The 57,671-nt window shown below is 41.2% G+C and carries 52 protein-coding genes (1 of these 52 cut by a window edge); 28 read left to right on the top strand and 24 right to left on the bottom strand.

Annotation, left to right across the window (positions count from 1 at the left end):
- The 3 genes from pdsS to ACXAFE_RS02535 form a co-directional block, all read left to right on the top strand.
- On the top strand, window positions 1-1,863 hold the 3' portion of the coding sequence (pdsS, locus tag ACXAFE_RS02545) for a proteobacterial dedicated sortase system histidine kinase (RefSeq protein WP_475148110.1). The gene continues 249 nt to the left of window position 1, outside the view; 1,863 of the gene's 2,112 nt are visible here — the last part of the coding sequence; its start codon lies off the left edge, out of view; the stop codon is at window positions 1,861-1,863.
- Window positions 1,864-1,996: 133 nt separating this feature from the next.
- Window positions 1,997-2,293 (top strand): hypothetical protein, encoded by a 297-nt coding sequence (locus tag ACXAFE_RS02540; RefSeq protein ID WP_010560981.1) that lies wholly within the window; start codon window positions 1,997-1,999, stop codon window positions 2,291-2,293.
- Window positions 2,294-2,544: 251 nt separating this feature from the next.
- Window positions 2,545-4,212 (top strand): amidohydrolase, encoded by a 1,668-nt coding sequence (locus tag ACXAFE_RS02535; protein WP_475148106.1) that lies wholly within the window; start codon window positions 2,545-2,547, stop codon window positions 4,210-4,212.
- Between the two features lie 65 nt (window positions 4,213-4,277).
- Here the strand turns inward: ACXAFE_RS02535 and ACXAFE_RS02530 are convergent, their stop codons facing one another.
- Complete coding sequence (locus ACXAFE_RS02530) at window positions 4,278-4,523, bottom strand: uroporphyrinogen decarboxylase (protein ID WP_475148103.1); 246 nt, start codon at window positions 4,521-4,523, stop codon at window positions 4,278-4,280.
- Between the two features lie 120 nt (window positions 4,524-4,643).
- Between ACXAFE_RS02530 and ACXAFE_RS02525 the strand changes: the two genes are divergently transcribed.
- Window positions 4,644-5,300 (top strand): Crp/Fnr family transcriptional regulator, encoded by a 657-nt coding sequence (locus tag ACXAFE_RS02525; RefSeq protein ID WP_475148101.1) that lies wholly within the window; start codon window positions 4,644-4,646, stop codon window positions 5,298-5,300.
- Window positions 5,301-5,364: 64 nt separating this feature from the next.
- Here ACXAFE_RS02525 and ACXAFE_RS02520 read toward each other — a convergent pair whose 3' ends face one another.
- Window positions 5,365-5,934 carry a phosphoribosyltransferase gene (locus tag ACXAFE_RS02520; RefSeq protein ID WP_054981114.1) on the bottom strand — a complete coding sequence of 190 codons (570 nt, stop codon included), beginning with the start codon at window positions 5,932-5,934 and terminating at the stop codon, window positions 5,365-5,367.
- Window positions 5,935-6,355: 421 nt separating this feature from the next.
- Entirely contained in the window at window positions 6,356-7,651 is a 1,296-nt protein-coding gene (gene pepB, locus ACXAFE_RS02515; RefSeq protein WP_274761576.1) for an aminopeptidase PepB, read from the bottom strand.
- An 86-nt stretch (window positions 7,652-7,737) separates the two neighbouring features.
- Here pepB and sfsA point away from each other — a divergent pair, with 86 nt between their 5' ends.
- The 8 genes from sfsA to ACXAFE_RS02475 all read left to right on the top strand — a co-directional run bounded on the left by sfsA (window position 7,738) and on the right by ACXAFE_RS02475 (window position 14,002).
- On the top strand, window positions 7,738-8,448 hold the full coding sequence (gene sfsA / locus ACXAFE_RS02510; RefSeq protein WP_475148087.1) for a DNA/RNA nuclease SfsA: 711 nt from the start codon (window positions 7,738-7,740) through the stop codon (window positions 8,446-8,448).
- Window positions 8,449-8,610: 162 nt separating this feature from the next.
- A complete protein-coding gene (dksA, locus tag ACXAFE_RS02505; protein ID WP_054981111.1) occupies window positions 8,611-9,051 on the top strand; it encodes an RNA polymerase-binding protein DksA in 441 nt (146 codons plus the stop codon).
- A 10-nt stretch (window positions 9,052-9,061) separates the two neighbouring features.
- Window positions 9,062-9,988 (top strand): tRNA glutamyl-Q(34) synthetase GluQRS, encoded by a 927-nt coding sequence (gene gluQRS / locus ACXAFE_RS02500; RefSeq protein WP_475148081.1) that lies wholly within the window; start codon window positions 9,062-9,064, stop codon window positions 9,986-9,988.
- Window positions 9,989-10,152: 164 nt separating this feature from the next.
- Window positions 10,153-11,526, top strand: a complete 1,374-nt coding sequence (pcnB, locus tag ACXAFE_RS02495; RefSeq protein ID WP_475153586.1) for a polynucleotide adenylyltransferase PcnB — start codon at window positions 10,153-10,155, stop codon at window positions 11,524-11,526.
- Entirely contained in the window at window positions 11,519-12,022 is a 504-nt protein-coding gene (gene folK, locus ACXAFE_RS02490) for a 2-amino-4-hydroxy-6-hydroxymethyldihydropteridine diphosphokinase (protein WP_475148079.1), read from the top strand. Before pcnB ends, folK (ACXAFE_RS02490) begins: the two co-directional genes overlap by 8 nt.
- Before the next feature lie 24 nt (window positions 12,023-12,046).
- Window positions 12,047-12,841 (top strand): 3-methyl-2-oxobutanoate hydroxymethyltransferase, encoded by a 795-nt coding sequence (panB, locus tag ACXAFE_RS02485; protein WP_100912685.1) that lies wholly within the window; start codon window positions 12,047-12,049, stop codon window positions 12,839-12,841.
- Between the two features lie 24 nt (window positions 12,842-12,865).
- Complete coding sequence (panC, locus tag ACXAFE_RS02480; RefSeq protein ID WP_475148076.1) at window positions 12,866-13,717, top strand: pantoate--beta-alanine ligase; 852 nt, start codon at window positions 12,866-12,868, stop codon at window positions 13,715-13,717.
- A 48-nt stretch (window positions 13,718-13,765) separates the two neighbouring features.
- Window positions 13,766-14,002: a hypothetical protein gene (locus tag ACXAFE_RS02475; protein WP_010560994.1), complete on the top strand. Its 237-nt coding sequence runs from the start codon at window positions 13,766-13,768 to the stop codon at window positions 14,000-14,002.
- 67 nt (window positions 14,003-14,069) lie between these two features.
- Here ACXAFE_RS02475 and ACXAFE_RS02470 read toward each other — a convergent pair whose 3' ends face one another.
- The 11 genes from ACXAFE_RS02470 to tkt form a co-directional block, all read right to left on the bottom strand.
- Window positions 14,070-15,038: a PstS family phosphate ABC transporter substrate-binding protein gene (locus tag ACXAFE_RS02470; protein WP_475148073.1), complete on the bottom strand. Its 969-nt coding sequence runs from the start codon at window positions 15,036-15,038 to the stop codon at window positions 14,070-14,072.
- A gap of 104 nt (window positions 15,039-15,142) precedes the next feature.
- Window positions 15,143-16,465 carry a phosphate regulon sensor histidine kinase PhoR gene (phoR, locus tag ACXAFE_RS02465; protein WP_475148071.1) on the bottom strand — a complete coding sequence of 441 codons (1,323 nt, stop codon included), beginning with the start codon at window positions 16,463-16,465 and terminating at the stop codon, window positions 15,143-15,145.
- Window positions 16,466-16,481: 16 nt separating this feature from the next.
- Entirely contained in the window at window positions 16,482-17,171 is a 690-nt protein-coding gene (gene phoB, locus ACXAFE_RS02460) for a phosphate regulon transcriptional regulator PhoB (RefSeq protein ID WP_010560997.1), read from the bottom strand.
- 249 nt (window positions 17,172-17,420) lie between these two features.
- Window positions 17,421-18,380, bottom strand: coding sequence for a porin (locus tag ACXAFE_RS02455; RefSeq protein ID WP_475148067.1), 960 nt, complete (start codon window positions 18,378-18,380; stop codon window positions 17,421-17,423).
- A gap of 609 nt (window positions 18,381-18,989) precedes the next feature.
- Complete coding sequence (gene fba / locus ACXAFE_RS02450; RefSeq protein ID WP_054981102.1) at window positions 18,990-20,054, bottom strand: class II fructose-bisphosphate aldolase; 1,065 nt, start codon at window positions 20,052-20,054, stop codon at window positions 18,990-18,992.
- A gap of 161 nt (window positions 20,055-20,215) precedes the next feature.
- Window positions 20,216-21,391, bottom strand: coding sequence for a phosphoglycerate kinase (locus ACXAFE_RS02445; RefSeq protein WP_475148060.1), 1,176 nt, complete (start codon window positions 21,389-21,391; stop codon window positions 20,216-20,218).
- Window positions 21,392-21,453: 62 nt separating this feature from the next.
- Window positions 21,454-22,467, bottom strand: coding sequence for an erythrose-4-phosphate dehydrogenase (epd, locus tag ACXAFE_RS02440; RefSeq protein ID WP_475148058.1), 1,014 nt, complete (start codon window positions 22,465-22,467; stop codon window positions 21,454-21,456).
- 339 nt (window positions 22,468-22,806) lie between these two features.
- Window positions 22,807-23,595, bottom strand: a complete 789-nt coding sequence (map, locus tag ACXAFE_RS02435) for a type I methionyl aminopeptidase (RefSeq protein WP_475148056.1) — start codon at window positions 23,593-23,595, stop codon at window positions 22,807-22,809.
- Entirely contained in the window at window positions 23,588-23,791 is a 204-nt protein-coding gene (locus tag ACXAFE_RS02430; protein WP_475148053.1) for a ParD-like family protein, read from the bottom strand. Before ACXAFE_RS02430 ends, map begins: the two co-directional genes overlap by 8 nt.
- Window positions 23,792-23,905: 114 nt before the next feature.
- Window positions 23,906-24,538 carry a hypothetical protein gene (locus ACXAFE_RS02425; RefSeq protein ID WP_010561004.1) on the bottom strand — a complete coding sequence of 211 codons (633 nt, stop codon included), beginning with the start codon at window positions 24,536-24,538 and terminating at the stop codon, window positions 23,906-23,908.
- Between the two features lie 182 nt (window positions 24,539-24,720).
- Window positions 24,721-26,712 (bottom strand): transketolase, encoded by a 1,992-nt coding sequence (gene tkt, locus ACXAFE_RS02420; RefSeq protein WP_475148049.1) that lies wholly within the window; start codon window positions 26,710-26,712, stop codon window positions 24,721-24,723.
- Between the two features lie 337 nt (window positions 26,713-27,049).
- Between tkt and metK the strand changes: the two genes are divergently transcribed.
- From metK to ACXAFE_RS02405, 3 genes are all read left to right on the top strand, one after another.
- Entirely contained in the window at window positions 27,050-28,237 is a 1,188-nt protein-coding gene (gene metK, locus ACXAFE_RS02415) for a methionine adenosyltransferase (protein ID WP_274761558.1), read from the top strand.
- A gap of 112 nt (window positions 28,238-28,349) precedes the next feature.
- Window positions 28,350-29,294 (top strand): hypothetical protein, encoded by a 945-nt coding sequence (locus tag ACXAFE_RS02410; RefSeq protein WP_475148045.1) that lies wholly within the window; start codon window positions 28,350-28,352, stop codon window positions 29,292-29,294.
- 47 nt (window positions 29,295-29,341) lie between these two features.
- Window positions 29,342-30,049, top strand: coding sequence for a hypothetical protein (locus tag ACXAFE_RS02405; protein WP_475148042.1), 708 nt, complete (start codon window positions 29,342-29,344; stop codon window positions 30,047-30,049).
- Window positions 30,050-30,054: 5 nt separating this feature from the next.
- On the opposite strand, the gene ACXAFE_RS02400 is transcribed toward ACXAFE_RS02405, so the two are convergent.
- Window positions 30,055-30,657: an START domain-containing protein gene (locus tag ACXAFE_RS02400; RefSeq protein ID WP_475148040.1), complete on the bottom strand. Its 603-nt coding sequence runs from the start codon at window positions 30,655-30,657 to the stop codon at window positions 30,055-30,057.
- Window position 30,658: 1 nt separating this feature from the next.
- On the bottom strand, window positions 30,659-32,179 hold the full coding sequence (locus ACXAFE_RS02395; RefSeq protein ID WP_475148037.1) for a CYTH and CHAD domain-containing protein: 1,521 nt from the start codon (window positions 32,177-32,179) through the stop codon (window positions 30,659-30,661).
- Between the two features lie 371 nt (window positions 32,180-32,550).
- On the opposite strand from ACXAFE_RS02395, the gene ACXAFE_RS02390 reads away from it, so the two are divergent.
- A complete protein-coding gene (locus ACXAFE_RS02390) occupies window positions 32,551-33,195 on the top strand; it encodes a TIGR04211 family SH3 domain-containing protein (RefSeq protein WP_100912672.1) in 645 nt (214 codons plus the stop codon).
- A 171-nt stretch (window positions 33,196-33,366) separates the two neighbouring features.
- On the opposite strand, the gene ACXAFE_RS02385 is transcribed toward ACXAFE_RS02390, so the two are convergent.
- A complete protein-coding gene (locus ACXAFE_RS02385) occupies window positions 33,367-33,855 on the bottom strand; it encodes a winged helix-turn-helix transcriptional regulator (protein ID WP_475148033.1) in 489 nt (162 codons plus the stop codon).
- Between the two features lie 143 nt (window positions 33,856-33,998).
- Between ACXAFE_RS02385 and putA the strand changes: the two genes are divergently transcribed.
- From putA to ACXAFE_RS02370, 3 genes are all read left to right on the top strand, one after another.
- A complete protein-coding gene (putA, locus tag ACXAFE_RS02380; protein WP_475148031.1) occupies window positions 33,999-37,799 on the top strand; it encodes a bifunctional proline dehydrogenase/L-glutamate gamma-semialdehyde dehydrogenase PutA in 3,801 nt (1,266 codons plus the stop codon).
- Window positions 37,800-37,941: 142 nt separating this feature from the next.
- Window positions 37,942-39,141 (top strand): HD-GYP domain-containing protein, encoded by a 1,200-nt coding sequence (locus ACXAFE_RS02375; protein WP_475148028.1) that lies wholly within the window; start codon window positions 37,942-37,944, stop codon window positions 39,139-39,141.
- A 5-nt stretch (window positions 39,142-39,146) separates the two neighbouring features.
- Window positions 39,147-40,316: an HD-GYP domain-containing protein gene (locus ACXAFE_RS02370; protein WP_475148024.1), complete on the top strand. Its 1,170-nt coding sequence runs from the start codon at window positions 39,147-39,149 to the stop codon at window positions 40,314-40,316.
- Window positions 40,317-40,324: 8 nt separating this feature from the next.
- Here the strand turns inward: ACXAFE_RS02370 and ACXAFE_RS02365 are convergent, their stop codons facing one another.
- On the bottom strand, window positions 40,325-41,155 hold the full coding sequence (locus tag ACXAFE_RS02365) for a general secretion pathway protein GspB (RefSeq protein ID WP_475148020.1): 831 nt from the start codon (window positions 41,153-41,155) through the stop codon (window positions 40,325-40,327).
- 11 nt (window positions 41,156-41,166) lie between these two features.
- Window positions 41,167-42,081 carry an ExeA family protein gene (locus tag ACXAFE_RS02360; RefSeq protein ID WP_475148017.1) on the bottom strand — a complete coding sequence of 305 codons (915 nt, stop codon included), beginning with the start codon at window positions 42,079-42,081 and terminating at the stop codon, window positions 41,167-41,169.
- 114 nt (window positions 42,082-42,195) lie between these two features.
- On the opposite strand from ACXAFE_RS02360, the gene ACXAFE_RS02355 reads away from it, so the two are divergent.
- Window positions 42,196-43,299, top strand: coding sequence for a tRNA nucleotidyltransferase/poly(A) polymerase-related protein (locus ACXAFE_RS02355; protein ID WP_475148014.1), 1,104 nt, complete (start codon window positions 42,196-42,198; stop codon window positions 43,297-43,299).
- A gap of 36 nt (window positions 43,300-43,335) precedes the next feature.
- Here ACXAFE_RS02355 and ACXAFE_RS02350 read toward each other — a convergent pair whose 3' ends face one another.
- The 4 genes from ACXAFE_RS02350 to folB form a co-directional block, all read right to left on the bottom strand.
- Window positions 43,336-46,629: a sensor histidine kinase gene (locus ACXAFE_RS02350; protein WP_475148010.1), complete on the bottom strand. Its 3,294-nt coding sequence runs from the start codon at window positions 46,627-46,629 to the stop codon at window positions 43,336-43,338.
- 187 nt (window positions 46,630-46,816) lie between these two features.
- Window positions 46,817-47,632 carry an undecaprenyl-diphosphate phosphatase gene (locus ACXAFE_RS02345; RefSeq protein ID WP_475148007.1) on the bottom strand — a complete coding sequence of 272 codons (816 nt, stop codon included), beginning with the start codon at window positions 47,630-47,632 and terminating at the stop codon, window positions 46,817-46,819.
- 5 nt (window positions 47,633-47,637) lie between these two features.
- The gene (gene folK, locus ACXAFE_RS02340; protein WP_475148005.1) at window positions 47,638-48,117 is read right to left on the bottom strand and encodes a 2-amino-4-hydroxy-6-hydroxymethyldihydropteridine diphosphokinase; all 480 of its coding nucleotides are present in this window, start codon (window positions 48,115-48,117) and stop codon (window positions 47,638-47,640) included.
- Window positions 48,117-48,476: a dihydroneopterin aldolase gene (folB, locus tag ACXAFE_RS02335; protein ID WP_475148003.1), complete on the bottom strand. Its 360-nt coding sequence runs from the start codon at window positions 48,474-48,476 to the stop codon at window positions 48,117-48,119. The genes folK (ACXAFE_RS02340) and folB overlap by 1 nt, the downstream gene beginning before the upstream one ends.
- A 134-nt stretch (window positions 48,477-48,610) precedes the next feature.
- Between folB and plsY the strand changes: the two genes are divergently transcribed.
- Complete coding sequence (gene plsY / locus ACXAFE_RS02330) at window positions 48,611-49,201, top strand: glycerol-3-phosphate 1-O-acyltransferase PlsY (RefSeq protein WP_475148000.1); 591 nt, start codon at window positions 48,611-48,613, stop codon at window positions 49,199-49,201.
- Window positions 49,202-49,254: 53 nt separating this feature from the next.
- On the opposite strand, the gene tsaD is transcribed toward plsY, so the two are convergent.
- Complete coding sequence (gene tsaD, locus ACXAFE_RS02325; protein ID WP_475147997.1) at window positions 49,255-50,283, bottom strand: tRNA (adenosine(37)-N6)-threonylcarbamoyltransferase complex transferase subunit TsaD; 1,029 nt, start codon at window positions 50,281-50,283, stop codon at window positions 49,255-49,257.
- 269 nt (window positions 50,284-50,552) lie between these two features.
- Between tsaD and rpsU the strand changes: the two genes are divergently transcribed.
- From rpsU to fis, 7 genes are all read left to right on the top strand, one after another.
- Entirely contained in the window at window positions 50,553-50,768 is a 216-nt protein-coding gene (gene rpsU, locus ACXAFE_RS02320) for a 30S ribosomal protein S21 (RefSeq protein WP_010362466.1), read from the top strand.
- Window positions 50,769-50,787: 19 nt separating this feature from the next.
- The gene (locus tag ACXAFE_RS02315) at window positions 50,788-51,234 is read left to right on the top strand and encodes a GatB/YqeY domain-containing protein (RefSeq protein ID WP_054979112.1); all 447 of its coding nucleotides are present in this window, start codon (window positions 50,788-50,790) and stop codon (window positions 51,232-51,234) included.
- 178 nt (window positions 51,235-51,412) lie between these two features.
- Entirely contained in the window at window positions 51,413-53,158 is a 1,746-nt protein-coding gene (gene dnaG / locus ACXAFE_RS02310) for a DNA primase (protein ID WP_475147993.1), read from the top strand.
- A gap of 112 nt (window positions 53,159-53,270) precedes the next feature.
- Entirely contained in the window at window positions 53,271-55,121 is a 1,851-nt protein-coding gene (gene rpoD / locus ACXAFE_RS02305; protein ID WP_475147990.1) for an RNA polymerase sigma factor RpoD, read from the top strand.
- 59 nt (window positions 55,122-55,180) lie between these two features.
- Window positions 55,181-56,059 carry a 50S ribosomal protein L11 methyltransferase gene (gene prmA, locus ACXAFE_RS02300; RefSeq protein ID WP_475147987.1) on the top strand — a complete coding sequence of 293 codons (879 nt, stop codon included), beginning with the start codon at window positions 55,181-55,183 and terminating at the stop codon, window positions 56,057-56,059.
- A gap of 227 nt (window positions 56,060-56,286) precedes the next feature.
- The gene (gene dusB, locus ACXAFE_RS02295) at window positions 56,287-57,258 is read left to right on the top strand and encodes a tRNA dihydrouridine synthase DusB (RefSeq protein WP_475147984.1); all 972 of its coding nucleotides are present in this window, start codon (window positions 56,287-56,289) and stop codon (window positions 57,256-57,258) included.
- A gap of 18 nt (window positions 57,259-57,276) precedes the next feature.
- Window positions 57,277-57,567, top strand: a complete 291-nt coding sequence (fis, locus tag ACXAFE_RS02290; RefSeq protein WP_010561030.1) for a DNA-binding transcriptional regulator Fis — start codon at window positions 57,277-57,279, stop codon at window positions 57,565-57,567.
- Window positions 57,568-57,671: the final 104 nt, after the last annotated feature.

Below are 57,671 nucleotides of genomic sequence, written 5' to 3'. Positions count from 1 at the left end.
CCCATTCAACTTGACGGTAAACTGCAAGATTGGCAGCCCTATTTGCCCCTTGTTTGGCATTATGGCGACGCCTACTTAACGCAAGATAACGCAATGCATAGCGATGAAGACATCTCGTTTAAGCATATGGTCGGCAAATACAAAGATTACCTTTACGCGCAATTTAGCGTAACCGACGACAATGTTGTTATGCGTGGTAGAAACACCATCAGCTTAGAGCGTAACGATCACTTAAAAATTGCCTTTACTAATCTCGAAGGTGAAGTGAAAACCTATTTAATTTCAACCAAACAAGCAGGTTGGGTTAACGCCTTTGACGCCGAAACAAAAATGCCGTTTACGCAAATTCAAGGTTACTTTCGTTTAACTAAGCAAGGCTACAATATTGAACTGCGCCTGCCATTAACGCTTCTCGGTAATAAATTGGGCTTTGCAATTTTAGATAAAGACCAAGGCGAGGAAAAATTAGCAGAAATCGCCACTTCAAATCTCAATGAGCAACAGAGCTTAGGCTCGATTTTAGTGCCCTCACCAGAAATTGAAGAAATAATTAAAGGCATGGCACGTGCGGGCAGCCGCGTATTTGTAGTCGACCAACACCGCCGTGTTTTAGCCGATGCCGGTAATATAAAAAGCGCCGATGGCGGCTGGGGCGACACCATTAAAAAGCGTAAACCATCGCGTTGGGAACAATTTGAAGAAGAATACCTGCACCCTATTTACTATAAAATTCTCACTCGCCCTGCAACCGAATTTACCGATATTACCCGTGATGTAGCCGCGCTTGATGGCAGCCATATCAATGCAGCACTTGATGGCCACGCAAAATCAACATGGCGCTTAACCCCCGATCAAAAAGCGGTGATCCTCTCTGCGGCCTACCCTATTTGGATTGACGACCAGGTAATGGGCGCAGTAATTGCTGAAGAAACCACAAATGGCATTCGCGAAATAAGAAACAAAGCGTTTGAAAAGCTGTTTAATGTGATTTTAGCCATTATGCTCATTGGTACGTTGAGCTTATTTTTATTCGCATCCATTATCTCAACACGTATTAGGCGCTTACGCGACGCCGCTGAAAAAGCCATTGATGCACAAGGGCGTGTTACAGGCAAAATTGACAAACAATTTTCGAGCGATGAAATTGGTGACTTGTCACGCAGCTTTGCTAGTATCGTAAATCGCCTTGGCGGCTACACTCATTACTTAGAAAACATGAGCTCGCGTTTATCGCACGAGCTACGCACGCCGGTAGCTGTCGTGCGCTCGTCTCTTGAAAGCCTTGAGCTACAAAATACTCACGAACCCAGTCAAAAATATATTGCTCGCGCAAAAGAAGGGGTGGCGCGTTTAAACAAAATACTCACCACCATGAGTGAAGCAACACGCCTAGAGCACGCCATTGAAAATAGCCAAAAAGAACAATTTAACTTAAGCGAAGTAATAAATGGCTGTATGCAAGGCTATAACCTTGCCTACCCGAATAAACACTTCAACTTAGCCCTTAGCGATGAAGCTTTTGCACTTAATGGGGTGCCTGAATTTATTGCACAGCTACTCGACAAGCTAATAAGCAATGCGGTCGACTTTGCCGAGAAAGAGACAAGTATTGAAGTGAACTATCACATCACGAGTGGTAAAGCGCAATTTAGTATTTTTAACGCAGGTCCGCAATTGCCGCCTGATATGGCCAATCATATATTCGACTCTATGGTATCAGTACGTGAATCAAGCAAACAAAAAGAGCCGCATTTAGGGTTAGGTTTATATATGGCGCGTTTAATTTGTGACTTCCACGGCGCAACCATTACAGCTACCAATAAAAACCAAGGCGTTGAGTTTTTAGTAACGTTTAAGGGGTGATTTTAAGACCGTTAACCCGCTAATTATTAAAAATAAGTTGGTTACCTTACCGATATTTTTGAAAATAATTTCTCAAGTTTTTATTGCGATAAACGATATAAAGTTATTGTATTAGTTGTGAAGTAGATATGTAATGCAAACCGATTCAAACAATAACTTAAACCTAGCCTCTTTAAATAGCGCTATTATCGTTGAACAAGAGCTTTGGCAAGCCGTATGTATTAACTGCTATGACCTTGTTGCTAAAGGTGTTGCTAGTTGTACAAACTCGCTTAACTACATCATTGAAACGGCATTAAAGCTGGCGCAACAACTTAATTTACCCGCTGTACTTTGGACAACCAACTGCGAAAACGAGCAAAAATTGGCATCGTTATTAGTTGCTATTAACGCCCAAATTAAAACACCACAACAGTTATTAAACCGATAACCCTCGACTGTGTGACCTTCAACAGTCACACTTAATTTAACGCCCGTTCAAGCGGTTCGTGGCGTTAAATTCTTTTCACAACATCAACATTTTTTAGTGCATGCGATTTAGCGAAATTACGAGCTGACTATAGTTAGAAACACGCTTAAATTACCGCAAGCATGCTCTCCAAATTTGTAATCTCAATCTTAGGTTATTTATTTGTTTTAACTTTGTTATTCTCAATACACACACTTTGCGTGAGAATAACAATGACAACAAAAAAACAATTACAACGTGCCCTGCTAGCAGTAAGTGTCAGCTTAGCTAGCTTTACGCCATTTGCCTTTGCTGATTACACCATTTTTCACAATGCAAAAGGCTACACGTTAAAGCAAAATAAAGGCGTTCACGAATTTTCTACTTTAGTTATTAAAGACGGGAAAGTCGTCGCAACAGGCGATAAATCAATTATTTCAACTTATAGCCCTGCTGAAAAAATCGATGTAGAAGGTAAAACATTATTACCTGGCCTAATCGATGCGCACGGCCACATTATTGGTCTTGGTAAAAACCAAAGTCAGCTTGATTTACGCAGTAGTAGCTCACTGAAAGATGCGCTAAAGAATATAGAAGATTATGCTAACCAAACCGACGGTTGGGTGATTGGCCGCGGTTGGAATCAAGAAAACTGGCCTAGTAAGGCATTTCCTACTGCCAAAGATCTCGATGCGATAGTGAACGACAGACCGGTTGCACTCACGCGAGTTGATGGTCATGCCCTTTGGGTAAACTCAAAAGCACTCGAAATTGCGGGTATTAATAAAGATACACAAGCGCCTAGCGGCGGTGAAATTATTCGTTTAGATAACGGCGAGCCTTCAGGCATTTTGATTGATAATGCAGAGCCACTTGTTTATCAACATATGCCAAGCGTTGATAAGACCGAAGTAAATAAACGCCTTGATGCCGCAGGTGAACATTTGCTGAGTTTAGGTATTACCTCAGCACATGATGCTGGCATTGATAACTTAACCTACCAAGTTTATTTAGAACGCGCAGCTAACAACACCTTACCTATTCGCATTTATGCCATGTTAAGTGCAACAGATAGCGAGTTAACTAAACAACTTGCCGCTGGCAAAAAGTTTGATGATAACGACATGTTGGCGATCCGCAGTATAAAAGTGTACTCGGATGGTGCGTTAGGTAGTCGTGGGGCTGCGTTACTTGAAGACTATCAAGACCGTATTGGCCACAAAGGCTTAATGCTAATGAGCAAAGATGAGTTAGAAAACGTATTTACTCAGGCTTTTAAAGCTGGGTTTAGCGTTAATACGCATGCCATTGGTGATAGAGCAAATCGTGTGGTACTCGACACTTATGAAAAAGTTTACGCTAAAAGTGGCGGTAAACTACTTAGAAATCGCATGGAGCATGCGCAAATTGTTGAGCCAAGTGACATTAAACGCTTTAAACAACTTGCTATTATTCCTTCAATGCAACCGGTACATGCCACATCTGATATGCATATGGCGGAAGATCGCCTTGGTAAAACGCGCTTAACGGGCGCTTACGCATGGCAAACATTTTTAAAGCAAGGGTCGCGCGTTGCGGCGGGTTCAGATTTTCCAGTTGAGTTAGCAAATGCGTTTCATGGTTTATACGCTGCTGTTTCACGCCAAGATAAGGACGGCGCACCAAAAGGTGGTTGGCTTGCCGAGGAAAAATTAACGCGCGAGCAAGCGCTACGTGCGTTTACTTTAGATGCGGCCTATGCGGCTCACCAAGAATTTAAAATTGGTAGTTTAGAAAAAGGTAAGTGGGCAGATTTTATAATTGTGGATACTAATTATTTTAAAGTGCCACTGAGCGACATTTACCACACCCAAGTTGAACAAACCTGGCTGGCGGGTGAGTTAAAATACCAACAAAAGTAAGTACAAAGAGTGTTTAGAATTCAGAGTCTTGATACTGCGCTCTGAATTCTAAATATTGAAGCTTTTTAGCTGTCAGCTTTAGTATCAGCTGTCGGTGATTTTTTCTTTGCTAATTTAAATAAGTGGTAAATATTTACGAAGGAAAGTAAGCCATTGGTAAAGGCGACCGGCCAAGCTGAAATAGCCAAACCATACAAGGTAAAACAAATACAGCCAGCTAAATTAAACCAACGTAATTTAGTAACATCTTCCATCATTAACGAAGCAACGAGCAATGCTGATGCACAATAACCTAAATATTCCCAAACCATTGTATCGCTCCGATTCTAATTATTACCAATTTGCTGTAAGCTAAACGGTCCGATAGAATAGCTGAAGGACAATTGTCCAACAGCAAACGCTAATTACTTGTACTCAACAAGCGAGACTATATGTTCGATTACCACTTTTCAAAAACTCTAGTTGATGAGTTACTGTCGTACGCAGGCAACAGCTATACCTTAAAAAAAGGTAAGTTACTTGCCGAGCAAGGCAAACCATTAAGTAAATTAATTTTAGTACGTAGTGGTACAATTTCATTTAGTTATGACGTAGGTAACGGTAGGCGCTTATTGCTAGGACAACTTGACTGCCACAATACCTTAGTGGGTGAAGTTGAAGCGCTTAATGACAGACCCTGTATTTATTCTATGACCTGTCAAAGTGAAGTAACCTATAACTTAATTGAGTTAAAGTACTGGCGTGAGTTATTACAAGAAAAGCCAGAATTAGCGCTCTACACCGCAAAAAGCATTGCTGAAAAGTTTATTGAGAACCAACAAATAAACTTAAACAAGCTGCTGCTACCACTTAGCTTTAATATAGCGAAAGACTGCTTAGCCCGTTTCCAAGATGAAACCGTAACCATGTTAAAACCTTACCCTAAAGTAAGTGCTGAAGCAGAGCGTTTTGCCACAACAGAACGTGCTTATCGCCGCGTGGTAAGTGATTTAGTAGAACAAGGCTTAGTGCAGCGCACAGAGCAAGGCTTAAAGCCACTTGATGAAGATAAACTCGAAGACTTTATTGATAGTTTTGCGAGTCGTTAAACTATTCTTGCAATAACAAAAAAGGTCGCAATTGCGACCTTTTTTAATGCTATTTATTTAGCGATTACTTTTTATCAATAAATAAATGGCTAATTTCTTTTAAATCAGTTTTGCCATTTGCGATTTCATCTGGTGTTAAACCTGAAAGCTCATGTGGGAAAACTAACCACTCGTCTGAATCATGAATATAGTAATCAGGTTCAATCGGTGTTTTATTATTTTTTGGCTTATAGTAAGGGCAAGCCACGCGAATATCTTGTGGTAAGTTTAAGCGCATTAATTCTTTTAACTTTTCTTTTAGTGCAAAAATACTACGACCTGAATCAAATACATCATCAACAATTAATAAGCTGTCAGACGCGTTAGCGTTTTCAATAATGTAGTGCAAACCGTGTACTTTAATATCTTTCGATTGCTTACCAATACCGTAATAAGACGATGTACGTACCGCAATGTGATCTGTGTCTACACCTTTAAAGTCATAGTATTCTTGTACAGCAATACCGATTGGTGCACCACCACGCCAAATGCCCACAATATAGTCAGGACGAAAGCCATCATCAAAAACCTGTGCTGCGAGTTTAAATGAGTCTTGCAAAAGCTGCTCGGCGGTAATAAAAACCTTATCTGACATGATGTGCTCCTGAGATTATTGGGGTATAAAAAAGGTGTGCATAATAGCTTATATTTAACGAAATAGCTTGCTTTATATCAAAATAGCATGTCTTAAGCCTTTTAAAATATATAACAAACTGTTAGGTTAAATATTAAGCTTTCAAAAAAGAGCTTTTGAAAATACACATAAAAAAAACGTATGGAAATATTTGTGGTAAATTTAACCAAAAATCATACTTTAGGGATGAAGCAAATAAACAGAGGTACCCAATATGTGGTGGATATTTGCTTTCATGCTGCTTGGTCTTTACGTTGCATTAACCCTTGTTAGGTTTAATGATAAAACACCAAGTGAGAAAGAGCTTCGAAAATTAAACTTTGAAAAGCATTAATTAAAAAGCCTGCAACTGCAGGCTTTTTTAATGTATTACCGAAGCCGATTATGCTTTTTCAAGTAATGTGCGTGCAACAGTACGCATACCCCAAGTTGTCGCACCTGCAGCCCACTGGCTACCAGCTGAATTTTGGAAACTTGCTGCTAAGTCAATATGCACCCAGCCTTTACCTTCATTTGGCACGAAACGAGATAAGAAACCAGCGGCATTCGATGCACCGCCAAAACCACCGCCTTTCTGCGCACGGCTGTTTGCTGTATCTGCGTATGGTGATGGACAGTTAAACTGGTGGAACTTCTCAAGAGGTAATGCCCATGCAGCTTCAAACTCGTCGCTAGCAAAGTTTTCAACTTCACGTACTAGCTCTTTATCTAAACCAAATAACGCATTGTATTCTTGACCTACCGCCATAAGCGCTGCACCAGTTAAGGTTGCCGCATCAATAATTAATGGCGCGCCAGTTTCGCCAGCTGCCATTAGGCCGTCAGCAAGTACTAAGCGACCTTCCGCGTCAGTATTTACGATTTCTACAGTAGTACCATTTTTGTACGTCAGAATATCACCTAACTTGTATGCATTACCTGATATTAGGTTCTCTGCACAACATAGGAATAACTTAACGCGCACATCTAAACCACGGCTAATTGCCAGAGCAAGGCCAGAGGTAACCGTAGCCGCACCACCCATATCACACTTCATGGTTAACATGCCTTCACTTGGCTTAATTGAGTAACCACCTGAATCGAATGTAATACCTTTACCTACAAGCGCAGCTGCTACTGGTGCATTCTCATCACCTGTTGGGTTGTAATCGAGTGTAAGTAATACTGGCGGGCGCTCACTACCACGGCCTACAGCGTGAATACCAATCCACTGTTGCTCTAACAATGCATCGCCTTTAATAATGTCGTAGCTTACGTGCTCTGGCGCCATTGAACCGATAAATTCAGCCGCCTTTTCAGCAAGGCTTTCTGGATAAACATCTTCTGCAGTACCGTTAATCATCTGACGCTGCCAAATTGCTGCGCGCTTTAACGCCGCTAATTCATCAAGTGATGATTGGCTGTTTTCTGCAAATGTAACTGCATCAAGGTTTTTAGCTGTCACAAAGCCTTGATAAAGCGCCCACTGACTTTCTGTACACCAAGTGTCACCTTCTAAAACGATTGCTTTAATGCCCTGATTAGCAAGAGCACGACCTGCCTTTTGTACGTTTTTAAGGGTTTCTTCTTGCTGTAAATGAACGGTTGCACCGTCATTAGAAAAAGAGAGTAAGGCTTTTTCACCCCAATGCGCCGCTGCGGCATCTTGAGATAACTGAACTTTGAACAGATCTGACATATTTTTTTCTCTCGTGTGTTCACATAATTGCGTGGCCCCAGTGTACACTAGTCACATACATAGCCCAATAATTTGCGATTAAAGCCATGCAATTTCAATCAAAGCTGCAACAAGCCAAGCTTATAAAACGATACAAACGTTTTTTAGTCGATATCGAAACCAGCCAAGGAGAAATAACCATTCACTGCGCTAACACCGGGCGTATGACTGGCTGTGCCGATTTTGGCTTTACTGCGTATTATTCCACGTCTGGTAATGCCAAGCGTAAATACCCTCATTCGCTTGAACTGACACAAAACCTAGCGGGAGATCTAATCTGCGTTAATACCAGCATGGCCAACCATGTGGTTGCCGAGGCGATAGCTAAGCAACAAATTCCTGAACTATTAAATTACGATACCCTAAAACAAGAAGTGAAATATGGTGATGAAAACAGTCGCATTGATATTTTATTGAGTGATGCCGAAAAGCCAGCGTGTTATATCGAGGTAAAATCTGTCACCTTGTTAGAAGAAAACGGTAAAGGTTACTTTCCCGATGCGGTCACCGCCCGAGGCAGCAAACATTTGCGCGAATTAGTGACAATGAAGCAACAAGGCCACCGTGCGGTATTATTCTTTTTAATTCAACACACTGGCATTAAGTCTGTGGCACCTGCTGATCATATTGACGCCAATTATGCAATTGAAATTAAAAAAGCATTAGCAGCAGGGGTTGAAATTTTGTGTTATCGCACCAACATAAGCTCGGAACAAATTGTAATAGATAAAACCATTCCCTTTGTCGCACCACAGTGAATAGTTAACGAGTTCAAACGTTTTACCGCATAAATTATTGTTAATTAGGCTTGTCTAAATTTTTTAATTGGTAAAAATTAATTGCACTTAATTTTTTATTCTGCTATTTATAGCCGCCGACTTTTATTGGGACTCTATTCATAGAAGAATTAGGAGACAGTTATGCCATCACAAAATAATTTGAGTTTACTGGCTCAAGCAGGCCTAGCGCCTTATACAGAAAAACCTGGCGAAGAATACATGAGTGACGCACAACTTGCGCACTTTAAAACCATTCTCGAGACATGGCGTAACAACTTACGTGAAGAAGTAGACCGCACCATGAACCATATGCAGGATGAAGCAGCAAACTTCCCTGATCCAGTTGACCGTGCAGCACAAGAAGAAGAGTTTGCATTAGAATTACGCACCCGTGACCGCGAACGTAAGCTAATTAAAAAGATTGAGAAAACATTACAACTAATCGAAGAAGAAGATTTTGGCTATTGTGTTACTTGTGGCATCGAAATCGGTATTCGTCGCTTAGAAGCTCGTCCAACAGCTGATCAATGTATTGATTGTAAAACACTTTCTGAAATCAAAGAAAAACAATCAGGCCGTTAATTTGGCTTAAATGTTGGCAAACACATCTGATTTTGGGGCATACCGTGGCCGGTTTGCCCCCTCTCCTTCTGGGCCCCTGCACTTTGGCTCTCTTGTAGCCGCGCTCGGCAGTTATCTTGACGCCAAAGCACTTAACGGTAGTTGGCTTGTTCGTATTGAAGACATCGATACGCCACGCGTAGTCAGCGGTAGCGACACTCTTATACTTAAAACGCTTGAAAACTACGGCCTATATTGGGACGAATCAGTTCGCTATCAAAGCGCTTGTTTAGCGCATTATCAAACAGTACTTGAACAACTAATCAGTAAAGACTTAGTTTATGCCTGCCAATGCACGCGTAAACAAATTAAGCAACATGGCGGGTTTTACAATGGCCATTGCCGTGACTTACAGCTTACATTTGATAGCCAAGCGCTGAGACTAAAACAAACCATACCAACCTATCAATTTAGCGATCTTTTTAAAGGCGAAATCAACGTTGAACCTGTGTTTTCAGAAGAAGACTACATTATTAAACGCCGTGATGGCTTATTTGCCTATCAACTGGTCGTAGTGTTAGACGACATCGCACAAAATATTTCTCATATTGTGCGCGGTGCTGATTTACTGTTCCCTACCGTGCGACAAATCAGTTTATTTAAGCAACTAGGCGCACCAGTGCCACAATTTGGTCACCTTCCATTAGCTGTAGCAGAGCCTGGATTTAAGTTATCAAAACAAAACTACGCAGCGGCGATTGATATGGATAAACCACAGCAAACGCTTGTTGCTGCGCTTAAATTTCTCGGCATCGACGCTAATGAAACACTGTTAGATACCAGTGTCGATGAAATTATTCAATGGGCAATAACGGCATGGCAACGAAAAAACGTGCCTGCCAATGATGAAATTCAGCTTATTACTAACGAAACCAGCTTTACCTTCAAGCCGCTTTAAATTAGCGCAATCTTTACACTAAATTATGGCTAAATATCAGCCCACACAAGCGTGCTAACCATGGCATTAACTGGGTGATTAGTATATTATTACGCGGTTAATTTTCCCTGTATGAATTCTGGAGCCGTCCCATTATTTCTAAGCTTGTAAAAATCTGTCGAGGTATTTTATCTGGATCAGAACAAGGTCAACAGCCGCAAAGCGTTGCGAGTTTTTCTAAACCGCTTGTCGTTACCCGAGAAAATCATGTGGTATCGCGTAAACAACTTAGCCCAAATGCCTTAAAAGTACTGTATCGTCTTAAAGATGCTGGCTACGACGCCTATTTAGTTGGCGGCTGTATTCGCGATATTTTACTTGGCCTTGAACCGAAAGACTTTGATGTAGTTACCAATGCTACACCCGAGCAGATTAAAAAGCAGTTTCGCAATTGCCGTTTAATCGGCCGCCGTTTTCGTTTAGCGCATATTATGTTTGGCCGAGAGATCATTGAAGTGGCGACCATGCGAGGCCACCATAGTGATGAAGAACAGGGCGAAAAAAATAAAAGCCAAGCAAGTGAGCAAGGACAATTACTGCGTGACAACGTATACGGCAGCATCGACGAAGATGCAGAGCGCCGTGACTTTTCAATAAACGCGCTGTACTACTCGATTAACGATTTCAGTATTCATGATTTTGCCGGTGGTATGGAAGCGATTAAAAATCGCCGTATCGAACTGATTGGCGATCCTGAAACGCGCTACCGTGAAGATCCGGTACGTATGCTACGAGCGGTACGCTTTGCAACAAAACTGGATATGACCATTGCGCCAGCGACAGAGAAACCGATGTTTCAGCTGGCGTCGCTACTTGGTAATATTCCAGCAGCCCGTTTATTTGAAGAAATGCTAAAGCTATTCTTAAACGGCAAAGCAGAAGCTAACTTCCACTTACTGCGTCAGTACGGTTTATTTACTTACCTATTTCCTGCACTTGATAAATTACTGAACAAGCACCCAGACGGCACTGAATATCAGCTTGTTACGCAAGTATTGAAAAATACCGACAAACGCATTAACGCAGGTAAAAAAGTAACACCGGCCTATTTAATTGCGGCATTTTTGTGGTACCCGCTGCAAAGCTTATCTAACCGCATTACAGCGCAAGGTGAAACACCATTTAATGCATTTAATATGGCAATGAATCAAATTTTGTCTGAAAGTGCAAAGTCGCTTGCAGTGCCAAAACGCTTCACCATCGGTGCCCGTGAGATTTGGCAATTACAACACCGCTTTGATAAACGTGGCGGTCAACGCGCATTCCGATTAACGCAGCAACCGCGTTTTCGTGCCGCAAAAGATTTCTTTTGTTTACGCGCGCAGTTTGAGCCTGAACTAACAGAGCTTGCAAAATGGTGGGATAACTACACAGAGCAAGATGCGGGCAGTCAAAAACGTATGGTAAGCGATTTAAATAAAGGCGCTAAAAGTGGTGGCAACTACCGTCGCCGCAGACCACGCAAAGCAAAAAGTAATAACGCAAAACGCCATGACTAATCACGTAAATTCTTTGATTTATTTAGGCTTAGGGGCTAATTTAAATGCCCCGTTGGAACAACTACGAAATGCCACACAGGCATTAGCTGCACACCCAAATATAACCCTAATTGCGAGCTCTTCACTTTATGGCAGTAAGCCCATGGGACCGCAAGACCAACCTGACTATGTCAATTCAGTTGTTGCCATTGATACAGCACTATCGCCGCTTGAACTGCTTGATATTACACAACAAATCGAGCTCGATTTTGGTCGCGTACGCAAAGCCGATCGCTGGGGACCACGCACGCTCGACATCGACATTATTTTATTCAAAAACCAACAACTTGATAATGAACGCCTAACTGTGCCACATTACGGCATGAAAGTGCGTGAGTTTGTTCTTTATCCAATGCATGAAATTGCACCGGACCTTGCACTACCCTGTGGTACAGACCTAGCAGAATTAATAAAAACAATAGATAAAAATGGCTTGAGCATTATTGCAGCAAGTTAATAACGGCAAGAAATCGAGGGATTTATGGCTAAAATTACCGTTTCAAAACTAAAAAAAATGAAACAAGAAGGCGAGAAGATTGCCGCTTTAACCGCATATGATGCAAGCTTCTCAGGCCTCTTCGAAGAACAAGGTGTTCACGTTTTATTAGTAGGCGACTCTATGGGCATGGTGCTGCAAGGTGGCAACGACACCTTGGCGGTAACTAATCAAGATATTGCCTACCACACGCGCTGTGTGCGCGCAGGCGCTAAAGATACCTTTGTCATCGCTGATTTACCCTTTATGACCTATTCGAACCCAGCCGATGCGTGTAACAACGCGGCTGAGCTTATGCGTGCTGGGGCAAATATGGTTAAACTTGAAGGCGGTGAATGGCTTTACCCTGCAATTGAGTTGTTAACGCAACAAGGCATTCCTGTGTGTGGTCATTTAGGATTAACACCACAGTCGGTTCATGTGTTTGGTGGTTTTAAGATTCAAGGTCGCACTAACGAAGCCGCAGAGAAAATGATTAACGACGCCAAAGCGCTTGAAGCCGCAGGCGCACAATTGTTAGTACTGGAATGTATTCCTTCAGAACTCGCTAAAGCCATTACCGACGCTATTTCAATTCCAACGATTGGTATTGGCGCAGGCAAAGAAACCGATGGTCAAATTCTAGTTATGCATGACCTTGTTGGTATTTCTGCGGGCTATATCCCTAAATTTTCAAAGAACTTTTTACTGGAAACTGGCAACATGCCAGCAGCAGTTAAAAAGTACATCGATGATGTGCAAAGTGGTCAATTCCCTGGCCCTGAGCATGAATTCAATTAATTTAAGTGTTAAGTAGTTACTTTTATGCAATCGGTTTCTAACGTTTCTCAATTACGCAGTAAAATCAAAAGCTGGAAACAGCAAGGCCTAACAGTGGCATTTGTGCCGACAATGGGCAACCTGCATGCTGGTCATTTTTCACTGGTTGATAAAGCTAAACAAATCGCCGATAAAGTGGTTGTGAGCATTTTTGTTAACCCAATGCAATTTGGCAAAAATGAAGATCTCGACAAGTACCCGCGTACTTTACAAAACGATCAAAATGGCCTGATTGAGCACGGTGCTGATTTACTATTTACACCAACTGTTGAAACCATCTACCCTAAAGGGCTAGACGCACAAAGTTATATCGATGTGCCTGGAGTCTCTGAAGGCCACTGTGGTGCCAGCCGCCCTGGTCACTTTCGTGGCGTAGCAACCATTGTTAATAAACTCTTTAACCTTGTTCAACCTGATATAGCCTGTTTTGGCGAAAAAGATTTTCAACAACTGGCGGTTATTAGAACCATGGTTGAAGACTTATCAATGCCGATTGAAATTATTGGCGTTGCAACCAAGCGTGAAGACTCGGGCCTTGCAATGAGCTCGCGTAATGGCTATTTATCGGATGATGAAAAACAACAAGCAAGTGCGCTATACCAGATTATGCTTAACGCTGAAACAGCGATTAAAGCAAACGAGTTAAGCTTAGATGAGATTACAGAGCAAGCTCAGTTAGCGATTGAAAAGCACGACTTTACACTTGATTACTTTAATATTTGTAATGCAAAAACCTTACAATTAGCCACTAAGGATGATACTAATTTAGTTATTCTTGTTGCTGCATTTTTGTCAAATGTACGCTTAATTGATAACTTACAAGTAACTACAGCCTAGAACCAAGCAGTTCTATACTCAATTCAAAAATAATAAGGATTAAGGATAATGAAACAGTTAATCACTATCGCGTTAGTAGGTTTGTTGGCTGCATGTAGCTCTCAAAACTTAACACAAGAGCAAAAAGAAGGGCTTAATCGCTGTGCACAGCAAAACTTTCAGTGCGAATCTTCTTGTAGTAATTCAAGCTTAAACGAAAGCATGACCAACGGCGTATGTATGCGTAAATGTGTTGACGAACACAATGCCTGTAAAGCACAAGTTGGCCCTGAATTTATTAACTAAAAATATATAATTTTAAATACAAAAAAGCCGCTAATTAGCGGCTTTTTTTATGACTTAAGCGGTTAGCTTATAGAAGACCTAGCTTCTTAAGTTCTTTGTTAGCCATACCTGAAGAAAGTGGTACGTAACCGTCTTTTTCAACGATTTTTTGACCATCTTTAGAAAGTACCATCTTAAGGAACTCAGCTTCGATTGGTGAAAGTGGCTTGTTAGGGTGCTTGTTCACATAAACGTATAGGAAACGAGATAGCGGGTATTTACCAGTTGCTACGTTTTCTAACGTTGCATCAACGTAGTTAGTACCTTTCTTAGCTAGTGGAACAGTACGAACACCTGATGTTTTGTAACCAATACCTGAGTAACCAATCGCATTTAATGAAGATGAGATTGACTGTACTACTGATGCAGAACCTGGTTGCTCATTTACGTTGTTTTTGAAGTCACCTTTACACAGTGCTTTTTTCTTGAAGTAACCATAAGTACCAGATACTGAGTTACGACCGTATAATTGGATGTCTTTACCAGCCCAAGAACCTTCTAAGCCTACATCGCTCCAACGTGTCGCTTCTTTATCTGCACCACACTTACGTGTTGATGAGAATACAGAATCCACTTCTTTAATTGTTAAGCCTTTAACTGGGTTATCTTTGTGTACAAATACAGCTAGCGCATCGATAGCAACACGTACTTCAGTTGGCTTATAACCGAATTTCTTTTCAAACGCTTCGATTTCTTTCGACTTCATCTTACGGCTCATTGGACCGAAGTTTGATGTACCTTCAGTTAGTGCCGGTGGCGCAGTTGATGAACCAGCAGCTTGAATTTGAATATTTACGTTAGGGTACTGGCGCTTATATTCTTCTGCCCAAAAGGTCATCATGTTTGCTAATGTGTCTGAGCCTGTAGACGAGAAATTACCAGAAATACCTGTAGTTTTTTCATAATCTGTTAATTTGTTATCTACTGCAATCGCGTTACCAGCAAGCATTGCTGTAACAGTTAGGCCCATAGTAGCCACTAAGTTTTTAAGTTTCATTGGGTAACTCCAATTGATTATCCCGTTTTGATGATGCGACTATTTTTAGCCTTTTCCATGACATTAAAATGACTAAAATATGACAAATTTATTAACACACTAATTTATTCAGATTCAACTTCTAACACTTTGTTTTTTATACGTTCGTTAGAAAAAGAAAAACTAAATATTGAACCTTCGCCCAATTTTGATGAAATATTTAAGTGAGAATCATGACGACTTAACACATGTTTAGTGATCGCCAAACCTAAACCCGAGCCACCAGTATCGCGAGAACGAGCCTGATCAACACGGTAAAAGCGTTCAGTTAATCGATGAATATGCTCACCAGCAATACCATCGCCGTTGTCTTCTACACGGAACTCTGCGCCCTTATCGGTTTTGTGCCAACTAATGTTTATTTCACCATGAGCTGGGGTGTAACGAACGGCATTAAATACTAAATTTGAAAAGGCGCTGCGCAGCTCTTGCTCTTTACCAATTAAATTTAATGACTCGTCCATATCCAGCACAATTGTGTGTTGTTTCTCTTGGTTTAATTGTTCGGCCTCGCGGTAAATCGCGGTGAGCATATCCGCGACATCTACCTCTTCCTCGAAGTCTGGCTTATCAGAATTTTCGATGCGTGCCAGTGCAAGTAATTGTTCTACTAAGCTTGCCATACGCTTACATTGGTCCAGCATAGTTTGCTGCGCTTTGCCCCACATTGAAGGTGGCGGCGCCATATCTGGATCAAACATCTCGAGATAGCCCGACATCACTGTTAGCGGCGTTCGCAACTCATGCGACACATTAGCAATAAAATCTCGGCGCATTTCTTCAAGTTGTTTGATTAACGTCACATCGCGCACCACCATCATTAGCTGTGATGCAGCGTAAGGCGTTACCCTCACTTCTAACACACTGTGCGGATCAATCGGTGACTGCAGCTCTAATGGCTCAAGGTATTCTTTAGCGCGCATGTATTTAATAAAATCTGGACGACGAATTAGGTTATCAAGTCGCTGACCATGATCGAGCGGCCACTGTAACCCTAATAAAGCGATCGATTCTTTGTTACACCAAACGATCGCCAGATCATCTTGCAATACTAATACGCCATCAGGAACGGCTTCTGCACCTTCACGAAAACGACGAATAACATCAGCAAGCTCATTACGTTTTCTACGATTGCGCTGTTGCAGGCGATAAATGCCTTCAAATACCTGCTCCCAAACACCCTCACCTTCTGGTGGGTAGTATTTGCGTTGTTCTGTAAGCCAATCGCTTAATCTAAATAGCTGACGATAATTCCACACTAATAGTGAAAATGTACCTAGCCATAAAAGTAAAAAAGGAGCCCCTAACAGGACTCCTATTAACGTAAGCGGAATAAAGTAAACAAAAAGGCGTTTAACTAATTCCCGCTTACTCACAATTCGCAGCATAGACTTCTCTTAGAAATTAAATTTTGCTCGAAAAACGATAACCTGCACCGCGTACGGTTTGTACTAATTTATCATGACCCATAGGTGCAATCGCTTTACGTAGACGACGAATATGTACATCAACCGTACGATCTTCTACGTAAACATTTGTACCCCAAACATTATCAAGTAGTTGTTCACGACTGTAAACACGTTCTGGGTGCGTCATAAAGAAATGTAGCAATTTAAATTCAGTTGGTCCCATATCTAATTCGTTACCTGCAGACGTTACACGATGCGAAATAGGATCTAGGCGTAAACCATGTACTTCAATTGCTTCTTCGAGCGATGTAGGTGATACGCGACGGAATACCGCTTTAATACGTGCCATTAACTCTTTTGGTGAAAACGGTTTAGTGACATAGTCATCAGCACCTACTTCTAGGCCTTTTATCTTGTCTTCTTCTTCACCACGAGCTGTTAGCATAATAATTGGGATATGGCGGGTGTAATCACTATTTTTAATTTTTTTAGCGATTTGAACACCACTTGTTCCAGGCAGCATCCAATCCAGTAAAATCATATCTGGATAAGGCTCAACTAGCGCATCCATTGCAGAATCATAATCTTGGGCTTCAATAGCCTGAAATCCATTTTGTTCAAGTACGAATACCAACATTTCACGAATTGGTGCTTCGTCATCAACCACTAGTATCTTACGCGACATGAATTAAATCTCTAAGTTATCAACTGACTTCATTATCAAAGTAAAGTGTGACACTTTTATGAATATAAACATAAAAAGATCATAAATAAACTGTTGTCTATTTGTAGTGTTACTTTAACCTAACTTACACAATAATATAAAACAATTTAAATTCAATAAGATAAAACAAAAATAGCACTTTAAAATTTAACTAAAAAGCCCCTAAAAGGGGCTTATAAAATTAACTAAATTGTCACGTTTTTATATCATTTAAAAATCATAACGTAAGGTAACGGCCAAATGTCCTTCATCATCGCTATTGTCCAGATCACGCTGGGTGTACCAAATATAAGCCTTTGCCTGCTTACCTAATTTGCGTTCAACACCAATCGAACTGGCCGATCCACTGTCTTTTAATTTACCAAAGCCGGTTTCATCGTCTTGGTACTGTACTAAAATTTTATAATTTTCGATTTTATAAGAAGCACTCACAACGAAGGTATCACCATCATCGCCCGATGACACTTTTTCACTATTTTGGTACATGCCGTTAATTGTAAAGTCGCCAAGTTTACCTTGCGCAGATACGCGGTCTATATTGTAGCCAGCAACATCTTCATCATGCGCATATGCGACATAAAACGGCGTTTTCTTAAGTGCTTTATCACCATAACCGATAGCAGCCGACACCCCAGCCCCATCGCTTTGTTTACTGTTTTCTTCCGCTATGTAGGTTAATTCAAACTGTAATTGGCCAAACTTTGGTGATTGATAATTTACCATATCGCCCAAACGGTTTTCGCCGGTGGCAAGGTGTTTAATATCGCCAACGAAGTCATTCATCATATCAAGCTTGTTTTGAGACTTTTTCAGCGCCGTGTCTTTTCGACCGATCAGGATCTGACCAAAGGTTTTACTTTTTAGACCCAAGTATTGATCCCGTGATTTAATATTATCATCACTGCCATTTGCGCCATCTTGCTCTGAAATATTAACTTCCCACTCAAGCTTGGTTAAAACACTAAGATCATCTGAAATGCCGTGCTTTGCTTTAATACCAAAACGTGACGCATATGAATCGACTTCGGTTTCACTCTCTTGATTATCAATATCAACGTAGCGTAAACCTAGATGGGCACGCCCGTACACTTGGGCATCTGTTTCAGCAAATGCATCTAACGGAAGAAGCACTAAACCTATACCACTTGCCAGCAAGAGTTTTTTAATCATGGTAATTTCCTCAAAGCAGAGTTCAACTAAAGCATTACGCTATAGTTATTATACACTTAAGATCAAACAGATTTTCTTATTTAATATTTACTTTAGTACATTTCACGGGTATGGCAATTATCGCAGATCAATATTTTACCAATAGGATCATCTTTATACTAAGATCTACCACGATGTGACTGCCTGAGATCAAAAACTTACTAAGATCACCCCAGAAATAGATCGAATTTCAATAAGTTAGCCATCGTTTTTAATCTGATCAGCCCTAAATGAGCACTTTAGTTGGTAGGATCGTGATCCCAGTTAATCGAATTTCGATCGTGTTAGTAAGAATTTGATCCCACAATCCTAAATGATCATAATCCCAGACGTTATATCAATTACATTAATTTTTTGCCGAAATAAACCAGCTCACAAACCGCTTATAAATAAAGTAAATGTTAAAAGACAGGCCAGTTACAGCACTATTTTGATAGGGTGAATGAAGGTTAACTCAATAGTATAGATTTAAATTATTCACGCTTAACACTAAAGCATTCGACACAAAAAAAGCGTTTATATGTGTCATATAAACGCTTTGCTTGTTAAAGGAAGTTGTATAACTTGATGTTATTTAACTTGTTGGTTTAACTCACCAGCAAGGTATTTTTCATGCATCGCATCAAGTGAAATTGGTTTAATTTTAGCTGCTTGACCAGCTGTACCAAACGCTTCGTAACGCGCAACACAGATTTCAGTCATTGCTTTTGTCGCTTCAGCTAAGAACTTACGCGGGTCAAAGTTTGCAGGGTTATGCGCAAGGTGACGACGAATTGCGCCGGTTGATGCTAAACGTAAGTCAGTATCGATATTTACTTTACGAACACCGTGCTTAATACCTTCAACGATCTGCTCAACTGGCACACCATAAGTTTCAGGGATCTCACCGCCAAACTCATTGATCACAGCTAGCCACTCTTGTGGTACTGATGACGAACCGTGCATTACTAAGTGAGTATTTGGAATACGCGCGTGAATTTCTTTGATACGGTTAATTGCAAGAATGTCGCCCGTTGGTGGACGTGTAAACTTATACGCACCGTGTGACGTACCACATGCAATCGCAAGTGCATCTACACCTGTTTTCTTAACGAAGTCAGCCGCTTCTTCAGGATCAGTTAGAAGTTGATCTTCAGTTAGCTTACCTTCTGCACCAATACCGTCTTCTTCACCTGCTTCACCCGTTTCTAATGAACCAAGTACACCTAGCTCGCCCTCAACTGAAACACCACATGCGTGCGCCATTTCAACTGTACGACGTGTTACATCAACGTTGTACTCGTAGCTTGAAGGCGTTTTACCATCTTCAAGTAGTGAGCCGTCCATCATTACTGATGAAAAGCCTAATTGGATTGAGCGTTGGCAAACTGCTGGTGATGTACCGTGATCTTGGTGCATAACTACCGGAATGTGTGGCCACTCTTCAATTGCCGCTAAAATCATATGGCGGATAAACGGCGCACCGGCGTATGCACGCGCACCTGCTGAACCTTGAACGATAACAGGACTGTTTGTCTTGTCTGCTGCTTCCATAATTGCACGCATTTGCTCTTGGTTATTCACATTAAACGCTGGAACACCATAACCATTTTCTGCCGCATGGTCTAATAGCTGACGCATACTGATTAAAGCCATTTTGCTTTCTCCAATTTTTGATGGCACCTAACGCCATCGAGTTTGAACGGATAGATTTGTTTATTGCCAAGTAATCACTAAATTGAGAGAGATATGATTACTTGGCTTTTTATTCAGTTACTTAGATTCTGTTACATAAATCTAAGTATAGCGTGCACAAATTATTTCGCGCGCGCTTCTAACATTGCTACAGCTGGTAACTGCTTGCCTTCTAAGAATTCTAAGAATGCACCACCACCTGTTGAAATGTATGAAATTTTGTCTGCTACTTCATATTTATCAATCGCTGCAAGGGTGTCACCGCCACCAGCAATTGAGAATGCATTTGATTCTGCAATCGCATGTGCAAGTGCTTTGGTACCTTCACCAAATTGATCAAATTCAAATACACCTACCGGGCCGTTCCAAACAACCGTACCTGCATTTTTGATAATCTCAGCAAGTGCCTTCGCTGAATCAGGGCCGATATCAAAAATCATGTCGCCTGAATCAACATCTGCAACTAACTTTAATGTTGCTACAGCAGTTTCTGAGAACTCTTTACCAACCACTACGTCAGTTGGTACTGGAATATCGCCACCCGCTGCTTTTGCAGCGTTAGTTAACTTGTTTGCTTCATCAATTAAATCAGCTTCATAAAGTGATTTACCAACGTTATTACCCGCAGCTGCGATAAAGGTATTTGCAATACCACCACCACATACTAGCTGATCAACAACACTTGAAAGCGACTCAAGTACAGTCAATTTAGTTGATACTTTTGAACCACCCACAATCGCTACAAGTGGGCGCGCAGGGTTATCAAGAGCTTTACCAAGTGCATCAAGCTCAGCCGCAAGTAAAGGGCCTGCACAGGCAACATTTGCGAATAAACCAACACCGTGAGTAGACGCTTGTGCGCGGTGCGCAGTGCCAAATGCATCCATTACATACACATCACACAGTGCAGCTAATTTTTTAGCTAAAGCTTCGTCGTCTTTTTTCTCACCTTTATTGAAGCGTACGTTTTCAAATACAACCACTTCGTTGTCTTGAACGTCAACACCGTCAAGGTAATCTTTTTCTAGGCGAACTGTTTGCTCTAATACGTCATTTAAATAGTTAACAACCGGTAACATTGAGAATGCTTCATCGTATTCGCCTTCTGTAGGGCGACCTAAATGCGACATAACCATTACTTTTGCGCCTTTTTCTAAGGCTAATTTAATGGTTGGTAACGACGCACGAATACGCGCATCACTCGTTACTTTACCGTCTTTTACTGGAACGTTTAGGTCTTCACGAATAAGCACGCGCTTACCTTGTAAATCTAAATCAGCCATTTTAATGACAGACATTTGAGCTCTCCTTTAACATAAAAAAACCGCAAATTTGTTGGCAAACTCACGGTTATCTAAATCTAACTTTTTAGTGCCATCGCCTCGGCAGTATCTAGCATACGGTTGGCAAAACCCCATTCGTTATCACACCAAGCTAAGATTTTTACTAAGCGTTTGTGGCTTACACGGGTTTGCGTGCCATCAATAATCGATGAATGGCTATCGTGATTAAAATCAACCGATACCAGTGGCTCTTCGGTATAACTGATAATACCGGCTAAATGCTGATGCTCGGCATCTGAAAGTACTTTATTTACCGTATCAATTGTTACATCAGTATTAAGTGTGACGCTTAAATCCATTGCAGTAACATTGATGGTAGGTACACGCACCGCAATGGCTTCAAAACGGCTTTTAAACTTAGGCAGAATTCGCTCGATACCACGAGCTAATTTAGTATCAACCGGAATAATCGATTGGCTCGCTGCACGGGTACGGCGAAGGTCACTGTGATAGGCATCAATCACTTGCTGATCATGCATTGACGCGTGAATCGTAGTAATCGCACCCGATTCAATACCAAACGCATCATCAAGTACTTTAATCACGGGCACAATACAGTTAGTAGTGCACGAACCGTTAGAGACGATAGTGTGCTCAGCTTTTAATTCATTATCGTTAATGCCAAAAACAATTGTGGCATCCATATCGGCATCGGCGGGTTGTGAGAACAGTACTTTTTTAGCGCCAGCATTTAAATGCAATTCAGCATGCTCGCGCGAGTGATAAACACCTGTACACTCAAGTACCACGTCTACATCTAATAAACCCCAAGGTAATTCACTTGGATTTTCTTCGGCGAATAACTGAATTAAATCACCATTAACCGTAATGGCATCTTGCTGTAATTGCACAGGAAATTTAAAACGACCATGAGAAGTGTCGTATTTTAATAAATGCGCGATGCCTTTAGCGTCTGCTAATTCATTGATCGCAACAATTTGAATGTCCTGAGTACGACCAGCTTCATATAAAGCTCTTACGATATTTCGTCCGATTCGACCAAAACCATTAATTGCAATTTTGATTGCCATTAAGTTGTTTTTCCTAACAGTGCCGAGCACTTTCACAGTTGGTGAGAGGGTTGATGGCGGGTATTCTAAAGCAAAGAATTTGAATGCGATAGTGAAAAAATTTTATTCTTTGATTAGTAAAGATAATGACACCGGTTACTTACTAGGTAAATCAAGGGATCCAGTAATTTCGCAAGTTTCATGAAGATTTTTAGAAAAATGTGATTTTAATTTTTCCGTTAAAAATGACACCGGTTTCCCTAAATTTATTACGGTAATTTAGTGCTAATCACACACTTTAAAAAATACAAAAAAGCCTAATTTAGGCTTTTATAATTTTCTTAAATTGAAGGCGTAGATTTAGTCTTTCAAAACCAACTCTTTTTCTTCTTGGCGTAATGTTAGTACTTCAAAGCCGTCTTTGGTGACTAAAATAGTGTGTTCCCATTGTGCTGATAGCTTTTTATCGCGGGTAACTACTGTCCAACCATCTCGTTTGGTTTTTGTTTTAGCGGTACCTTGGTTAATCATTGGTTCAATAGTAAATGTCATGCCTTCTTGTAGCGTTACACCAGTATCCTTTTTGCCAAAATGCAATACTTCAGGCGCTTCGTGCATTTGCTTGCCAATGCCATGACCACAATATTCCCTGACAACAGAATAACCATGTTGCTCTGCATGGTGTTGAATCACCGCGCCAATATCACCTAATTTAGCACCTGGTTTCACTTGTTTAATGGCCAACCAAAGTGCTTCATAAGTCGTATCAACTAAACGTTTCGCAAGCGGCGCTACATCACCGATACAATACATTTTACTGCTATCTGCAATAAAGCCATTTTTCTCTAAGGTAATATCGATATTAATGATATCGCCATTTTTTAGTTTTTGCGTACTACTTGGCACACCATGACAAACCACTTCATTAATTGACGGGTTAAGCACAAATGCAAAACCGTACTGACCTTTACTTGCAGGGCGCGCATTTAATGTATTGGTAATAAAGTCTTCAACAAAATTATTAATTTCTAGCGTTGACTGACCAACTGCAATAAACGTATCGAGTGCAGAAAATACATCTGCCAGTAATTGGCCAGAGGTACGCATAAAATCAATTTCCGTTTGATTCTTAATAATGATTTCACTCATCGCGCTCACCTTGCTGATCACATTGACGCAATAACTCTTGTTCCATTATTTCAGCAAAGGTCAAATTTGGATTACGCTCAGCGAGGCGCCCTACTTTTATCCAAAACTCGGCTTGGGAGTTGATTGAACGTACCATCACGGTGCTGGCATGACGAATCTCATCATGTAATTGGTCAGAAATTTTAACGATACCCATAGCGATTCACTGTTTGAATTATATGATTTATATATATTACGTATACACCATATATAAAATCAATAAAAAATGGCGCCAAAGGCGCCATTGTGGGCTGGGTAACAAATAAAAAGTTTATCTTGGCAGATTTTTGCTTAACTTTTTGTTTTTATTCATTACATCACTGTAATAACCGTGAAGCGCTTCACTCAATTGGCCTTCTTGGCGTTTAATTCGCTCAGCTTGGGTAATGTTTTGCTGCTTTAACGTTACGTTTTCAGCACGTAATTGATTTATTACATCACCTTGCTGCTGCGCTTTAGTTTTAAGTTCATCAACGCTATGAATTGATTCTTTTAACAGGGCATTTAGCTCTTCATTACGCTCGTTGAGTTCACGGCAGTGATGCTTCATTACCGATTTACTCATATTCGCTTCTTCAACTTGTTGCTGAAGATCTTGAAGCTTAGCGGTCACTTCTACACTTGGTTTTTTCTTTGCGTCTGTTAACTGTTCCATCAGTGTTTCAAGCATAGCGTTTGAATTTTCCCACTCACGCTCAATTAACTGTACATGCTTAATAATCATGGCATGATCATTTTGCAATTGCTCAAACTGCTGCTGTTTTTCTAAAAGCAGTTTCTTCTGTTCAATTAATTGTTCAGTAAGCGCTTTTTCATGTGCGCGCTGTGCAAAGGAGGTAATATTAGCTTGTACGGGATCTGAACCGCAAACAAGTTCAGGAGCATTTCGTTCAGAGGTAACCATTTCCCTTTCCTCGTTATTATACCTATCAAAAGTTGGTTAAATTTTAGCAAGATAAAGGCAGGAGGGAATTTGATCTAAATCAGTTTTTTTAATTAAGAATCGTTATCAAAGATAAAACTATTGCGCTAGATCAAAAAAGCGATGCATTTGCATCGCTTTTGATTATTATAGCTTTTTTGCAATTATGCGAGTTGATTCGCTTTTGCTACGATATTCTCTACCGTAAAGCCAAAGTGTTCAAATAGTTCATTTGCAGGTGCAGATTCACCAAATGTTGTCATACCTACAACCGCACCATTTAAACCAACGTATTTGTACCAGTAATCTTCAATACCCGCTTCTACCGCAACACGCTTAGTTACCGAACTTGGTAGTACTGATTCTTTATAAGCCGCATCTTGAGCATCAAATAAATCAGTTGAAGGCATAGAAACAACACGTACTTTTTTACCTTGAGTGCGAAGTTCAGCTGCTGCCTGCATTGAAAGTTCAACTTCAGAACCTGTTGCGATAAGAATAATCTCAGGCGTGCCATCACAGCTTAATACGTAACCACCTTTACGTACGTTCGCTAATTGCTCAGAAGTACGTGCTTGTTGTTGTAAGCCTTGACGGGTAAATACCAGTGATGTTGGACCATCTTTACGCTCAATCGCATCTTGCCATGCAATTGCAGACTCAACTTGGTCACATGGGCGCCAGTTAACTAGGTTAGGCGTTAAACGCATGCTTGCTAGCTGTTCAACTGGTTGGTGCGTGGGACCATCTTCGCCTAGACCGATTGAATCGTGCGTATACACAAAGATTGAAGGCTGCTTCATAAGCGCCGCCATACGTACTGCATTACGCGCGTATTCCATAAACATTAAGAACGTCGCACCGTAAGGAATAAAGCCTTTATGCAGCGCAATACCATTCATAATTGCCGACATACCAAATTCACGTACACCGTAGAAGATGTAGTTACCTGATGCGTCGTTTGCTGTTAAGCCTTTTGAACCTTCCCAAAGTGTCAGATTTGAACCTGCAAGGTCAGCAGAACCACCCATAAACTCAGGTAACATAGGGCCAAACGCATTTAGTGCATTTTGTGATGCTTTACGTGTCGCTGGGTTTTCAGGGTTTGCCTGAAGACCTTCAATATAGGCTTGTGACTTCTCAGCCCAATCTGCTGGTAATTCACCTTTTTGACGACGTTCAAACTCTGCCGCTAGTTCAGGGAAAGCCGCTTTATACGCATCAAACTTTTCAGCCCAAGAAGCTTCTTTTACGGTACCCGCTTCAACTGCATTCCAATCCGCATAAATATCAGCTGGAATATCGAAAGCACCGTGCTCCCAGTTTAAAAATTCACGTGCAGCTGCAATTTCAGCATCACCTAACGGTGCACCGTGACAGTCGTGGCTACCTGATTTGTTTGGTGAACCATAGCCAATTACTGTTTTACAACAGATTAATGTTGGTTTGCCCGTTTCTGCACGTGCTTCATCGATTGCCGCGCGAATAGCTTCACTATCGTGACCATCTACGTTACGCACAACATGCCAGCCGTAAGACTCAAAACGTGCTGCTGTATCATCAGTGAACCAACCTTCTACTTCACCGTCGATTGAAATACCGTTGTCATCCCAAAACGCGACAAGTTTACCAAGGCCTAATGTACCTGCTAGTGAACACGCTTCGTGTGAAATACCTTCCATAAGGCAACCATCGCCTAGGAAACAGTAAGTAAAGTGGTCAACAATATCGTGACCTTCACGGTTAAACTGATGCGCAAGTGCTTTTTCAGCAATAGCCATACCAACCGCGTTAGTAATACCTTGACCTAATGGGCCTGTAGTTGTTTCAACACCCGGTGCATACCCGTATTCAGGGTGACCCGGTGTTTTAGAGTGCATTTGACGGAAGTTTTTAATTTCCTCAATTGGAAGATCATAGCCAGATAAATGCAGTAAAGAATAAATTAGCATTGAGCCGTGACCATTTGACAGAATAAATCGGTCGCGATCAGCCCAATCAGGGTTTGCTGGATTATGGTTTAAATAGTCGCGCCATAGCACTTCAGCAATGTCTGCCATACCCATAGGGGCACCAGGGTGGCCAGACTTGGCCTGTTGCACAGCGTCCATAGATAGAACGCGAATAGCATTTGCTAGTTCTTTACGTGACGGCATGGATTTTCCTACCTCATTATTTGTTTGCTGTCATAATTTGGATACATTGGCCAATAAGCACTGGCAATAGGAAGTACTTATTGGTCAATGTACCCACGCAGCTCTATTCTTACCTATAAGCACACGCGGAGCAATGGAAAACCGACTATAATCTAGCTTCTTTATGCACAAAACAGCCTAGTAACGGTGAAGAAATTTCACTTTTAATTTTTTTTAGACGTCTAGGCGTAAAGTTATTGTTTGCAGCGTCGTTATTCGGTAGAATACGCGACCATTTAATTGAACCTGCGCAAATCCTTGTGGCAACGCGCATTTTTTGTGAGTGAGTAGAAATACCATGGCAAGAACTTTATTTACTTCTGAGTCAGTATCTGAGGGTCATCCGGATAAAATCGCTGACCAAATTTCTGATGCGGTTTTAGACGCAATTATCACACAAGATAAGCATGCGCGTGTTGCCTGTGAAACAATGGTTAAAACAGGTGTTGCAATTATCTCTGGTGAAATTTCAACAGATGCGTGGGTAGACCTCGAGTCAATCACACGTAAAGTAATCACAGATATCGGTTACACATCATCTGACGTAGGTTTTGACGGTGACACATGTGGCATCATGAACCTTATTGGTCAACAATCACCTGAAATCGCACAAGGTGTTGACCGTACTAAGCCTGAAGAGCAAGGCGCTGGTGACCAAGGTTTAATGTTCGGTTACGCAACTAACGAAACACCAACGTTAATGCCAGCACCACTTTATTACTCACACCTACTTGTTGAGCGTCAAGCAGAGGCACGTAAGTCAGGTATTCTTCCTTGGTTACGTCCTGATGCAAAATCTCAGGTAACCTTCGTATATGAAGACGGTAAGCCTGTTGCAATTGATGCAGTTGTACTATCTACTCAGCACAACCCAGACATCGAGCAAGACGCACTAGTAGATGCTGTAATGGAAAACATTATTAAGCACACGCTACCAGCTGAGCTTTTAACGGAAGACACTAAATACTTCATTAACCCAACTGGCCGTTTCGTAATCGGTGGCCCTGTTGGTGACTGTGGTCTTACTGGTCGTAAAATCATCGTAGATACTTACGGCGGTATGGCACGTCACGGTGGTGGTGCTTTCTCTGGTAAAGATCCTTCAAAAGTTGACCGCTCTGCTGCATACGCGGGTCGCTATGTTGCTAAGAACATTGTTGCAGCTGGTCTTGCTGATAAGTGTGAAATCCAAGTTTCTTACGCTATCGGTGTTGCTGAGCCAACGTCAATCACAGTTGATACATTCGGCACAGGTAAAATCTCTGAAGAGAAATTAGTAGAGCTAGTACGTGAGCACTTCGACTTACGTCCTTACGGTATTACTAAGATGCTTGACCTACTTCACCCAATGTACCAAATGACTGCAGCATACGGTCACTTCGGTCGTGAACCGTTCGAAATGACGGTAGGCGAAGATACATTCACAGCATTCAGCTGGGAAAAAACAGACAAAGCAGACGCACTTCGCGCCGCTGCTGGTTTATAATAACCGCCTGATTGAGAAAAAGCGCCTTTGGCGCTTTTTTTTATGCCTAAAATTCAGTAAGTTGCTATGATAACCGCTCTAGCAAGTGATAAAAAAACTACACGGTGAAGTTATGTACCTTTCAATCAAGCATTACCCTGAAATAGCAAACAATATTAACCAACAAAGAATTGTACGCCTTGCCAAACCTTACTTAACAACTCCGGCATTTGTCTATATTACACATGTTTTGGTGTTGGTTTCCCTTGTTGTAATAAACCTGCCAAGTGTGCATCAACTATCGCCTTTGCTTTTAAAAGCCGGTTTGTTTATCACTTATTTGATAGCAATGCATTTTGCAGGCATTAATATATGGCAGCGTAAGCAGTTTTTAACACACCTTGATGAAATCCAAACAAAATCAGAACAATCCGATATCGCCCTCGCCCAGTCATCTTTATTTAATTATTGGAAAGACACTCAAATAACTAAAACCTTTATCGTAACCGCCCCTACTTTCGCACGAATAAAAACCTTCGAGTTTGGTTATTTGAGCCTAAGTGAAAATCGAGAAAAAGCGATGATCCGTGTATTAGAAGACGAAAACTTGGCATCAAGCCAACTTAAAATTGCCATTTTTAACGACCAAGTAATCCCTGCGGTCATCGAGGAAAATACGCACGTTATCCTCACACTTGCAGAGCATTCGATAAATGGCACAATTAGTAAAATTAACCAAGTAGCAAAACGAAAAGTCACTACAAATCAATTAGCGATTAATTTTACCGAAAAACTACTGGTTGTAGAGTTTGAACACACGCCAAATGAGCTATCATTGGTATCCCATGTGACCAACCCACAAACTGAACTTACCTATACACTGAAACTAGTAGCCATCGACTCACAAGATTATGTTGTTTATAAAGTGCTGGAAGACCACCCATCGCGCCCGCTAATGAGTGCAGATGTAATTACCTTTAATAGCGATAAAAAACAAACAGCCAATGTACTTGGTTTTTCAGAGCTCGCAACGCATCACGTCGGACATTACCCGTTAGCGGGTGGTATGATTAGCTAAGCAACTCAGTAACGAAAAACGCTATTAGATTAAACATAGAATTTAACATGAACAAAGGACATGTAATTGCATTTGTGCTTGGCGCCCTTAGCGTCGCACTTATTTCGACATTAATGCCTTCAGATAGTCAATTAATTAGTAAAGAACAACTATCTGATAGCTCTGACCACACATTATCTGAGCCGCTAGAATCAAGCTTTAATAACATCAAAGAACCGTTAACGGAAACCCTTTCCACACAGCACAAATCAATACAACACTCACTAACAGCGCTGACTAAATCTGAGCTGGTTGCTGAAGTTGAAAGGTTAGAAAGCGAATTAACACATGCTACACAAAAACATGAACAGCTGATTAAAGAGGTAAGCGAACATGCTGAAACCATGTTGCGCGACAAGGTAGCGGAGCTTGAGCAACAAATGCAGCAGCAACTTGAATTACTGCTCAGTGATGGCGTAGACACCCTTAATTTAGCAACTAAGTTTGAGCAACAAACCCGTGACGAACATTGGGCCGAAACGACAGAAGCGGTGTTTCAAGATTTTTTTACCACACATGATTTTATTGAATTTGTGCAACTAAAAACGATTGATTGCCGAGAAAGTATTTGCCAAATTAACTATCAATATGCCGATGGTTTCGAATCGTCACACCTGTTCCAACATAAATTATCAGAGTTTGTTACCAAACATAAATTCGCTACTAGCCAATCACAAGAGGATAATGGTTTAGTCAATATGCATATCGCGAAATAGCCTAGTCAAACAACGCTACAAGGGTAACGCTTCAAACGCGCTTTCATCTTTTTGAAGGTGCTAAATACGTTAGATTTTGCGACAGAATTCCCTAACCAATGTGGAATTTTTCCTGCGGGATCTGCAATCGCTTGATACTCAACAGAGATCGTATCAGCGCCTCGCTGATTAATTACCCAACTGGCAGCTACATGCTCAATGCGAATAAACCCTTCACGCTTTGCGTATTCGTTGTTAGCTGCTTGAATGCCTATTTGCATTTGTGTATTTGACGTTCTAAAAATACGTGAGTAAGTCACCATATCACGATTTTTAATCGGCCATGGCGCATTAAATTGAGTATAAACGATATGCTCGTTTTGTGATGGTGACTTTAGCACTTCGACACTCTCCACATTGCTTAACCACTTGTCAGCATTGTCTGTATCAAGTAAAAGTGCTTCAAACGCTGCTAAGCATCCGCTAGTCACTGTGTAGGCTTTTAACTTTAAAAGTCCATCGGGCAATTTTTGCTGATAAACTTCAATTCCTTGTTTAATTTTTACTTGCTGCCACTCCAATGCACTCAGCGGAGTACAAAAAAGTAGCAGCAACAGCATAGTGCGCATATTATTGCCAGTAAGGCTCCAATTTTTGACTTGCAAGACGGCTATGTTCCATTGCTGCGAGCAAACCATCATTTTTTTGTTTTAACCAACCCAAAATACTGGTGAATTGTTCGGGTTCTTGTTGCGTTTCACATAACTGTTTTAAATAGTCGTATGTCGCCAATTCATCCATACCATGAATAATATCAAGCCAAGGGCCTCTAAATTCATCACGTAGCGGTCCTTCAAAAAGCTGCCCTAAGCAACAACCGCTGAGTAAATTACGGTGTAATTTTTGACGTTTTGCGATGTAGCTTTCAGCGCTCACCACATCATGCGGTAATAAATGCTGCATTTCTTGCCAATCGTTTTCAAAAAGACGTGCCGCAATATCTTTTACAGGCGTACCAGCAGCAACAATTTGCTCTTGTCCCCAGTCATCACGCCAACGCTTTTCAATTAAAAAGCGCGTTAAATCCAGAATAAGTAGGTTGTAGCGCGGGCTATGGAAAATTGCCTGTAATGCCTTGCGCGACGGTTGCTCAGCTTTTAAGTTATCAATCACTTGTTCAAGCTCAGGCGCAGCCGAAATGCGTTTATAAAACGCATGTTTCTTTGACGTAAACGTTCGTAATTGAATCGCCGTTTCAACCCAAGAAAAGGTTTCTAATAGCCATTTAAGCTCTTTACGCAACGATTTAGTAACTTGTTTGTCGGCAACTTGTTCAAACAACCAAAAGCTATGACGAATAAGGCTAACCCCATCGACAATGCGTTTTAGTGTTTTTAATTTTGGCGAATCGATGTAGCATTGCTCGTGTTTTTGCACAAACTCAATGCCGTATTGAAGGCACTTTTCAAGCGCTTCTTCTTGTGTCGCGTTTTCATCTAACTGTACATAGCCTAAGAATGTATCAGCCATTAATGGCGCATCGTCCGCTAAACGATAGCCACGTGCAGCTTTACTGTATAGCCCTAAACGTACTTCACTACAGTTAATTAACTTATTTGCTAATTCAAATAACTCTTTGCGATCACCACTTACCAATTCCATTTCCACTTCACAAATCGGCACACTCTGGCCTGAGGCAGAAATATCACCTTTATCCAATACCAATTCAATTTCAGTACCTGAGTCGGTTTCTAGTAACCAAGTGCGGCGAATAAAGTTAGTGTTAAAAATAGAGAAAAGGTTTTCACTAATAGTGGCTGGCTCCATGCCAGCAGGCCAAATTGAGGTATCGAATAACTCAATGTTTGGGCGCGAATTATTAATTGGCACATTGTATTCTGGACGTTGATGAAAGCCACCAACCACTTTACCTGCCAACTTAATTGTTTGCTCACATTCGCCGTCAACACAACGCGTGCGTAAGCCGATATCTAGCGCTCTTAATTCTCTGCTTGGAGTATCAAAGTATGCGTTTTGTAAGTTGCGAGAAGCTTTATTACTGACTTTTTTTGAAAACTGGGTAATCAGTGCTGGCAGTTGAGAAATAACTTGTTCTGAAACTAAAAATTTCAGCTCAATTTCAGTATCCATTAGCTGGAGGGTTGACCTATTTTATTAGCAAAGCCTAAGTAAAACCAAATATCGGGCTAAATGCAACCTTTTGTGCATCCACTTACAAACAACTACTAAATTATGAACTATTGTGTGAATGCGCTGCGCGACTTGCTATTGCGCGGTGAAATCCATACTATTGAAGCCTCAAATACCAATTCACTTAAATAGCTAGTCATTTTAGCGGGCTAAATATCATGCTAACTGCGTTGGAATTGATCGATGTAAAATAACTACATCAGACAAATCTCGCCTTGTTAGTATCTCATTTATCCAGCGCTATAGTTAGTTACATATTTAAGCGACTTGGTAAATTTATCGGACAACAACAATAAAACAGGATCCTCTCAATGTTTAAACCGATTGCTGCATTTCTTTTATTAGCGAGTTTAAGCACAGCTATCCACGCAGAAACGCAAACTAACGGCGAATCAGCAACTGAAGTACTGGAAGTACAAACAACTGAAAGCGCATCTTCTTCAACTGCTTATATTACCGACAACCTATTTGTTTATATGCACTCAGGTCCAGGCAAAAATTATCGCATTCTTGGTTCTGTGCAAGCTGGTACCGAATTACAGTTGCTCGATGAAAATAAAGAAACGGGCTATAGCCAAGTAAAAGATAGCCGCGGTCGTACCGGTTGGATTGATAAACGTAATATCAGTAAGCGCCCAGGTTTAGCACAACAAAACCTTAAGCTAAAAAATCAATTAGCTGATTTACAAGCAGAGCTAAATTCAAGCCAGCGTGATATGCCGGTACTGCGTCAAACTGCCAATGATTTAGAAGTTAAAAATCGTGAACTCAATGCTGAAATTGAAAAGCTAAATGCCCAAATTTCAAGCTCACGTAATCAAAAGCAACAAGCCAGTGAAAAACAGCAAAAGCAGCTATTGATTTATGGCGGCGGTATTGCATTTATTGGTATTTTACTGGGGATTATCATCACAATCGTGTTATCGCGACGCAAACGTTACGACGGTTGGGCGTAATAACTAGGCAATACAAAAAAAGCGCTTAACCAGCGCTTTTTTTGTATCTGGTATCACGTACTCAATAAGCGTATGAGTATACGTTATACCTATTGCATTAATTTGTGAGTCACTTACTACGAGAGCTAAACCACTCAGAAATAAAACAGGTAATTTTTAATAAACCCGGGATTACTCTTCCACCAGCACGGTTAAACCTACATCACGCTTAACATGCTCAATTACCATATAAGTGCGATTGGTACCGACTCCTGGCGTATCTACAATTTTACCGAGTACTTCACGGTATTCAATCATATCGCCTACGCGTATTTTTAGTAGATAATCGTAGCCACCCGCAACCATATCACACGACACCACTTGGCCAATGCGCATAATATGCTGTTTGAAAATATCAAATGCGGCTTCGGTTGATTCTTTTAATGTAACTTCAACGTGGGCAACCACATTTTGTTTCAGCTTGGTAGCATTTAAACGTGCACCATAACCTTCAATATAACCATCGTCCTCAAGCTTTTTAACCCTTTCAAGGCACGGGCTTGGGCTTAAATTAACTTGTTTCGCTAAATTTACGTTAGAAATTCGGCCATTTCTTTGTAAAACATCTAAAATTGCTAAATCGATTCGATCGAGCACACGTGTTTTGATAGAGGTGGTCATACAGAATATTATTTGGCATCTTTTGAACAATTCCCTGTAAATTACCGGATATAGCCAAAATACGCCAGCACATTCTGCTGAAAAGAAATTACACTACGCCCCTATTTTATAAATTTAACCTATTTTATTTTGAGGGTTTCTTTATGCTTTACAATGGTGATTTAACTACCAAATGTCCGATCCGCCAGCAGATCCGTGACTTTTACCGTATTGATGAAGACCAAGTTATTGACCATATTCTGCCACTTGCAGAAGTTGGTGTTAGCGCGCGTAGCCGTGCATGGGAACGTGCACGCCAAATGGTATTAAATATTCGTAACGATCAGGAAGGTCAAGGTGGTGTTGATGCGCTACTTAACGAATACTCACTGTCTTCTGAAGAAGGCGTGGTATTAATGTGCCTTGCTGAAGCATTGCTACGTGTACCAGATAAAGAAACTCAAGATAGCCTTATTCGCGATAAGCTAGCAAACGGCGACTGGAGCTCTCACTTAGGTAACAGCGATTCTCTGTTTGTAAATGCATCAAGCTGGGGCCTGTTATTAACAGGTAAAATGGTTAATTATGCAGACAAAAACAAAGAAGACCAATTCGGCTTATTAAAGCGCACTATGGGTCGTATTGGTGAGCCTGCAATTCGTAAATCAGTGCAATATGCCATGAAGATCATGGGTAAGCAGTTTGTTATGGGTACTACCATTGAAGAAGCTGTAGAGCGCGCTAAAGATAAAGAAGCAAAAGGCTACGCATACTCTTACGATATGCTAGGTGAAGGCGCCCGCACAATGGCGGATGCCGAACGTTATTTTAATAGCTATAAAATGGCAATTCACGCTATCGGTAAAGCAGCCAATGGTCGTGGCCCTATAAAAAGCCCAGGTATTTCTGTAAAACTATCAGCTATTCACCCTCGTTATGAGTTCACACACCGTGAGCGCGTAATGGAAGAACTTGTGCCTAAGCTGAAAGAACTTGCGCTAACAGCAAAGCAGTATGACATTAACTTTACAGTTGATGCCGAAGAAGCTGACCGTTTAGATATCTCTTTAGATATTATTGAAGCGGTATTTTCTGACGACGCTCTTGGCAATTGGGCTGGTTTTGGTTTAGCGGTTCAGGCTTACCAAAAGCGTGCTATTTTTGTAATCGACTGGTTAGAAGCACTTTGTCGCCGTGTAAATCGTAAAATGATGGTTCGCCTTGTAAAAGGTGCTTACTGGGATACTGAGGTAAAGCTTACACAAGCTGATGGCCTTGAAGATTACCCGGTATTCACACGTAAAGCGACAACTGACGTATCTTACAAAGCGTGTGCAATTAAGCTAATGAAAGCACGTGATGTGATTTTCCCGCAGTTTGCAACGCACAATGCATACTCTGCAGCCACTATTTTAGAACTTGCTGATGGCAACTATTCAAATTTTGAATTCCAGCGTTTGCACGGTATGGGCGAATCATTATTCGACCAAGTTGTAACGCAAGATCGTGTACAATGTCGTGTATACGCACCAGTAGGTCAACACGAAGATTTACTTGCATACTTAGTACGTCGTCTATTGGAAAACGGCGCTAACTCATCATTTGTAAATGCCATTGTTGATGAATCTCAGCCAGTAGAATCACTGCTTGAAGATCCCGTTGAAAAAATTCAACGTGTTCGCAATAAGCGCAACCCGCAAATCGTTTTACCAAAAGACTTATTTGGCGAAGAGCGTCAAAACTCTAAAGGGTTAGATTTAACCAACATTAACCATATTACGCCATTCAAAGCGAATATTGACAAATGGGTTGCTGAAAACCTTATGACTCATGCCGATGTACCTGAAGGTCACGAGGCGGTAATTAACCCAGCAAACCACGCTGAGGTGCTTGGTTCTATTCGTCACCAAGACGAAGCTGAAATGAAAACCCTTGTTGATACAGCTGAATCAGCTTTCCAATCTTGGTCTCAAACGCCAGTTGCTGAGCGCGCTGAAATCTTACGTCGCACAGGTGACATTTTAGAACGTCATCGCGATGAACTCATTGCCCTGTGTATTAAAGAAGCAGGTAAAGTAGCGCAAGATGGTGTTGATGAAGTACGTGAAGCAGTAGATTTTTGTCGTTACTACGCAGCGCGCGCTGAAGAGCTTGCAGCTGATAGCCGCTTTTCACCACGTGGTGTAATTTTATGTATCAGCCCGTGGAACTTCCCACTAGCGATTTTCTTAGGCCAAGTAGCAGCGGCAATTGCAACAGGTAACTCAGTAATTGCAAAACCAGCAGAGCAAACATCACTTGTAGCACTTCGTGCAATTGAATTAATGCGTGACGTTGGCTTACCAAAAGACGTAGTACAGCCTGTAATTGCTCGTGGTAGCAAAGTAGGTCAGGTAATTATTCCTGACGAGCGCGTACAAGCAGTTATGTTTACAGGTTCAACTGAAACAGGTACACGCATTGCGCAAACCCTAGCAGAACGAGGTGGCGACCAAGTACCTCTTATCGCTGAAACAGGTGGTCAAAACTGCATGATCGTTGACTCAACCGCGCTACCTGAGCAAGTGATTGACGATGTTATTTCTTCTGGCTTCCAGTCAGCAGGTCAGCGCTGTTCTGCACTACGCGTATTATTCGTACAAGACGAAATCGCAGACAAAGTAATCAACATGATTAAAGGCGCGATGAAAGAGCTACACGTTGGCGACCCTGCTTACCTATCAACAGATGTGGGCCCGGTTATCGACCAAAAAGCACTTGATGCACTAAATGAACACGTTGAATACTTAAAAGATAAAGCGACACTGCATTTTGAATGCCCTATTCCGGCTGAAGATGAAAATGGTCACTTCTTCTTTGCACCACGTTTATACGAAATCAGTGATTTATCGGTATTAACGAAAGAAGTATTTGGTCCATGTGTACACGTAATTCGTTTCAAAGGCACTGAAATTGATAACGTTATCAACCAAGTAAACAGCACTGGTTTTGGCTTAACGATGGGTATTCACACCCGTATCGAAGAACGTGCTGAATACTTAGCTAAACAATCACGTGCAGGTAACATTTACGTAAACCGCAATATGATTGGTGCCGTTGTTGGTGTGCAACCATTTGGTGGTCGCGGTCTATCAGGTACTGGCCCTAAAGCAGGTGGTCCAACTTATCTAACACGTTTAGTAAAAGAAAATGCTGCACCTGAAAACGTTCAAGCTACTAATATCAACCTTGATGGCGAAGCAATTGTCGATGACAGTCACGCAGTTGAACGCGTTAATCAAATGATGGTTAACTCAATTCGCGATGAAAAAACTTGGCGCGCAACCAGCTTAAACGACCGTATTTCTGTATGTCGTCAGATGCTGGCTAAAATCGCACAAGTTGAAATCATGGATAAGCTTGCTGACGATTTAACACAAACTATTGCCGATGCACGTAGTCAGCTTGACCGTATTGAAAAGCGTTTAGCCAAAGGTACAGTGCTGCCAGGCCCAACAGGTGAATCAAACACAATTTACCTAGAACCGCGCGGCTGTGTTGTTTGCTACGCAGATAAAGATACCTCATTTAACTTCTGGATATTATCTATCGTAACGGCAATTGCAGCGGGTAATACTGTAATTACCGTGGTGTCTGACCTATTCCACGAAGAAGCGTTAGCTTTCCGCGCTAAGTTATTAGCATGCGGTGTTGCTGAGGGCGTTCTGCAAGTGGCTAAACTGTCTGAGTTTAATGCAACACTTGCTCACCCGCACGTTGCAGGTGCTGTAATCGGCAGTGGTTGTGAGCGTAAAGCACATGTAAACGAAAAACTGGCTGCACGCTCTGGTGCTATTTTACCAGTGATCAGTGCACAGTATTACGACACACTAATCAATCGCTTAGTTACTGAGAAAACCATCAGTATTGATACCACAGCATCAGGTGGTAACACATCACTAATGACGCTAACTGACGAAGATTAATCTAAAGCTCGGGAAACCGGCTTGTTAAGCAAAATAAAAGGGCTAAGTGTAAACTTCAGCCCTTTTCTTTTATCTTCCGCTTAATTTTCAGCATAATGTTTGCTAATTTTAAAGATAATCAAAATTCAAAGATGTACTGCCAATGTTAAAAACCATTTTAATATCTGATCTTAAACCCGGCATGTATGTGCAAGGGGTTGTAAAGCAACAAGGTAGTGTAAAAGTTAAGTCAGAAGGCTGGGTAAGGACACAGGCCGCCATCAATAAATTAGCAAAGTCAGGTATTTTAGAAGTGTCTGTCGACCCAGATAAATTTATTGATTTAAACGCAGAAAAAAATAACGATTCTAGCGAAAACGCAATCGAAACACCTAAGTTTGATCCAACCAAAGCAACGGCGAGTTTCTCAAGCGAAGCAAACAAAGCAAAAAAACTTTATACCGAAGCGAAACAACTGCAATCAAAAGCATTTGACGATATTCGCGCAGGACGCAAAATTGACGTTGCGCCTTTTAAGCAGGTTGCTAGCGGTTTTATTGATTCGGTTTTTCGCAACCAAGATGCCCTCGCCTGTATGACCCGCATTCGCGAAAAAGATGCATATTTGTTAGAGCACTCAATTAATGTGTCTGTGTTAATGAGTATTTTTGCCAAGCACATGGGGTTTGAGCGTGAAGTTATTCATGAACTAGCAACGGGTGCACTGTTACATGACATTGGCAAAATCAAAGTTCCAGACGCGATTTTAAATAAACCAGGCAAACTAACCGATGCCGAGTTTGACGAAATAAAACGTCACGCGCTTTATAGCAAAGAGATTTTAGAAGAGTCAGAACTCAGTGATATCGCCATTCAAGTTGCCGGTTTTCACCATGAGCGCTTAGATGGTAAAGGCTACCCATTTGGCTTAAAAGGTGATGAGATAAATCAGTACGTACGTATGATTTCAATTGTCGACGTATATGACGCACTAACTGCAAAACGAGTATACAAAGACGGGATGAACCCGATCCAAGCGTTTAAAATTATACGAAGTGACTGCCCAAATAGTTTTGATAGCGAATTAGTCGCACGCTTTATTCAATGCATTGGCATTCACCCTGTGGGCACGTTAGTAAAATTAAAAAGCCAAAAACTGGGCATTGTATCGCAAAGCAACTTTGAGCAGCCGTTAAAACCAACAGTTAAAGTATTCTACAGTGCGAAACATCAACATTACACTGAAGTACAAGACCTCAATTTAGCCAGCAACCGTATTGACGACGAGCTTGAATCATCTATTAAACCAGAAGACTTTGGCATTGATTTAATTAAATTTTTCCGCAATGCATTTTTTGATTAAGACTCATGAGCATCACACCAGACGGTAAAATAAAATTGCCCATTACTAAATTAGAGGTGGGCGATTTTGTTGAAGAAGTAACTAAACAATTAGGCGCTGTTAAAGTAGTGCAAACGGGCTTAGTAAGAAATTACTTTGCACTGCAAGCACTAAAGAAAAAAGGCGTAATAGAAGTACTTGTCGACCCTAGTCGTTCTAAAAAAAGCACTCAACAACAAACAACAACGTTTACTAAAAAAGCCAAAATTGAGAGTCAATTAGAAGCGGCACTTGATTGGCAAGACCGAGCGCATGCAATCATTGACGATACATTAGCGCGCGCAAAATCCCACACCCCAATTGATATTTCGGGATTACAAAATTTAGCGCAGCAAGTATTAGCACTGACGCGACAACATAAAGAAGCCGCTGCATTAGTGGTACGTTGTAAAATGTCTAACGCTTTGCTCAACAGTCACTTACTACGGGTGGCGGTAAGCTTGGCACAGTTTTGCATTCATCAAAACTACCAGCCGTTAGCAAGCGAGCACATGGTGCTTGCAGGGCTGCTTTCACGTGTTGGATACCAAATGCTGCCTGACAATTTACGCCTTCCTGACGACAAACTCGCACCGATGTTGAGAGTTAAAAAGCAACAACATATAGCACAATTACAAAAACTATTGCGCGTCAGTGGTCAGCCCGATGAACATGTTTTACGCTTAATTTCAGAGCAAAATGAGCTACTTGATGGCAGTGGTTATCCGAATCAATTAGATTTTGATAAACTCAATTCAGCGCAGCGCATTTTTAGCATCGCCATTATGTACGACAGTTTAGTTTATGGCTTTGACCATGCTAAAGCCGTTGGCAGCGCTGCTGCATATCGTGAACTAATGGAACATTCACCAAACCACTACGACCCAGATTTACTGCAAACCTTTATTCAAGCTATTGGGGTTTATCCAGCGGGAACATTAGTTAAATTATGCTCAGGTCGCATCGCGCTTGTTGTTGAAAATCAACAGCAACTAACAAAGCCTCGGGTGAAAGTATTTTACAACGCCGAATTTAATCATCATTTGGCAGTGCGCATATTTGATTTGGCGGAATCTGATGACAGCATTGAAGGCACGGCAAGTGCCCAACGTTATGATTTAGATATTGCTGATTTGATCTCAGAAGACGGGGTTTAATGGCTTTTTTAAAACTGCCAATCTTCCATCGCAGCTAAACTAAACTCCACACCGTCGTACTGCATTAAGGTTTGTTCTGCAGCAATATCAATAATGTAAACGCCATTAATATTATCACCCACTTTGAGTTCTCGGTCGTTAATCTTAATCCAACTGCGACTAGGTTCTGAAGCGAATACATGCGCTTGATAACGCATTTCGGGAATACGCGCTCTAAACGCTTCAGGTAATAATTGAATAGGCGACACTTGTGCCGAAGCCGATGAACCTGAAATCACTTGCTGTTCTAATGGTTCATTTTGCGCCTGCTCAAATGCTTCGCTAAACGCATCAATTAAGGCGTTGGTTTGCTCTCTCTGTTCTTTTGCTTGTTGATAGCCAACCACTTTATATTCAGATAAATCGGCTTCATCTCGCGTATTTTCATCTGCTTTGGGTTGTGATTTTTCACTTGGTGTCGGTTCTATAACAGGTTGCGCATTTGCATCCACCGGCTGAGTGTAAACTGGCACAGGAACCAGTTGATATTGAATTTGTTGCTGAGTACCTGACGTTGCTGGCACTTGCGGCTGAAGTGGCATTGTAACTTGGTTATTTGATGTCGCCTTGTTTTGTACAACTTCTGTTTCAATCTCAGGTTTGGTTTGCTGAGTCTGCAATCCTTTACCGATAAAAAACCCCAGTGTAAGGGTCAGTAAAAAGCCTAAAAATAACGCCAGATTACGGTAAAAACGTAATTTTCTACTTAACAGGTATTCCTGTTGATAATCGCCTTGCATTGGCGCAGCACCTCGGCTCGAAGTTTCATTTTGCTTTAACGCATCAAGAATATAAGACATACATACTTCTTTTAAAAAATAAACGACAAACCAATGCCCGTTAATACAGCGACTATAGCAAAGCAGGCATACATCCACACCTGATAATTTACACCTGATGAGGGCGCTACTGACGCCTCAAGCGGTAATATTTCGGTTGCTGCAGTTGCTATCATGGTTTTGTTAACCTGTTTACGACTGTTAGCAAACGCTCCCATTAGCGCACGTTCGCACAATAAATTGATAAGCCGCGGGATCCCACCAGTTAATTGATGAATACGTTTAATTGCCGAGTTTTCAAATAACATGGTATCGCAGCCTGCAATATGCAAACGATGTTTGATATATGCAAATACTTCAGATTCATTAAGTGGCATTAAATGGTAGCGAGCGGTAATACGCTGAGCTAATTGCCTTAACTCGTTACGTTTTAACAATGTTTGCAACTCTGGCTGACCAACTAGAATAATTTGCAGTAATTTACGCTGATTAGTTTCTAAATTAGTAAGTAAGCGCAACTGTTCAAGCACAGCACCACTTAAATGCTGGGCTTCATCAATGACGAGCATAGTACGTTTGTCTTGGCTATGATTTTTTAACAGTCGATTTTTGATTTTATCGGTCAAATTTTTAAGCGTTGCGTCTGACTTTTTATAGCGAATACGCAACTCATCACAAATACTCGCAAGTAACTCTAACTCAGACAACGATGGGTTTAACACAAACGCCACTTGAGTTTCATCACCTATGCTTTCGAGCATGCAGCGTGTTACCGTTGTTTTACCAGTTCCGACCTCGCCCGTAAGCAGCACAAAACCGCCGGCATCACCTAAACCATAAGTTAAATGAGCCAACGCTTCTTTATGACGTTCACTTAAAAAAAGGTAGTCAGGATTCGGTGCGATGGAAAATGGCTGATCCGTTAAGCCAAAATAGTCTAAATACACTTACTTCAATACGCTTAATAAAAACTCAGCCTATCATACCAATTCACCAACGAATTCCAAATTATGATAGGATTTCAATCATTATCGTTATTTATTATGTGTAAACCTAACACAATGAAAATATACCTAGTTGGCGGCGCAGTAAGAGACAAACTATTAAATCGCCCAATTAAAGAATCAGATTATGTGGTAGTTGGTAGTACGCCAGATGAATTATTGGCGCTTGGTTACCAGCAAGTTGGCAGTGACTTTCCTGTATTTTTACACCCAGAAACAAAAGACGAATACGCACTAGCAAGAACCGAACGAAAATCAGGACAAGGCTACACTGGTTTTATTTGCGACTTTACACCAGATGTCACACTGGAAGAAGATTTAATTCGCCGCGACCTAACCGTAAACGCTATGGCGGAAGATGAAAACGGCAATATTATCGACCCTTTCAATGGCGAAGCCGATTTAGAACAAAAACGTCTTCGCCATGTAAGCGATGCATTTTGTGAAGATCCACTGCGCATTTTGCGTGTTGCACGCTTTGCTGCTCGCTATCATTACTTGGGCTTTACAATCGCGCCAGAAACATTATTACTAATGCAAGAGATGGTCGCCAAAGGTGAAATTAACACCCTAACTAAAGAACGAATTTGGCTGGAAATTGAAAAGTCCCTCTCCGATGGCGCAATCAATGTATTTACCGATGTACTTGCAAAAATAAACGCGCTACCGATTATTATTCCGCCACTGGCACACCATTGGTCACCTGATTACAGCCAAGAACTTGCAACTTTGTTAACGAAAGTAGCTGGCGAAAACCAAATTGTTATCGCCTTTTGTTTATGGCTAAAAGAGATTCCGTCAACTGAGGTAAAAACACTTTCAGAGAGTTTACGTTTACCCAATGCCTATGTTGATGCACTGAGCCTATTTACCACCTTTGCGCCTATCTTTAAGCACAACCAAGCATCAGTAGAACAGGTACTGGCACTCTTTAATCAGGCAGATGTTTGGCGACGCCCTGAGCGTTTAAACTTATTTATTGAAACCTTTGCCTTACTAGGAGAAGAACACGCAGCCTTAGCTCATAAACTACAAAGTGCGGCAAAAAAAGCCATTGCTATTGATGTACAAGCTATTATTAAACAAGGTTATAAAGGCGCTGAAATAAAACTACAGCTAGCGCGTGCAAGAGAACAGGCTATCGCTGGGATATTTGAATAGTATACGCTAAAGCCTTAAAGGTAAGCGATAAAATAATTAGCCGCTTACCTTTAATTTAATAGTGACTTTTACACCGCCCAGTACACTATGCTCAGCAAAGATTTCACCTTGATGGCGTGCGATTAAATCTTGGCAAATGGCTAAGCCAAGTCCTGTACCACCTTTGTACAAAGCCTTATTATTTTCACATTGATACATCCGCTTAAAAATTGTTGTTAGCTCACTATCAGACACTCCCGGTGAACTATCTGATAATGTAATAACAAGGTTCCCTTTTTTAATACTCGCATCTAGTTCAATATTTGCAGGTGTTTGTGTATATCGAATGCTGTTTGATAGTAGGTTAGTAAGTACTTGCGTAAGCCGTTTTTTATCTGCATCAAGCGTTGTGCTCTCAGGTATATTAATGTTAAAGGAAAAGTGTATTCCTTCACTTTGGGCGATACGTGTTTGTGCATCACTACACCACATTTCAAGCCAAGGTTTCGCAAGCATAGTTGCTAGATTTAACGACAGCTCTTGTAGTTCGGCATTTGCTAGCTGATCAATATCTACAATTAAAGTATTAATATCACCAATACGGCGATGTAATACCTCATATGTTTTTTCATTATTATCAACAATATTGTATTCAAGGCCCTCTATTTGCATTTTAAGTACACTTAGTGGTGTTCTAATTTCATGCGAAACTTCAGCAAGAAGCTGTTTTTTCCGAGCGAGCAATGCTTCTGAAAATTCAGCTCGGTCTTTGATTCTTTGCTGCTTTCTTACTGTTTCAAATTGCCACTTCACCACCAAATAAATAAGTGCAGTTAGAACGCAAAGAAAAAACGTATATGCCCACCAGGTTTGCCACCATGGGGGTAATAGCTCGAATCGATAAGTAACGGACTCTCCAACCTGTCCACCATTTATTGCTCTCACCTGAAACTCGTAATTTGCAGGGCGCAAATTGTTGTAAGTGATTTGATTTAGCCTTGATGGTTCACTCCATGTATCGCTACTGCCAAGCAAGCGTGTTTGATACATGATACGCTCAGGTGAAGCCCAGTCGCTATGCGCATATTTTATTGTTATTTGAATAGTGTCAGGTGTAAATTCTGTGGCAACATTTTGCTCTTCAATAGTAGATAAGTAATGATATTCTCTCTCCTCGTTGAGAGAGTAAATTTCTATAATGCGACTCGCTAAGCGCGACTTTAAATTGATTTGCTCCGGGTTAAAATGTATTACTCCATTAGCAGATCCCCAATAGATGTTTTCGTTATCTATTACAGCGCTATTTAATGTTGAATCCACAGCCAAATAACCATTATCGTATGCAAACGTGTTTACTTTCGGTGTTTTTTGGCTGTTAAATAATGAACTAATAGCGACACGATTATTACCCCCTTCCGTGCCTACCCATAAATACCCCTTATATGCCTTTAGTGCCAACACAATGCTACTAGCGAGACCGTTTTCCGTACTAACCTGTTGACCATGCCATTTACCTTGTTGTTCGTTGAGTACAAAAACACCTTTTCGTGTTCCGAGATAAATATAGCGGCTATCTTGTTCTAAACTATAAGCCCAATCACTTGGTAAGCCATCTTCCTCAGTAAAACGATAAACATGGCCTTTATTAAGATAATGTGTCCCCCCACCGTTGGTAACAAACCAAATACGATTTGCGGTATCTGCAAGCACATTAATTACGTATTGCTCTTGTTCGAGCATCAACTTTTGTAGTTGATTATTACAGTTTCGGTACAAACCTTTTGACGACGCAATATAAATACAACCATCCGAAGCCTCGAGCACTTTGTGAATGATATCGGCAGTTAAACCTTGCTCTTTGCCAATGTGAGTCGCGCCACTTTCTCCAAGCACCATAATACCTTGCCGTGTACCAATCCATATTCGATCTTCTTGGTCTTGCGTGATGCTATGAATGTACGGATTCATCAAAGGTGTCTCAGGTTCGTACCATTGACCATCGGATAAGACTTGAATGCCTCCGCCGTACTGACCTAGCCACAGTTGATTATTAATATTTGATAGTGCACTAACACGTTCGTTTCTAAGCCCGCTTCGCTTATTTAATAATGAAAAACCACTCTCTTTAAAACGGTTAATGCCATTGCTGTAAGTGGAAATCCATATATGACCTTGGCTATCTTTCATCAAGCCACGAATATGGTCAGCATTCATCCCATTTTGATTATTGAAACGCAGCGCGTGATCGTTTTGAATTTTAACAACTCCTTTACTGTCATCACCAATCCAAAGAGATCTATTTATTTCATCAAATAGCAATGAAGTCACATTAGGAACAGTGACTCCTAAAAGTTTATTTACACTTCTATTTTCTATATCAATGCGGCAAATACCTTGATCTTTAACCGCAAAAATAACTGAGTTGCTCTCACCTGTTAACGAGGTGATATTTCCATTGCAAGCTTCATCGCGAAATTCATAAAGATTAATTTGCCCATTTGATAATAAAAATAAGCCCTTACTAGATGCCAGCCATATTGAGTCATTGAATGAAACCAAACGGTTAAATACCGTCAAAGATATAGCGTTAGAGGTCGTAGCTATTTCACCATTTTGATAACGGTATATTTCACTATCAGTAATAAAGAATATTGCTTGATTTAATATAGCAATATCATTCACTTTCTCTAAAAATGGTTTGCCGTTAATATGCAGACTACGAAATTTTTTACCATCAAAACTACTTAACCCTTTATCCGTGGCAAACAGTAGTTCCCCCTGCAACCCATTTGCTATTTTCCATACACGATTGTTATTAAGGCCATGTGATTCTTTGAAGCACCTGAAGGAATTTGAGATATACTGGCAAATGCCCTCGCCATTTGTCGCTAGCCATAATACGCCATGTTCATCTTGAGACGTCTGGTAAATAGCCCCTGTTGGTAAGCCTTGACGCATGGAAAAATGTCGAATATCAAAAAGCGTGTTAAGCTCATATTGCATCGGCTTTACTGTCTGCCATTTTGGCATGTCGTTGGCGTGTGGAACCTCAATAAAAGCAGCTTTGGTAACTTCAGTTAGCCTAACAGCTCCTCGTTTGATAGCTATATTTTTTGTTGCTTGCCATTGAGTAGCCTGAGCTTTATCCAAATTCACATAGCTCGACCTTTTGAGCGCAGGTTGACCTTCAGGCAACACCAAGGATGATAACTCCTGCCATACAGTTGGTTGAACTTGTGTTGCTGTTAGCTCAGAAACATCATTATTTTGAATATCGGTCGTAGCATCAATATAAAATGAAACAACAACGCAAAATAATACAAATAATAGACGCAAACCAATCGTACCCATTACAAAAACAAAATCATCACTAAATTATCAAGTTACCTTCATCAAATGAAGCTTTGACTTAGACAAAATTTTACTATCTTAGCAAAAAGCAAACTCCTAAGACTGAGCTCTTAGCCATAATAAAAGCAAAACAAAAAGGCTAAGAATTACTCTTAGCCTTTTACATTTCTTATCTTAAAAATTGTGCTTAAGCACTGATATAACCAAGCCCAATGAGTGCAAACAAAGCGAACCCTAAAATTAATCGGTAAATAACAAATGGCAACATGCCCATGCGCTCAATAAACTTTAAGAATAGGAAAATACAGGTATAAGCTGAAACAAACGACAGCGCAGTGCCTAAAATCAGTGCATGCCAATCAACAGCTGTGTTATCTAAAATCAGCTTGATGATCATCACTAGCCCTAAGCCACCAATAACAGGAATAGACATTAAGAACGAAAAACGCGCTGCGCTTTTTTTATCAAGCCCTAACAATAAACCGGCGGTAATCGTAATACCTGAACGTGAAGTACCCGGAATCAAGGCAACCGCCTGCGCAAGGCCAATCAGTAAGGCTGCTTTCCATTTAATATCGAAAATATTCTTGTGTTCTTTTGCTTTAATATCGGCATACCAAAGCGCTATACCAAAAACGATGGTTGTCGTTGCAATCACCGCAGCACCACGAGTGTTAGCTTCTATGAAATCTTTTGCAAGACCTGCGACTAAACCGGCAGGAATGGTTGCCAGAATTATATACCAGCCAAGTTTGCTTTCTGCTGTATGACCTTTTCCGGCGCAAGACTTAAACCATGCAGAGAGTATTTGAACCACATCTTTACGAAAATAAATAAGTACTGCGAACAATGTTCCGACGTGTACTGCGATATCAAACGCCTGACCTTGATCTTGCCAGCCAAGTAATTGACTCGGTAAAATAAGGTGGCCTGAACTTGAAATTGGCAAAAATTCAGTAAACCCTTGAATTAGTGCCAGTACAACAATTTCAATCAGTCCCATTTATTTTAAATCTCCACTTTCCACAATTTTTGCTTATTTTTGTCATAACTTTGCCACAACTCACCAATACTCAGATTAACTGTAGGATGGATAAAGTCACCGGCTATTTCAGCAAGAGGCCAGAGTACAAACGCATTTTTGGTAATTTCATCACGCGGCAATTGCGCTGGCGTGTCACAAATCACCTCGTCAAAAAATAACAAATCCAGATCGAGTGTACGTGGGCTAAACTTTTTATCGGCAGGGGTGCGACCATGGTCGCGCTCAATTTGTTTAAGGCGAGCACATACTTCTTCAAGCGGTAAATTGGTTGTAGCAGCGGCCACAAGGTTATAAAAGTTATTCCCTTCAAAACCAACCGATTCACTTTCAAAAACACTTGAGTAAATAACATTATCAAAATGTTCAGGTAAAATAGCTAAAGCAGCTTTAATGTAATGCTCTTTATTGATATTAGAGCCAATACTGATAAAAATCTGTGCCATTAGCTTTGCTTTTTACGTGTGATTTCAATACCCACAGTTTGCGCTTCAATTACAGCTTGGGGCTTCGAGATTCGCAATGCCACTTGCGACACAGCAAACTCATTTAAGATGATAGTAGTTAATTGCTCGGCTAACGTCTCCAATAATTCAACTTGCGTAGATTCACAGTGAGTAATAATGCGTGCTGACACTTTGGCATAATCAACCACATCATCAACATTGTCAGACTTCGCAGCTTGGGCAAAATTTGTCAGCATCTCAACATCAAAAAGCAAAGGTTGTTTCGCTTGTTTTTCAAAATCAAACACGCCAATAATGGTATTAACCTGTAATTGACTAATAAAAACCTTATCTTGCACCCGTATTCACCCCGATTATACTGTGGTCGGATACCAATTAGAGAAAAAAATAGGTACTCTTATGGGTAAATCCGCTAAAAAGAATCAGCGGCAGATAATAGCCTATATTTGCTAAAGAAAAAATAAGGAACGCTGTGTTAGCAAGCTTAATGACTGTCTTTGCCTATCTGTTTGGCTCAATTTCTTCAGCAGTGCTCATCTGTAAGCTGTTTCGTTTACCCGATCCCAGAACAGCGGGTTCAAATAATCCGGGCGCAACCAATGTTTATCGTATTGGCGGCAAACTACCTGCAAGCTTAGTGCTGATATTTGATGTGCTGAAAGGCACAATCCCAGTATATGGTGCTTACTTTCTTAAGATAGAGCCTCTTTATTTAGGTTTTATTGCAATTGCTGCATGTCTTGGCCACATCTACCCGATTTTTTTTGGTTTTAAAGGCGGTAAAGCGGTGGCAACTGCGTTTGGTAGCTTACTGCCCATAGGTTTTACCTTGGCCGGCTTATTAATTTTAACCTGGCTTGGATTAATTTGGTTGACTGGATACTCTTCTTTGGCCGCCATTATTACCGTAAGTTTAGCGCCTTTATTTACGTGGTTTATAAAACCGCTTTATGTTTTACCTGTAACCATGCTGGCAGCGCTGATTGTATTTCGCCATCGTGCTAACGTTGTGCGCTTGCTTAAGGGTACTGAGCCAAAAGTAAAATCAAAAAAAGCCGAGTAATCCCGGCTTTTTATTTGATAAACGTTAACTGCAACAGCGGTTAATTCGAAAAGTTAAATCGATTCCAATTCATCCAGTGGCCAGCGAGGCTTAGCGCGCATATCAAGTGGTGCATACTGCTTTGCTTTTAAACGCTGCATTCCCGCGTAAGCAATCATTGCACCATTGTCTGTACAAAACTCAGTGCGCGGGTAGTAAACACGGCCTTGCATACCTGTCATCACTTTTTCTAGCGTTTCACGTAAATAAACGTTAGCACTTACGCCACCGGCAATCACTAGACGCTTAATACCGTATTCTTTCAGAGCACGTTTACATTTAATTACTAAGGTATCAATTACTGCCGTTTGAAAAGCATGGGCGATATTGGCCTTCACTTGCTCAGAAATATTGCCATCTTCGTCTTTTTCTTTATTAATGGTATTTGCAGCGAAGGTTTTTAACCCGCTAAAACTCATATCAAGGCCAGGTCTATCGGTCATTGGACGCGGGAAACGATACACTTCAGGTTCGCCTTGTTCTGCAAGCTTGGCAAGCAATGGGCCGCCAGGATAATCTAACCCTAATAATTTAGCTGTTTTATCAAACGCTTCACCCGCAGCATCATCAATTGACTCGCCAAGAATCGTGTATTGACCGATACCGTCAACTTTTACAATCATGCTGTGGCCACCGGATACAAGTAGCGCAATAAATGGAAACTCTGGAACATCTTCATCAAGCATAGGCGCCAATAAATGGCCTTCCATATGATGCACTGCTACAGCGGGCACATCCCAACCATAAGCAAGCGAACGACCAATAGATGAACCTACTAATAGCGCCCCCACCAAACCTGGTCCTGCGGTATACGCAACACCATCTAAATCTTCGGGTCCACAACCCGCTTGTTTAAATGCAGCCTCAATTAAAGGAATAGTCTTACGTACGTGATCACGCGATGCTAGTTCTGGCACAACACCACCATAATCGGCATGCACTTTCACTTGAGAATACAATTGATGAGCCAGCAAGCCTTTTTCATCGTCATAAATCGCGATTCCCGTCTCATCACAAGACGACTCAATACCCAAAATACGCAAGTTTCTCTCCTAAAATAACAATTAAATACCCAATCAAAGCACGCTCAATTAAGTTAAGGCGGCGATTTTACAAGCTTTAAGATTTTTTGTCAGCTTTTTACCATCTTTGGTATAATTATTCTTTACATTGCGTGGTGCTTCAGATTACAATGCCGCACCATTTTTGAACTAGTCGGTTAAATCTTAACCGAGATGAGTGGCACTAGCTAAAGTTTTAGCTAATAAAACTCATTTAAGTAGAAACATATTACTAAGTAGGTGATTTTTTAATGCCAGTTATTAAAGTTAGAGAAAACGAGCCGTTTGACGTTGCTCTTCGCCGTTTTAAGCGTTCATGTGAAAAAGCAGGTATCCTTTCAGAAGTTCGTCGTCGCGAGCACTATGAAAAGCCAACAGCTGAGCGTAAGCGCAAAAAAGCAGCTGCTGTAAAGCGTCACATGAAGAAGCTTTCTCGCGAAAACGCTCGTCGCGTAAAACTTTACTAATCTAGATTAGGTCTTGTAAATGAGCCTTTTAGCACAACTTAAAGATGCACAAAAAGATGCAATGCGCGCTAAAGACAAAATTCGTCTTGGTGCAATTCGCATGGTTTTAGCAGCTATTAAGCAAAAAGAAATCGATGAGCAAGTTACGCTAGGTGACGCTGAAATCACGTCTATTCTAGTGAAACTTGTAAAGCAGCGTAAAGATTCTGAATCTCAGTATCGCGACGCTGGCCGCGAGGACTTAGCTGAAGTTGAAGCTAATGAAATTAAAGTACTTGAAGCGTTTTTACCAAAACCGCTTACTGATGAAGAAATTCTTACTTTAATTGATGAATGTATCGCGTCAAGCGGTGCTTCTGGCATGCAAGATATGGGTAAAGTAATGGGCTTGCTTAAAGCCAAAGCTGAAGGTCGCGCAGATATGGGCAAACTTTCAGGTTTAATTAAGCAAAAGCTTAGCGCTTAACTCAGAGTTTTAAAGGCTGACTTTCTCAAGTCAATAACTGCTGGCCTTAACAGCTTTAGAAACCGAGCTTTTGCTCGGTTTCTTCATTTCTGAAAGATGATAACGTCTAGCGTCATTTTTCATTTTTGGGTATGCTAGCCCCCTACTCTCAATCAACATACGCGAATAACGATATACCATGGCCGGAAAAATTCCTCGTAGCTTTATTGATGACCTATTAGCCAGAACCGACATTGTCGATCTTATTGATGGCAAAGTAGGCCTTAAAAAAGCAGGTAAGGATTATCAGGCATGTTGTCCGTTTCATAATGAAAAATCGCCGTCGTTTACGGTATCTCAAGATAAGCAGTTTTATCACTGCTTTGGTTGTGGCGCCCACGGCAATGCCATTTCATTTATGATGGAATATGAAAAACTCGAGTTTGTTGATGCCATAGAAGAGCTCGCAGGTTTACTCAATTTAGATGTACCTCGTGAGAATGCCACAAATCAAGGGCCGCAAGTCAGTACTGAGCAAAAACGCTCTGATTACGAATTAATGATGCATGTTGCAAAGTTCTACCAACATCAATTAAAACATCATGACAACTCCACTCAAGTAATCGAATATCTTAAAGGACGTGGGCTCAGTGGCGAAACTGCCAAACAATTTATGATTGGTTACGCCCCCAGTGAATGGGATAGCGTGTGTAAAACATTCGCGAAGAACCAAGATAGCAAAAAACAATTGCTCGAACTAAAACTTGCCAGTGAAAAAACAGCAGGTCGCCAATTTGATTTCTTCCGCGACCGCTTGATGTTTCCAATTCGCGATAAACGCGGGCGCGTTATCGCTTTTGGTGGACGCATCATGAATAGCGACGACAATGGTCCGAAATATTTAAACTCACCAGAAACCCGAATTTTTCATAAAGGCTTTGAACTTTACGGCTTGTATGAAGCCAAGCACGCTAACAAAAAACTGGAACAAATACTGGTAGTTGAAGGGTATATGGATGTGGTTGCACTTGCTGAAAAAGGCATTAACTATGCTGTAGCGGCACTTGGTACAGCAACCACACCTGAGCATATTCACACCCTATTTAGAACCACCGACCGCATAATTTGTTGTTACGATGGTGACCGTGCAGGGCGCGATGCTGCGTGGCGAGCACTGGAAAATGCGCTGCCATATTTAAATCATGGTAAATCACTCGAGTTTGTATTTTTACCTGATGGCGAAGACCCTGACTCATTAGTACAAAAAGAAGGTCGTGAAGCGTTTGAATTACGTTACGACGATGCCACTGATTTCTCGGTATACTTGTTTGATAGACTTGCACAGGAAATTAACCTGACTACAGACGCAGGCAAATCAAAACTTTTACAACAGGCGTTGCCACTGATTGAAAAGGTCCCAAGCGACTACTATCAGGATAATTTACTCGATAAATTAGCACGTCTGATTGGCCGCACCCGCGCTCAGCTACAAAAGAAAATAAACACACCAAAGCAGCAACAGGGACTTGCTAAGAAATTTAAAATAACACCAATGCGACGCGCAATTGGTTTGCTATTACAGCATCCAGAACTTGCCAGTGAAGTACCATTCCAGCCAGAATTAGCGCAGATGGATGTACCGGGTATCAAGCTCTTTATTCAATTGCAAAAACTCGCCCTAGATAAAACCAATACCACAGCGCAACTGCTTGAGCAATTTAGAGAAAGCCCCGAGTATGCGCCATTGGCGAAACTTGCCGCGTGGCAGCATCAAGTAAATCAAGATTCACTAACCAGCGAATTTCAAAGTACTTTTAATTTTATTGAAGATCAGTGTTTAAATTTGCGCCTAGAGTCCCTATTAATAAAAGAGAAAACGCAAGGGTTGAGCAAAGCTGAAAAGCAAGAATATTCAATGCTCACACTTGCATTAAAAGGCAGATAACAGCTAGCCAAATTCAACCTTTCGTGTTATACTGCCCTATTCACTGCGTCTTGTATCAAGTTGTTTAAGACGCCCGTTGTATCAACTTATCAGAGTGGAAGAGAATACCTCTATGGAGCAAACTCCTCAGTCACAGCTAAAACTCCTCATTCAAAAAGGTAAAGAGCAAGGTTACCTTACATTTGCCGAAGTTAACGACCACCTTCCACAAGACATCATAGATTCGGAACAAGTTGAAGACATCATCGGCATGATCAACGACATGGGTATCCAGGTAGTAGAAAATGCACCTGATGCCGATGAACTTATGATGCAAGAAACAACTACCGATGAAGATGCTGCAGAAGCGGCAGCGGCTGCCCTAGCTACGGTAGAAAAAGAAATCGGTCGTACAACAGATCCGGTTCGCATGTATATGCGTGAAATGGGTACTGTAGAGCTTCTAACACGTGAAGGCGAAATCGACATCGCTAAACGTATCGAAGACGGTATCAACCAAGTACAGGTTTCTGTTGCAGAATACCCAGAAGCAATCAATTACTTACTTGAGCAATGGGATAACTACCTTGCTGAAGACGTGCGCTTAAGCGACATTATCAGCGGCTTCTACGATCCTGACGCAGACGAAACAATGATCTCTGCAACTCACATTGGTTCGGAACTTTCTGAAGAACAACTGGATGATGAAGATTCAGATCTAAAAAGTGACGACGATGATGACGATGATGAGGAAGAGGCAGATACAGGTCCGTGCCCTGAAGAAGCTGCAGAAAACTTTGAAAAGCTACGTAACCTTTATAATCAAGCGCGTGGTATTTTTGAAGAGAAAGGCCGCTCTCACCCAGACGCAGTAGCTATTATCGCTGAAATCGGTGAGCACTTCCGTACCTTTAAACTAATGCCTAAGCAATTTGACCGCATGGTTAAAAACATGCGCGACATGATGGACCGTATTCGCGTTCAAGAACGCATCATCATGAAGCAAGTTGTTCAAATTGCTAAAATGCCAAAGAAAACTTTCGTTAAAAACTTCGCAAATAACGAAACGGATTCGGCATGGTTAGACCGTGAAATCGCATCTGGCGAACTATACTCAAACAAACTTGCAGAAGTGAAGTTTGAGGTTGAGCGTTGCATTAACAAACTACGCCAAATGGAAGAAAGCACAGGTCTAAACCTAGAGCGTATCAAAGACATCAACCGTCGTATGTCAATCGGTGAAGCAAAAGCACGCCGCGCGAAGAAAGAGATGGTTGAAGCGAACTTACGTCTTGTAATTTCAATTGCGAAAAAATACACCAACCGTGGCTTACAATTCCTTGATTTAATCCAGGAAGGTAACATCGGTCTAATGAAAGCGGTTGATAAGTTTGAATACCGCCGTGGTTATAAGTTCTCAACTTATGCAACATGGTGGATCCGTCAGGCAATTACACGTTCAATTGCTGACCAAGCGCGTACTATCCGTATTCCAGTACATATGATTGAAACGATTAACAAACTAAATCGTATTTCACGTCAAATGTTACAGGAAATGGGTCGCGAGCCGTCGCCAGAAGAGCTTGCTGAACGCATGATCATGCCGGAAGACAAGATCCGTAAAGTACTGAAAATTGCAAAAGAGCCAATCTCAATGGAAACACCAATCGGTGATGATGAAGATTCGCACTTAGGTGATTTTATTGAGGATAGCACCATTGAATCACCGGTTGATTCAGCAACAATGGAAAGCCTCAAAAATGCAACACATGATGTACTAGCTGGCTTAACAGCGCGTGAAGCAAAAGTACTACGTATGCGTTTCGGTATCGATATGAATACTGACCATACATTAGAAGAAGTGGGTAAGCAGTTTGACGTAACCCGTGAGCGTATTCGTCAAATCGAAGCGAAAGCACTGCGTAAGCTTCGCCACCCTTCTCGTTCAGACTTACTGAAAAGCTTCTTAGACTTTAAAGGCTAAGTAACCAGTTAAACTAAAAGGCCGCACATTGCGGCCTTTTTTCTTACAGGATAAAAATTATGGCGTGGGTACAAATCCGCATTAATAGCACCAAAGAAAATGCCGAAGTAATTAGTGATGAGCTAATGGAACTAGGCTGTCCTTCGGTGACCTTTGTCGACGCAAAAGACACACCTATTTATGAGCCAAAACTTGGCGAAGTTACGCTTTGGGCTGACACAACTGTAATTGGCTTATTCGATGCCAGTGTTGATATGCAAGCAATCACCGAACATCTCGCGCAAATGCCAATATTACAAGAAAACTTTGTTTGTAAAGTAGAGCAGCTTGAAGACAAAGACTGGGAACGTGAATGGATGGATAATTTCCACCCAATTCAATTTGGCGAACGCCTCTGGATCTGTCCAAGCTGGCGCGATATTCCTGACCCAAGTGCAGTGAATGTGTTACTTGACCCAGGCCTTGCTTTTGGTACCGGCACACATAACACTACAGCACTGTGTTTACGCTGGCTAGACAGTTTAGATTTAAGCGGTAAAACTGTTGTCGACTTTGGCTGTGGTTCAGGTATTTTAGGTATTGCAGCACTTAAGCTTGGTGCAAAACGCGTTATTGGTATTGATATTGATCCGCAAGCATTAACAGCCAGTCGTGATAACGCCGAGCGTAATGGCGTGGCCGACCAACTAGAAGTTTACCTTCCTGAAGATCAGCCTGAGTTTGAAGCCGATATTTTAGTTGCCAATATTCTTGCGCAGCCTCTACGTGAATTACATCAAGTGATCTTAGGCTTACTTAAATCAGGTGGCCAGTTTGCGCTATCAGGTATTCTTGAAGAACAAGTTACGTCTGTTGAAGATATTTATCGTCAATATGCCGAACTTGAAACAAGTCAACAAGATGGCGAGTGGATGCGTGTAGCAGGTAAAAAGCGCTAACCACTGTCACGCTACGCCCCTTTAAAATCCTTAGCTCAACACAGTTTGAGTTAAGGATTTGTTACTTTTGCTAACAAAAATCTTCCTTTTTTTTCGCTCGATAGCCAGTTACAAAAAGTCAATATCAAAAGTTTAAAAAAAAACCACTTTTGTATAAATAATAGGCTTTGATTTTTGCAAAAAAAACCGTAAACTTAGCGCCCCTTGATTGGTGACCCAGATTTATTGTGCAGATAGGCCCTTATCAGTTAGAAAATAACCTAATGGTTGCTCCTATGGCAGGAGTAACAGATAGACCGTTTAGACAGCTTTGTCGTCGACTCGGAGCTGGCCTTGCTGTATCTGAAATGTTGTCATCCAATCCTAAGGTTTGGAAAACCGAAAAATCAATGTCTCGCATGGATCATTCCGGTGAGTCTGGTATTCGCAGTGTGCAAATTGCCGGCGCTGACCCAAAACTGATGGCAGAAGCTGCTCAGTTTAATGTCAAAAACGGCGCACAAATTGTGGATATCAATATGGGTTGTCCAGCAAAAAAAGTGAATAAAAAGCTCGCAGGCTCTGCCCTTTTGCAGTACCCCGAACTGGTCACAGATATCGTTAAAGCTGTAGTTAATGCAGTAGATGTACCTGTTACCTTAAAAATCCGAACAGGATGGGATACTGACAATCGAAATGGTGTAGAGATTGCGCGCATAGCTGAACAAAATGGTATTCAGTCATTGGCGGTTCATGGCCGCACACGCTCTTGTATGTACAAGGGTGAAGCTGAATATCAAACAATTAAGGACATTAAAAGTTCAGTCTCCATTCCGGTGGTTGCTAACGGTGATATTACATCACCACAAAAAGCGAAACAGGTTTTGGAATATACGGGCGCAGATGCTTTGATGATAGGCCGTGCAGCACAAGGTCGCCCTTGGATTTTTAGGGAGATAAACCATTATCTCACCACTGGAGAATTACTACCTGAGCCAGCAATGGACGAGGTACAAAGTATTCTTATGGAACACTTGGTAAATCTTCACGCATTTTATGGTGATGTAATGGGTGTGCGAATTGCGCGTAAGCATGTCTCATGGTATTTGCAGGCTCATGACCGTGAAGGTCAATTTAGGCGAGTATTTAATGCTATCGACTCTCAACAAGAGCAAATCGATACGTTAGAAAAGTACTTTGAAACACTAGCAGATAATTAACAAAGAGTAAGAAAGACGATGTTCGAACAAAACGTGACTTCTCCATTTATTACTAACGCACATGTTCAGTCTCAAGAGAAACCACAACCATTACGCGACGCTTGTAAAAAAGCAGTGCACAACTACTTAAAGCAACTTAATGGTCAAGATGTACAAGATGTTTACGAGCTAGTTCTTTCAGAACTTGAAGCGCCGTTACTTGAAGAAGTAATGACATATACTCGCGGTAACCAAACTCGCGCAGCAATCTTACTAGGTATCAACCGTGGTACTCTTCGTAAGAAGCTTAAAAAGTACGGTATGAACTAATTAGCACCTAACGGTGCAATAAAAAGCACCCTTGGGAATCCTCGGGTGCTTTTTTGTTTTTCTAACCCCGAAAAACACACTAAATTAAATTCACGTTCAAATTT

The sequence above is a fragment of the Pseudoalteromonas sp. ABV4_021 genome, from assembly GCF_056159365.1.
This window is presented reverse-complemented; position numbering and strand designations above follow the sequence as displayed.

Bases quoted from the DNA above. Each gene is read 5' to 3' on its own strand.
- ACXAFE_RS02540 (WP_010560981.1), top strand. From the start codon at position 1,997: ATGCAAACCGATTCAAACAATAACTTAAACCTAGCCTCTTTAAATAGC.
- ACXAFE_RS02535 (WP_475148106.1), top strand. From the start codon at position 2,545: ATGACAACAAAAAAACAATTACAACGTGCCCTGCTAGCAGTAAGTGTC.
- ACXAFE_RS02530 (WP_475148103.1), bottom strand. From the start codon at position 4,523: ATGGTTTGGGAATATTTAGGTTATTGTGCATCAGCATTGCTCGTTGCT.
- ACXAFE_RS02525 (WP_475148101.1), top strand. From the start codon at position 4,644: ATGTTCGATTACCACTTTTCAAAAACTCTAGTTGATGAGTTACTGTCG.
- ACXAFE_RS02520 (WP_054981114.1), bottom strand. From the start codon at position 5,934: ATGTCAGATAAGGTTTTTATTACCGCCGAGCAGCTTTTGCAAGACTCA.
- pepB (WP_274761576.1), bottom strand. From the start codon at position 7,651: ATGTCAGATCTGTTCAAAGTTCAGTTATCTCAAGATGCCGCAGCGGCG.
- sfsA (WP_475148087.1), top strand. From the start codon at position 7,738: ATGCAATTTCAATCAAAGCTGCAACAAGCCAAGCTTATAAAACGATAC.
- dksA (WP_054981111.1), top strand. From the start codon at position 8,611: ATGCCATCACAAAATAATTTGAGTTTACTGGCTCAAGCAGGCCTAGCG.
- gluQRS (WP_475148081.1), top strand. From the start codon at position 9,062: ATGTTGGCAAACACATCTGATTTTGGGGCATACCGTGGCCGGTTTGCC.
- folK (WP_475148079.1), top strand. From the start codon at position 11,519: ATGACTAATCACGTAAATTCTTTGATTTATTTAGGCTTAGGGGCTAAT.
- panB (WP_100912685.1), top strand. From the start codon at position 12,047: ATGGCTAAAATTACCGTTTCAAAACTAAAAAAAATGAAACAAGAAGGC.
- panC (WP_475148076.1), top strand. From the start codon at position 12,866: ATGCAATCGGTTTCTAACGTTTCTCAATTACGCAGTAAAATCAAAAGC.
- ACXAFE_RS02475 (WP_010560994.1), top strand. From the start codon at position 13,766: ATGAAACAGTTAATCACTATCGCGTTAGTAGGTTTGTTGGCTGCATGT.
- ACXAFE_RS02470 (WP_475148073.1), bottom strand. From the start codon at position 15,038: ATGAAACTTAAAAACTTAGTGGCTACTATGGGCCTAACTGTTACAGCA.
- phoR (WP_475148071.1), bottom strand. From the start codon at position 16,465: ATGCTGCGAATTGTGAGTAAGCGGGAATTAGTTAAACGCCTTTTTGTT.
- phoB (WP_010560997.1), bottom strand. From the start codon at position 17,171: ATGTCGCGTAAGATACTAGTGGTTGATGACGAAGCACCAATTCGTGAA.
- ACXAFE_RS02455 (WP_475148067.1), bottom strand. From the start codon at position 18,380: ATGATTAAAAAACTCTTGCTGGCAAGTGGTATAGGTTTAGTGCTTCTT.
- fba (WP_054981102.1), bottom strand. From the start codon at position 20,054: ATGGCTTTAATCAGTATGCGTCAGCTATTAGACCATGCGGCAGAAAAT.
- ACXAFE_RS02445 (WP_475148060.1), bottom strand. From the start codon at position 21,391: ATGTCTGTCATTAAAATGGCTGATTTAGATTTACAAGGTAAGCGCGTG.
- epd (WP_475148058.1), bottom strand. From the start codon at position 22,467: ATGGCAATCAAAATTGCAATTAATGGTTTTGGTCGAATCGGACGAAAT.
- map (WP_475148056.1), bottom strand. From the start codon at position 23,595: ATGAGTGAAATCATTATTAAGAATCAAACGGAAATTGATTTTATGCGT.
- ACXAFE_RS02430 (WP_475148053.1), bottom strand. From the start codon at position 23,791: ATGGGTATCGTTAAAATTTCTGACCAATTACATGATGAGATTCGTCAT.
- ACXAFE_RS02425 (WP_010561004.1), bottom strand. From the start codon at position 24,538: ATGGTTACCTCTGAACGAAATGCTCCTGAACTTGTTTGCGGTTCAGAT.
- tkt (WP_475148049.1), bottom strand. From the start codon at position 26,712: ATGCCGTCACGTAAAGAACTAGCAAATGCTATTCGCGTTCTATCTATG.
- metK (WP_274761558.1), top strand. From the start codon at position 27,050: ATGGCAAGAACTTTATTTACTTCTGAGTCAGTATCTGAGGGTCATCCG.
- ACXAFE_RS02410 (WP_475148045.1), top strand. From the start codon at position 28,350: ATGTACCTTTCAATCAAGCATTACCCTGAAATAGCAAACAATATTAAC.
- ACXAFE_RS02405 (WP_475148042.1), top strand. From the start codon at position 29,342: ATGAACAAAGGACATGTAATTGCATTTGTGCTTGGCGCCCTTAGCGTC.
- ACXAFE_RS02400 (WP_475148040.1), bottom strand. From the start codon at position 30,657: ATGCGCACTATGCTGTTGCTGCTACTTTTTTGTACTCCGCTGAGTGCA.
- ACXAFE_RS02395 (WP_475148037.1), bottom strand. From the start codon at position 32,179: ATGGATACTGAAATTGAGCTGAAATTTTTAGTTTCAGAACAAGTTATT.
- ACXAFE_RS02390 (WP_100912672.1), top strand. From the start codon at position 32,551: ATGTTTAAACCGATTGCTGCATTTCTTTTATTAGCGAGTTTAAGCACA.
- ACXAFE_RS02385 (WP_475148033.1), bottom strand. From the start codon at position 33,855: ATGACCACCTCTATCAAAACACGTGTGCTCGATCGAATCGATTTAGCA.
- putA (WP_475148031.1), top strand. From the start codon at position 33,999: ATGCTTTACAATGGTGATTTAACTACCAAATGTCCGATCCGCCAGCAG.
- ACXAFE_RS02375 (WP_475148028.1), top strand. From the start codon at position 37,942: ATGTTAAAAACCATTTTAATATCTGATCTTAAACCCGGCATGTATGTG.
- ACXAFE_RS02370 (WP_475148024.1), top strand. From the start codon at position 39,147: ATGAGCATCACACCAGACGGTAAAATAAAATTGCCCATTACTAAATTA.
- ACXAFE_RS02365 (WP_475148020.1), bottom strand. From the start codon at position 41,155: ATGTCTTATATTCTTGATGCGTTAAAGCAAAATGAAACTTCGAGCCGA.
- ACXAFE_RS02355 (WP_475148014.1), top strand. From the start codon at position 42,196: ATGAAAATATACCTAGTTGGCGGCGCAGTAAGAGACAAACTATTAAAT.
- ACXAFE_RS02350 (WP_475148010.1), bottom strand. From the start codon at position 46,629: ATGGGTACGATTGGTTTGCGTCTATTATTTGTATTATTTTGCGTTGTT.
- ACXAFE_RS02345 (WP_475148007.1), bottom strand. From the start codon at position 47,632: ATGGGACTGATTGAAATTGTTGTACTGGCACTAATTCAAGGGTTTACT.
- folK (WP_475148005.1), bottom strand. From the start codon at position 48,117: ATGGCACAGATTTTTATCAGTATTGGCTCTAATATCAATAAAGAGCAT.
- rpsU (WP_010362466.1), top strand. From the start codon at position 50,553: ATGCCAGTTATTAAAGTTAGAGAAAACGAGCCGTTTGACGTTGCTCTT.
- ACXAFE_RS02315 (WP_054979112.1), top strand. From the start codon at position 50,788: ATGAGCCTTTTAGCACAACTTAAAGATGCACAAAAAGATGCAATGCGC.
- dnaG (WP_475147993.1), top strand. From the start codon at position 51,413: ATGGCCGGAAAAATTCCTCGTAGCTTTATTGATGACCTATTAGCCAGA.
- rpoD (WP_475147990.1), top strand. From the start codon at position 53,271: ATGGAGCAAACTCCTCAGTCACAGCTAAAACTCCTCATTCAAAAAGGT.
- prmA (WP_475147987.1), top strand. From the start codon at position 55,181: ATGGCGTGGGTACAAATCCGCATTAATAGCACCAAAGAAAATGCCGAA.
- fis (WP_010561030.1), top strand. From the start codon at position 57,277: ATGTTCGAACAAAACGTGACTTCTCCATTTATTACTAACGCACATGTT.